General features: G+C 55.7%; 47 protein-coding genes and 2 pseudogenes (1 of these 49 cut by a window edge). 18 read left to right on the top strand and 31 right to left on the bottom strand.

All coding sequences use genetic code 11. The annotated features are described in order from the left end of the window. The 8 genes and pseudogenes from ACWKX3_RS04750 to ACWKX3_RS04715 form a co-directional block, all read right to left on the bottom strand. Positions 1-400, bottom strand: partial view of a transporter substrate-binding domain-containing protein gene (locus ACWKX3_RS04750; protein ID WP_454541360.1) — the 5' end (the start) only. 488 nt of this gene lie to the left of the window's left edge; only the first 400 of its 888 coding nucleotides appear in the window; its start codon is at positions 398-400; its stop codon lies beyond the left edge, outside the window. A 9-nt stretch (positions 401-409) separates the two neighbouring features. Continuing rightward, positions 410-1,183 (bottom strand): amino acid ABC transporter ATP-binding protein, encoded by a 774-nt coding sequence (locus tag ACWKX3_RS04745; protein WP_006175420.1) that lies wholly within the window; start codon positions 1,181-1,183, stop codon positions 410-412. Beyond that, positions 1,167-2,090, bottom strand: a complete 924-nt coding sequence (locus ACWKX3_RS04740) for an amino acid ABC transporter permease (protein ID WP_400443908.1) — start codon at positions 2,088-2,090, stop codon at positions 1,167-1,169. The genes ACWKX3_RS04745 and ACWKX3_RS04740 overlap by 17 nt, the downstream gene beginning before the upstream one ends. A 9-nt stretch (positions 2,091-2,099) precedes the next feature. After that, positions 2,100-2,609, bottom strand: a complete 510-nt coding sequence (locus ACWKX3_RS04735; RefSeq protein ID WP_006175422.1) for a GNAT family N-acetyltransferase — start codon at positions 2,607-2,609, stop codon at positions 2,100-2,102. A 9-nt stretch (positions 2,610-2,618) separates the two neighbouring features. Next, a pseudogene (locus tag ACWKX3_RS04730) lies at positions 2,619-4,880 on the bottom strand (NtaA/DmoA family FMN-dependent monooxygenase). A 15-nt stretch (positions 4,881-4,895) separates the two neighbouring features. After that, positions 4,896-6,017: a M20 peptidase aminoacylase family protein gene (locus ACWKX3_RS04725; protein ID WP_236347585.1), complete on the bottom strand. Its 1,122-nt coding sequence runs from the start codon at positions 6,015-6,017 to the stop codon at positions 4,896-4,898. Then, positions 6,014-7,015, bottom strand: coding sequence for an LLM class flavin-dependent oxidoreductase (locus ACWKX3_RS04720; protein ID WP_058608734.1), 1,002 nt, complete (start codon positions 7,013-7,015; stop codon positions 6,014-6,016). The genes ACWKX3_RS04725 and ACWKX3_RS04720 overlap by 4 nt, the downstream gene beginning before the upstream one ends. Before the next feature lie 147 nt (positions 7,016-7,162). Then, positions 7,163-7,561 (bottom strand): (R)-mandelonitrile lyase, encoded by a 399-nt coding sequence (locus tag ACWKX3_RS04715; protein WP_058608733.1) that lies wholly within the window; start codon positions 7,559-7,561, stop codon positions 7,163-7,165. Between the two features lie 112 nt (positions 7,562-7,673). Here ACWKX3_RS04715 and ACWKX3_RS04710 point away from each other — a divergent pair, with 112 nt between their 5' ends. After that, positions 7,674-8,564 carry a LysR family transcriptional regulator gene (locus tag ACWKX3_RS04710; RefSeq protein ID WP_058608732.1) on the top strand — a complete coding sequence of 297 codons (891 nt, stop codon included), beginning with the start codon at positions 7,674-7,676 and terminating at the stop codon, positions 8,562-8,564. A gap of 1 nt (position 8,565) precedes the next feature. On the opposite strand, the gene ACWKX3_RS04705 is transcribed toward ACWKX3_RS04710, so the two are convergent. Then, positions 8,566-9,549: an aldo/keto reductase gene (locus ACWKX3_RS04705; RefSeq protein WP_454541359.1), complete on the bottom strand. Its 984-nt coding sequence runs from the start codon at positions 9,547-9,549 to the stop codon at positions 8,566-8,568. Between the two features lie 424 nt (positions 9,550-9,973). On the opposite strand from ACWKX3_RS04705, the gene ansP reads away from it, so the two are divergent. Continuing rightward, positions 9,974-11,470 (top strand): L-asparagine permease, encoded by a 1,497-nt coding sequence (gene ansP / locus ACWKX3_RS04700; protein ID WP_102890917.1) that lies wholly within the window; start codon positions 9,974-9,976, stop codon positions 11,468-11,470. 398 nt (positions 11,471-11,868) lie between these two features. On the opposite strand, the gene yncE is transcribed toward ansP, so the two are convergent. Next, positions 11,869-12,930 (bottom strand): 7-bladed beta-propeller protein YncE, encoded by a 1,062-nt coding sequence (gene yncE / locus ACWKX3_RS04695; RefSeq protein WP_454541358.1) that lies wholly within the window; start codon positions 12,928-12,930, stop codon positions 11,869-11,871. Positions 12,931-13,171: 241 nt separating this feature from the next. On the opposite strand from yncE, the gene pqqU reads away from it, so the two are divergent. Further along, complete coding sequence (gene pqqU, locus ACWKX3_RS04690; RefSeq protein ID WP_454541357.1) at positions 13,172-15,286, top strand: TonB-dependent receptor PqqU; 2,115 nt, start codon at positions 13,172-13,174, stop codon at positions 15,284-15,286. 154 nt (positions 15,287-15,440) lie between these two features. On the opposite strand, the gene ACWKX3_RS04685 is transcribed toward pqqU, so the two are convergent. The 3 genes from ACWKX3_RS04685 to ACWKX3_RS04675 form a co-directional block, all read right to left on the bottom strand. Next, a complete protein-coding gene (locus tag ACWKX3_RS04685; protein WP_006175449.1) occupies positions 15,441-16,109 on the bottom strand; it encodes a GntR family transcriptional regulator in 669 nt (222 codons plus the stop codon). Positions 16,110-16,356: 247 nt separating this feature from the next. After that, positions 16,357-17,397 carry an NADP-dependent oxidoreductase gene (locus tag ACWKX3_RS04680; RefSeq protein ID WP_454541356.1) on the bottom strand — a complete coding sequence of 347 codons (1,041 nt, stop codon included), beginning with the start codon at positions 17,395-17,397 and terminating at the stop codon, positions 16,357-16,359. Between the two features lie 60 nt (positions 17,398-17,457). Continuing rightward, complete coding sequence (locus tag ACWKX3_RS04675; RefSeq protein ID WP_006175453.1) at positions 17,458-18,033, bottom strand: helix-turn-helix domain-containing protein; 576 nt, start codon at positions 18,031-18,033, stop codon at positions 17,458-17,460. 150 nt (positions 18,034-18,183) lie between these two features. Between ACWKX3_RS04675 and ACWKX3_RS04670 the strand changes: the two genes are divergently transcribed. Together ACWKX3_RS04670 and ACWKX3_RS04665 are read left to right on the top strand one after the other, a co-directional pair. After that, positions 18,184-18,702 carry a GNAT family N-acetyltransferase gene (locus ACWKX3_RS04670; protein WP_006175455.1) on the top strand — a complete coding sequence of 173 codons (519 nt, stop codon included), beginning with the start codon at positions 18,184-18,186 and terminating at the stop codon, positions 18,700-18,702. Further along, positions 18,699-19,148 carry a DMT family transporter gene (locus ACWKX3_RS04665; RefSeq protein ID WP_454541355.1) on the top strand — a complete coding sequence of 150 codons (450 nt, stop codon included), beginning with the start codon at positions 18,699-18,701 and terminating at the stop codon, positions 19,146-19,148. Before ACWKX3_RS04670 ends, ACWKX3_RS04665 begins: the two co-directional genes overlap by 4 nt. Before the next feature lies 1 nt (position 19,149). Here the strand turns inward: ACWKX3_RS04665 and ACWKX3_RS04660 are convergent, their stop codons facing one another. Together ACWKX3_RS04660 and ACWKX3_RS04655 are read right to left on the bottom strand one after the other, a co-directional pair. Then, complete coding sequence (locus tag ACWKX3_RS04660) at positions 19,150-19,383, bottom strand: YdcY family protein (protein WP_454541354.1); 234 nt, start codon at positions 19,381-19,383, stop codon at positions 19,150-19,152. A 96-nt stretch (positions 19,384-19,479) separates the two neighbouring features. Then, positions 19,480-21,078, bottom strand: coding sequence for an ABC transporter substrate-binding protein (locus ACWKX3_RS04655; protein ID WP_454541353.1), 1,599 nt, complete (start codon positions 21,076-21,078; stop codon positions 19,480-19,482). A 282-nt stretch (positions 21,079-21,360) separates the two neighbouring features. Between ACWKX3_RS04655 and ACWKX3_RS04650 the strand changes: the two genes are divergently transcribed. Genes ACWKX3_RS04650 through ACWKX3_RS04640 form a run of 3 tightly spaced genes read left to right on the top strand, consistent with a single transcriptional unit; the run spans position 21,361 to position 27,858 of the window. After that, positions 21,361-22,701, top strand: a complete 1,341-nt coding sequence (locus ACWKX3_RS04650; protein ID WP_454541352.1) for an SrfA family protein — start codon at positions 21,361-21,363, stop codon at positions 22,699-22,701. Positions 22,702-22,705: 4 nt separating this feature from the next. Further along, positions 22,706-25,687: a virulence factor SrfB gene (locus ACWKX3_RS04645; protein ID WP_454541351.1), complete on the top strand. Its 2,982-nt coding sequence runs from the start codon at positions 22,706-22,708 to the stop codon at positions 25,685-25,687. Beyond that, on the top strand, positions 25,684-27,858 hold the full coding sequence (locus ACWKX3_RS04640) for a virulence factor SrfC family protein (RefSeq protein WP_454541350.1): 2,175 nt from the start codon (positions 25,684-25,686) through the stop codon (positions 27,856-27,858). The genes ACWKX3_RS04645 and ACWKX3_RS04640 overlap by 4 nt, the downstream gene beginning before the upstream one ends. Positions 27,859-27,890: 32 nt before the next feature. Here ACWKX3_RS04640 and ACWKX3_RS04635 read toward each other — a convergent pair whose 3' ends face one another. Beyond that, positions 27,891-28,064, bottom strand: a complete 174-nt coding sequence (locus ACWKX3_RS04635; RefSeq protein ID WP_003856960.1) for a GhoT/OrtT family toxin — start codon at positions 28,062-28,064, stop codon at positions 27,891-27,893. A 244-nt stretch (positions 28,065-28,308) separates the two neighbouring features. On the opposite strand from ACWKX3_RS04635, the gene ACWKX3_RS04630 reads away from it, so the two are divergent. From ACWKX3_RS04630 to ACWKX3_RS04615, 4 genes are all read left to right on the top strand, one after another. Further along, positions 28,309-28,635, top strand: coding sequence for a DUF1971 domain-containing protein (locus tag ACWKX3_RS04630; protein WP_042319872.1), 327 nt, complete (start codon positions 28,309-28,311; stop codon positions 28,633-28,635). A 27-nt stretch (positions 28,636-28,662) separates the two neighbouring features. Continuing rightward, positions 28,663-29,016 (top strand): DUF1971 domain-containing protein, encoded by a 354-nt coding sequence (locus tag ACWKX3_RS04625; RefSeq protein WP_006175470.1) that lies wholly within the window; start codon positions 28,663-28,665, stop codon positions 29,014-29,016. Between the two features lie 3 nt (positions 29,017-29,019). After that, positions 29,020-29,202 carry a DUF1869 domain-containing protein gene (locus ACWKX3_RS04620; RefSeq protein WP_003856955.1) on the top strand — a complete coding sequence of 61 codons (183 nt, stop codon included), beginning with the start codon at positions 29,020-29,022 and terminating at the stop codon, positions 29,200-29,202. An 861-nt stretch (positions 29,203-30,063) separates the two neighbouring features. Further along, positions 30,064-30,387, top strand: coding sequence for a colicin V family bacteriocin (locus ACWKX3_RS04615; protein WP_454541349.1), 324 nt, complete (start codon positions 30,064-30,066; stop codon positions 30,385-30,387). 52 nt (positions 30,388-30,439) lie between these two features. Here the strand turns inward: ACWKX3_RS04615 and ACWKX3_RS04610 are convergent, their stop codons facing one another. The 6 genes from ACWKX3_RS04610 to fhuE all read right to left on the bottom strand — a co-directional run bounded on the left by ACWKX3_RS04610 (position 30,440) and on the right by fhuE (position 40,791). Then, positions 30,440-32,557 carry a peptidase domain-containing ABC transporter gene (locus ACWKX3_RS04610; RefSeq protein WP_454541348.1) on the bottom strand — a complete coding sequence of 706 codons (2,118 nt, stop codon included), beginning with the start codon at positions 32,555-32,557 and terminating at the stop codon, positions 30,440-30,442. Then, the gene (locus tag ACWKX3_RS04605) at positions 32,547-33,824 is read right to left on the bottom strand and encodes an HlyD family secretion protein (RefSeq protein WP_058608719.1); all 1,278 of its coding nucleotides are present in this window, start codon (positions 33,822-33,824) and stop codon (positions 32,547-32,549) included. The genes ACWKX3_RS04610 and ACWKX3_RS04605 overlap by 11 nt, the downstream gene beginning before the upstream one ends. 95 nt (positions 33,825-33,919) lie before the next feature. Beyond that, positions 33,920-34,609, bottom strand: coding sequence for a CPBP family intramembrane glutamic endopeptidase (locus ACWKX3_RS04600; RefSeq protein ID WP_454541347.1), 690 nt, complete (start codon positions 34,607-34,609; stop codon positions 33,920-33,922). Positions 34,610-34,793: 184 nt separating this feature from the next. Then, the gene (locus ACWKX3_RS04595) at positions 34,794-35,111 is read right to left on the bottom strand and encodes a colicin V family bacteriocin (protein ID WP_006175480.1); all 318 of its coding nucleotides are present in this window, start codon (positions 35,109-35,111) and stop codon (positions 34,794-34,796) included. An 863-nt stretch (positions 35,112-35,974) separates the two neighbouring features. Next, positions 35,975-38,125: a formate dehydrogenase subunit alpha gene (gene fdhF, locus ACWKX3_RS04590; protein WP_088209170.1), complete on the bottom strand. Its 2,151-nt coding sequence runs from the start codon at positions 38,123-38,125 to the stop codon at positions 35,975-35,977. 497 nt (positions 38,126-38,622) lie between these two features. Then, positions 38,623-40,791 carry a ferric-rhodotorulic acid/ferric-coprogen receptor FhuE gene (fhuE, locus tag ACWKX3_RS04585; RefSeq protein ID WP_454541682.1) on the bottom strand — a complete coding sequence of 723 codons (2,169 nt, stop codon included), beginning with the start codon at positions 40,789-40,791 and terminating at the stop codon, positions 38,623-38,625. A 164-nt stretch (positions 40,792-40,955) separates the two neighbouring features. Here fhuE and ACWKX3_RS04580 point away from each other — a divergent pair, with 164 nt between their 5' ends. Continuing rightward, positions 40,956-42,014: a YncE family protein gene (locus ACWKX3_RS04580; protein WP_454541346.1), complete on the top strand. Its 1,059-nt coding sequence runs from the start codon at positions 40,956-40,958 to the stop codon at positions 42,012-42,014. 212 nt (positions 42,015-42,226) lie between these two features. On the opposite strand, the pseudogene ACWKX3_RS04575 reads toward ACWKX3_RS04580, so the two are convergent. The 8 genes and pseudogenes from ACWKX3_RS04575 to ymcF all read right to left on the bottom strand — a co-directional run bounded on the left by ACWKX3_RS04575 (position 42,227) and on the right by ymcF (position 50,080). After that, positions 42,227-42,597 (bottom strand): annotated as a pseudogene (locus ACWKX3_RS04575) (hypothetical protein). A gap of 181 nt (positions 42,598-42,778) precedes the next feature. After that, complete coding sequence (patD, locus tag ACWKX3_RS04570; protein WP_137273184.1) at positions 42,779-44,206, bottom strand: aminobutyraldehyde dehydrogenase; 1,428 nt, start codon at positions 44,204-44,206, stop codon at positions 42,779-42,781. Between the two features lie 24 nt (positions 44,207-44,230). After that, on the bottom strand, positions 44,231-45,037 hold the full coding sequence (locus ACWKX3_RS04565) for an ABC transporter permease (protein ID WP_058608712.1): 807 nt from the start codon (positions 45,035-45,037) through the stop codon (positions 44,231-44,233). Next, the gene (locus ACWKX3_RS04560; protein WP_390881711.1) at positions 45,027-45,971 is read right to left on the bottom strand and encodes an ABC transporter permease; all 945 of its coding nucleotides are present in this window, start codon (positions 45,969-45,971) and stop codon (positions 45,027-45,029) included. The genes ACWKX3_RS04565 and ACWKX3_RS04560 overlap by 11 nt, the downstream gene beginning before the upstream one ends. A 1-nt stretch (position 45,972) precedes the next feature. Continuing rightward, positions 45,973-46,986 (bottom strand): ABC transporter ATP-binding protein, encoded by a 1,014-nt coding sequence (locus ACWKX3_RS04555; protein ID WP_454541345.1) that lies wholly within the window; start codon positions 46,984-46,986, stop codon positions 45,973-45,975. Positions 46,987-47,002: 16 nt separating this feature from the next. After that, on the bottom strand, positions 47,003-48,148 hold the full coding sequence (ydcS, locus tag ACWKX3_RS04550; protein ID WP_006175490.1) for a putative ABC transporter substrate-binding protein YdcS: 1,146 nt from the start codon (positions 48,146-48,148) through the stop codon (positions 47,003-47,005). A gap of 248 nt (positions 48,149-48,396) precedes the next feature. Continuing rightward, a complete protein-coding gene (locus tag ACWKX3_RS04545; protein ID WP_006175491.1) occupies positions 48,397-49,809 on the bottom strand; it encodes an aminotransferase-like domain-containing protein in 1,413 nt (470 codons plus the stop codon). A gap of 82 nt (positions 49,810-49,891) precedes the next feature. Next, positions 49,892-50,080: a cold shock small protein YmcF gene (ymcF, locus tag ACWKX3_RS04540; protein ID WP_006175493.1), complete on the bottom strand. Its 189-nt coding sequence runs from the start codon at positions 50,078-50,080 to the stop codon at positions 49,892-49,894. Positions 50,081-50,478: 398 nt separating this feature from the next. Between ymcF and ACWKX3_RS04535 the strand changes: the two genes are divergently transcribed. The 4 genes from ACWKX3_RS04535 to hslJ all read left to right on the top strand — a co-directional run bounded on the left by ACWKX3_RS04535 (position 50,479) and on the right by hslJ (position 53,580). Then, complete coding sequence (locus ACWKX3_RS04535) at positions 50,479-51,879, top strand: cytochrome ubiquinol oxidase subunit I (protein WP_454541344.1); 1,401 nt, start codon at positions 50,479-50,481, stop codon at positions 51,877-51,879. Next, positions 51,879-52,889 carry a cytochrome d ubiquinol oxidase subunit II gene (gene cydB / locus ACWKX3_RS04530; RefSeq protein ID WP_454541343.1) on the top strand — a complete coding sequence of 337 codons (1,011 nt, stop codon included), beginning with the start codon at positions 51,879-51,881 and terminating at the stop codon, positions 52,887-52,889. The genes ACWKX3_RS04535 and cydB overlap by 1 nt, the downstream gene beginning before the upstream one ends. After that, positions 52,889-53,017, top strand: coding sequence for a DUF2474 domain-containing protein (locus ACWKX3_RS04525; protein WP_006175504.1), 129 nt, complete (start codon positions 52,889-52,891; stop codon positions 53,015-53,017). Before cydB ends, ACWKX3_RS04525 begins: the two co-directional genes overlap by 1 nt. A 125-nt stretch (positions 53,018-53,142) precedes the next feature. Next, on the top strand, positions 53,143-53,580 hold the full coding sequence (gene hslJ, locus ACWKX3_RS04520; protein WP_137273189.1) for a heat shock protein HslJ: 438 nt from the start codon (positions 53,143-53,145) through the stop codon (positions 53,578-53,580). Here the strand turns inward: hslJ and ACWKX3_RS04515 are convergent, their stop codons facing one another. After that, on the bottom strand, positions 53,581-53,847 hold the full coding sequence (locus ACWKX3_RS04515) for a putative hemolysin (RefSeq protein ID WP_042319882.1): 267 nt from the start codon (positions 53,845-53,847) through the stop codon (positions 53,581-53,583). Between the two features lie 271 nt (positions 53,848-54,118). Here ACWKX3_RS04515 and nifJ point away from each other — a divergent pair, with 271 nt between their 5' ends. Then, the gene (gene nifJ / locus ACWKX3_RS04510) at positions 54,119-57,643 is read left to right on the top strand and encodes a pyruvate:ferredoxin (flavodoxin) oxidoreductase (RefSeq protein WP_454541342.1); all 3,525 of its coding nucleotides are present in this window, start codon (positions 54,119-54,121) and stop codon (positions 57,641-57,643) included. The last annotated feature ends 28 nt before the right edge of the window (positions 57,644-57,671 follow it).

Below are 57,671 nucleotides of genomic sequence, written 5' to 3'. Positions count from 1 at the left end.
AGGTCGCAAAATCAAACTTCTCTTTGCGCTGCTCGGTCACCGCAATGTTCACCAGCGCCACGTCATAGCGCCCGGAGACAATCCCGAGCGGCCAGTCCTCCCATGCCGTCGGCACCAGTTTGAGTTTCAACCCCAGGCTTCCCGCCAGCAGCCGGGCGATGTCCGGGTCGCTGCCGATGCGCGTGCGGTTATCGCTGGCAAGCAGCGCCAGCGGTGGCGAGTTAAGTGCCGAAATGGCGACGGTAAGCGTGCCGGGTTCAACAAAAGAATACGTTGCCGGGATCTTCGCCACCGCCTGCGGGTCAACCGCCACCGGCAGCGGTTGCTGGTTGGCATTCAAGTCAATGCTGGCATCGGCCACCGTGGTGAAAATCAGCCCCAGCAGAAGTCCATATTTCATTCGCTCTCCTTACAACACTTTTGACAGGAACTGGCGGGTGCGCGGGTGCGACGGATGGTTTAACACCTCGTCGCTGCTGCCTTGCTCCACAATTTTACCGTCGACCATAAACACCACCTGATCCGCCACTTCACGGGCAAACCCGATCTCGTGCGTCACCACCACCAGCGTCGTGCCGGAGCGGGCGAGCTTTTTGATCACGTCCAGCACCTCACCCACCAGCTCCGGATCGAGCGCGGACGTTGGTTCATCAAACAGCATCACCCGAGGGCGCAACGCCAGCGCGCGCGCGATGGCGATCCGCTGCTGTTGCCCGCCGGAGAGATGGCGTGACCAGGCATCGGCCTTGTCGCGCAGCCCCACCACGTCCAGCAGGCTGTATGCGCTGTCGATAGCCTCTTTGCGGCTGAGTTTTTTGTGCGCGATGGGCGCTTCAATCAGGTTTTCCAGCACCGTGAGGTGCGGGAAAAGATTAAAGTTCTGGAACACATACCCCACGTTGACGCGCTGTTTCAGGATCGCGTTCTCCTTCAGCTCGTAGAGTTTGTCGCCCTGACGACGATAGCCAACGTACTCCCCGTCTATCTGAATAAAGCCTTCATCGACGCGCTCCAGGTGGTTAATGGTGCGCAGCAGCGTCGATTTGCCCGAACCGGACGGCCCCAGGATCACCGTGACGGAACCAGGCGGGATCTCAAGCGAGACGTTATCCAGTGCCTTATGGCGGCCAAAGAATTTGCTGACGCCGGTGATGGAAATATGTCCTTCAGGAGAGGCTTGCATGGACGGGCTCCTGTGCTGGGGTATTGACGGAACGGGTACGGCGGGATGCGCGGTGATGATTTACGGCGGAGCGGCGTTCGCTGCGGGCAAGCCCGCGTTCCACGACATGCTGGATCGCTGACAGGACGGTGGTTATCACCAGATACCAGACGGCCCCGACCATCAGCAGCGGAATGACCTCCTGCGTGCGGTTGTAGATCATCTGAATGGTGTAGAACAACTCCGGCATTGCCAGGACGTATACCATTGCTGTGCCTTTGGCGAGACTGATGATCTCGTTAAAGCCGGACGGCAGTATGGTGCGCAGCGCCTGCGGCAGGATAATGCGCACGGTGCGCCGCCAGGCCGGGAGGCCGAGCGCGGCGGCGGCTTCATACTGACCGTGATCGACCCCGAGGAAGCCTCCGCGAACGATCTCGGCGGTATAGGCGCTCTGCACCAGCGTCAGCCCCACCACGGCGGTAGAAAACTGCCCCAGCACGTTGATGGTCTCAAAGCGCCCCCAGAGAATATCGGTAAACGGCACGCCCAGCGAAAGGGTGTCGTACAGATAGGAGAAGTTATAGAGAATAATCAGCACCACGATCAGCGGAAGCGAACGAAACAGCCAGATGTAGGCCCACGCCAGGCTGCTCAACAGCCAGCTGGAAGAGAGTCTCGCCAGCGCCAACATCCCGCCGAGGAATACGCTCAGCACGGTGCCAATGAGCGTCAACAGCAGCGTCTGGCCGACGCCCTCCAGAATAACCGGATCGAAGAACCAGCGGGCGAAGACCGCCCACTCCCAGCGCGGGTTAAAGGCCACGGACTGGATCACCACGGCCAGGATAAACAGCGCGGCCACCGCGCCAACGGTGCGCAGCGGATAGCGCGCCGGGACCACTTTAATGGTTTCAACGTTGTTCATCGTCGTTCCTCATGCGGATTTGCTGAGCGCTTCGCGGATCAGCGTTTTGGTGAAACGCAGCCGGCCATCGAACGGCGGCTGGCTGTACTCTTCCGGATCGCGGTGAAGATCGAACTGCGGCTGATATCCCTGGCTAAGATACAGCCGTACCGCTTCCGGCTGGCGAAAACCGGTGGTGAGGTAAATCTGACTGTAGCCCGCCAGTGCCGCCCGCCGCTCCAGCTCCTGCACCACCCGGCCCGCCAGCCCCTGCTGGCGCAGCGTTTTGTCGGTCCAGATGCGCTTGATCTCCGCGGTGCGTTCATCAAAGGGTTTGTAGGCCCCGGTAGCGATAATTTTCCCGTCGCGTTCCAACACGATAAACAGCCCCTGCGGTGCGAGATACCATTCGGTCAATTCCACCTCAGCGTCTTTAGAAAAGTAGTCCCCATATCGGGCAGCGTATTCGCCGAATAACCCCTCGATGATGGGCTGAAGTTCGGCGTCTTCCGGCGATACATCACGAAATTGCTCGCGCATAATCCCCCCTTAATCGCCCAGACCTGCCGGGTTAACTTCAGAATTCGGGATACGCTCAACGCCTTCCCCCCAACGGTTGAGGACTTTGTCATAATCACCGTTTTTAATCACGCCGTTTAGCGCAGTCTGCACCGGCTCAACCAGGCCGCTGCCTTTTTTCAGCGTTACCGCGATGTGCGCCGCCTTCGGCCAGCCGCCGTCGACGCTGCCGACCAGCCGGGTTTTGCCGCTCAATGCCGCTTTCCACGCGCCAATAACGTTTGGGCCAAACCAGGCGTCCGCGCGCCCGGATTGCAGCGCCAGGGTTTGCGCAGCATCGTCTTTGGTGTAGACCGGGGTGAACGGCTTAAGCCCTTTTTTCAGGTTTTCAGCATTCCACGCCAGCAGGATGGCTTCCTGATTGGTGCCGGAGCCAACGATGATGCGCAGACCGGCGATATCTTCCGCCTTCTCAAGCGTTTTTATCGGGCTGGTCGATTTCACGTAGAAGCCCAGGGAATCCTTGCGGTAGGTGGCAAAATCAAACTTCTCTTTACGCGCTTTGGTGACGGTAATATTGCTAATAGCCGCGTCATATTTCCCGGACGCCACGCCGAGCGGCCAGTCCTCCCAGGAGGTCGGCACCACGTTCAGCTCAAGCCCCAGGCTATCCGCCACCAGACGAGCAATATCCACCTCGCTGCCAAGCAGCGTTTTGTTATCGTCGGCAAACACCGTCAGCGGCGGCTGGTTCAGCCCTGCCACGGCGACGGTAAATTTTCCAGGGACGGCAAAGTGATAGTCTTTCGGCAGCTGCGCCACCGCCGCGCTGTTTTTAGCGGTGTTAATCGGCGTTTTGTTGGCTTCCAGGCTTACGCCGGTGCCATTGATAGTGACATTCTCAGCCCAGACTGCAGGAGTAATGGCCAGCGCAAGCGCCAGAATAAGCAATGTTTTCTGCATAGCGGCGTTCTCTTATTGTTGTGTGAACTGATTTGTGGGTTCGGCTAAACCCAGACTGTCGCGCAGCGTGGTGCCGGGGTAGTCAGTACGAAACAGGCCGCGAGTCTGTAATACCGGCACGACATGGTCAACAAAGCGCGGGAAGGTGTCCGGCGTGCCGCCCTGAATGATAAAACCGTCGGCTGCATGGCCCTCGAACCACGCCTGAAGGCCATCCGCCACCTGTTCCGGCGTGCCGGAAAAGCGCGGGCGCGGGGATGCTGCTTCCAGCGCTACCTGACGCAACGTTAACTGGCGCTCAGCGGCATTGCGCTTGATCTCATCGGTGGTGCTGCGAAAGCTGTTTTTACCTAAATCGCCCACGTCCGGGAACGGCGCGTCCAGGGGATACTGGCTAAAATCGTGGTGTTCAAAGTAGCGTCCAAGGTAATTCAGCGCGTCGGTAATGGACACCAGCGCCGCCGTGGTTTGATACTGATTTTCCACGTCTTCGGCATCTTTGCCGACAATCACGCTGACGCCCTGGAAAATATGTAAATCCGACGCGCGACGACCGTTATTTTCCAGTTGTTGCTTCACGTCGCGATAAAATGCTTGCGCGTCGTCTAGCGTTTCGTGGTGGGTAAATATGGCATCAGCGTGTTTCGCTGCCAGCTTTTTACCGTCATCCGACGCGCCCGCCTGAAATATAATCGGGCGTCCTTGCGGCGTGCGGCCAATATTCAGCGGTCCGGCAACCTTAAAGAAATCACCGTGATGATCGAGAGTATGCAGTTTATCCGGGTCAAAAAAGCGTCCGCTCGCTTTATCTCGGATAAAGGCATCGCCTTCCCAGGAGTCCCATAACCCTTTTACCACGTCGAGATATTCATCAGCGATGCGATAGCGCAACGCGTGTTCCGGGTGTTTCTCACGAGAGAAGTTTTTGGCCGAGCCTTCCAGCGGAGAGGTCACTACGTTCCAGCCCGCGCGGCCATGGCTCAGATGATCGAGGCTGGCAAACTGGCGCGCCACGGTAAACGGCTCGCTGTAGGAGGTTGACAAGGTGCCCACTAATCCCAGTCGGGAAGTAAGACTTGCCAGCGCCGATAATACCGTCAGCGGTTCAAAGCGATTTAAAAAGTGCGGAATGGATTTCTCGTTAATATAAAGTCCGTCGGCGACAAAAAGAAAATCCAGTTTGCCCTCTTCCGCTTTTAGCGCCGTCTCTTTAACAAAATCAAAATTAATGCTGGCATCGGCGACGGCCGCCGGATGTCGCCATGCAGACATATTCCCTGATGCGCCGTGCAAAATAGTGCCCAGCCGCAGCTGACGAGTTGCAGACATATTCACCTCTTATAATTAAACGTGTTGCAGCGCTTTTTCCGCCAGCTGCGCAAAATAGGCGGCAGCGGGTTCAATTAACGCTTCGTCCGGGTTAAACGCCGGGTGATGTAAACCAAAGGGGCTGGCGCTGCCGATGCTGACAAACGCGCCGGGTATATTTTGCAGATACACCGCAAAATCTTCCCCGCCCATATGCAGCTCCGCATGATGGGTTTCGTAGCCCGCTTCTCTGGCGACCGAGGTGGCAAACGCCGCCCAGTGCTCGTCGTTAACCAGCGCGGCGGGTCCGGCATACCAGGTGATATAGATTTGGGCGTTAAAGGCGCTGGCAAACCCGGCGGCGATGTCGCCGACACGCGCTTTTACCTTTTGCTGCACGTCGCTGCGGTGAGTGCGCAGCGTCCCCTCCAGCTCAACCGTCTCCGGCAGAACGTTCCAGGTATTGCCCCCGGTGATGCGCGTGACGCTGAGCACCACCGAATCCAGCGTATTGACGTTCCGGCTGGCCACGCTTTGCAGCGCCGTCACCAGCTGACTTGCCAGCACGATGGCATCGTTGCCCTCGTGAGGACGCGCCGCGTGTGCGCCCTTGCCGGTAATGCGGATGGCGAAGCGATCAACGTTGGCGTAAAACGGCCCGCCGCGGGTGGCAAATTCACCAACCGGCAGCGACGGCTCGTTATGCATACCGAAGATGGCGCTCACGTCGCGTAACGCACCGGCACGGATCATGCTTTTCGCACCGCCAAAGTTCTCTTCGGCTGGCTGGAAGAGGATCCGCACTCGCCCGGCAAGCGAAGCTTCTCGGGCTTTCAGCTTTAGCGCTGCGCCAAGAATAACGCTGGTATGCACGTCATGACCGCAGGCGTGCATCACCCCCGGCCGCTGCGAGCTAAACGGCACGCCGCTGCGCTCCTCAATGGGCAGAGCATCAATGTCCGCCCGTAGGGCAATTAGCTTTTTACCCGACCCAATTTCCGTCACCAGTCCGGTTTGAAGGTCATAGGGCAGCGGCGCGATCCCAGCCTGAGTCAGCCACTGGCGCAGCCGCGCGGTTGTTTCAACCTCCTGACCGGACAGCTCGGGGTGCTGGTGCAGCTCACGACGCCAGGAAATTAGCTGTTCGCTAAGATTCATACCGTCACCGCCTTATTCTGTCTGGCCTCTGCCAGCAGACGAAGGGATCGCGTGCGGCGTGTACCTTCTGCAATCGGGGTATCGATGATGAACTCATCAATGCCCCACTGTTGATGCAAGGCTTCAAGCTGCGCCACCACCGCATCAGCCGTTCCGGCCAGCAGAGACTGCGCCCGGCGGGCAATACGCAGCGGTTCGCTCCCGGCCTGACGCGCAAAGGCGTAGGCCTGCTCCTCGCTGGCTACCGTCACGCGCTGGCCGTTTGCCAGCTCAACGCCCCACACTTCCACCTTCTGCGCCAGGGCTTGTGCCTCGGCCTGCGTCGTTGCAACGATGGCCTGCACGGCCACGATAACGTCAAGGGTGCTGTGCTCGCGCCAGGTCGCCACCACCTCGCGCAGCAGATCCGGATCGCCATTGAGATGAGCAGCAAAGACAAAGTGCCAGTCGAGCGACGCCGCAAGAAGCGCGCTTTCGACGCTGGCTCCAAGCAAAAAGCCCTGTGCGGGCAGCGGCGGCAGCGGCGTGGCGCGCACGGCCTCGTCCGCAGACTGATACTCAGGGCGAAGCCAGCGATCAAGCTGCGTGAGCTGATCGGCAAAGCTGCCTTTTTCCTGCGGGTTCAGGCCATGCTGTAGCGCACGGGTAGAGAGCGGCAGGCCACCAGGCGCTTTTCCGACGCCAAGATCGACCCGTCCGGGGGCTAATGCGGCCAGCAGGTTAAAATTCTCTGCCACCTTGTAAGGGCTGTAATGCTGAAGCATGACGCCGCCCGATCCCACGCGGATACGCCGTGTTTGCCCGAGGATCCAGGCAATCAGCAGCTCCGGTGAGGGGCTGGCAAGCTGAGGGGTATTGTGGTGCTCGGCAATCCAGAAGCGGTGATAACCCAACGTTTCCGCTAGCTGCGCCAGGCTTAGGGTTCGCGCCAGCGCATCGGCGGCCGTTTCATTTTCCGCAACGGGGCTTTTATCCAGAATGCTGATTCGCCAGGACATGTTCGCTTCTCGTTTGACTTAACATGCCGTCATTATTAAAGGCGTATTTCATCGCTGAGAAACAATTAATTTACATTTGGTTTGCCGGAAATCAGATATACAAAACCATGCTAAGAATAAGGCCTTGGCGGTTTTTCCCGTCGGTGGTCAGGCCCCGGGGTACTGTTCGTCGGTGACTTTTTCCAGCCATTCCACCGGGCTGCCGTTAACCGATTCGGCAATCGCAATATGGGTCATTGCCGTTTCGGCGCAGGCACCGTGCCAGTGTTTTACCCCTGGCTCGATCCAGGCGATATCGCCCTGGTTTAGCGGCTCGGCCTCTTCTCCCCACGCCTGCAGCCAGCCGCGCCCTTGGGTGACGATCAGCGTCTGCCCGAGCGGATGCGTGTGCCAGGCGGTGCGCGCACCCGGCTCGAACGTCACCGTTGCGCCGCCCACTTTTGCCGGTTCGGTTGCCTGGAATGGGGCGTCAATGCGTACGGTACCGGTAAACCAGGCTTCCGGCCCCTTCGCGGAAGGTAATGAACCACTGCGGATAATCTTCATCGTTGTCTCCTTTTTTTGCTGTTGAGGTAACAGTAGCGCAAAGCGCAGGCGAGCATTAGAGTGCATAATCAGAAAGGAACTGTGAGACGAATTCATAAATCAGGGCGTCAGTATGCTTAAAGACAATTTTAACGATCTGCTCTCGTTCATGGTGGTTGCGCGGGAACGCAGCTTTACCCGTGCGGCCGCGCAGCTCGGGGTTTCCCAGTCGGCGCTCAGCCACGCGATGCGTAACCTGGAGGCGAGGCTCGAGGTTCGGCTTCTGACGCGCACCACGCGCAGCGTCGCCCCGACAGAAGCTGGTGAAAGGCTGTTGATGCGACTCAGCCCGCACCTGCTGGAGATTGAACAAGAACTCACTGCACTGCGTGATACCCGCGATCGACCCGCCGGGAATATTCGCCTGACCGCCGGGGAGCATGCGATGTCTGCCGTGCTGTGGCCGGTGCTTAAACCCTTTATGACGCAATACCCTGACATTCACGTCGAGGTTACGGTAGACAACGGGCTGACGGACATCGTTGACGGGCGCTTCGACGCGGGCGTACGCCTCGGCGAACAGGTGGCAAAAGACATGATCGCCGTGCGCATCGCGCCGGATATGCGCATGGCGGTGGTCGGTTCAGCAGACTATTTTGAGCGTTACGGCACGCCCGATACGCCGGAACAGCTCCAGCATCATCGCTGCATCAATATGCGCCTGCCGACGCGCGGCGGTTTATACGCATGGGAGTTTGAGCGCGATGGCCGAGAGCTGCGCGTGCGGGTTGACGGCCAGCTAACCCTGAACAATCTTCCGCAGCGTATTGATGCCGCCGAAAGCGGTCTGGGCCTCGCTTACGTTCCGGAAGATACCGTCCGCGAGGCGCTCGACCAGGGGCGATTACTCCGCGTGCTGGAGGCGTGGTGCCCGCCCTTTGACGGGTACCACCTTTACTACCCGAGCCGCCGCCAGCACACCACCGCGTTCTCGCTGCTGGTTGACGCACTGCGCTATCGGTAGCTTATTTTCCAACACGGGACTGGAGGTGAGCCGGATAACGCTCGCCGACTACGTCAATGTCTGCCAGCGCGTGATGAATGTTGGCAAGATCACTTTGTGACAGGGTCACGTTTACCGCAGCCAGATTTTCCTCCAGCCGGTGCAGCTTGGTTGTGCCAGGAATCGGCACAATCCATGGGGCTTTTGCCAGCAGCCACGCCAGGGCGATTTGGGCTGGCGTTACGCCCTGCTCCGCTGCCAGGCTCTTGACCACCTCAACCAGTTTCTGATTCGCCTGGCGCGACGCCTCGCTAAAGCGCGGAACGACGTTGCGAAAATCGCTGCTGTCGAAGGTCGTACTGGCGTCGATTGCCCCGGTCAGAAAGCCTTTACCCAGCGGACTGAAGGGTACAAACCCGATGTTAAGCTCCTCCAGTAGTGGCAGGAGCTGCTGCTCTGGTTGCCGCCACCACAGGGAATATTCGCTCTGTAATGCCGTCACCGGACATACCGCGTGGGCGCGACGAATGGAATCTACGCCCGCTTCAGAAAGACCAAAATGCTTCACCTTGCCTTCGGCAATCAGATCGGCAACGGTTCCGGCGACATCTTCCATTGGTACGTCAGGATCGACGCGATGCTGATAATAGAGGTCGATGTAATCGGTTTTCAGCCGCGCCAGAGATCCTTCCACCGCCGCGCGGATATGTTCCGGACGACTGTTCAGCGCCTGCCCCGGTCGTTCGCAATCAAAGCCGAACTTAGTGGCAATCACTACGCGGTTGCGAAACGGTGCCAGCGCCTCGCCAACCACCTCTTCATTGATATAGGGCCCGTAAATCTCCGCCGTGTCGAAAAAGGTCACCCCGCGCTCGACCGCCTCGCGGATAAGCGCGATGGCCTGCTGTTTGTCCGTTGCCGGGCCGTAACCGTAGCTTAATCCCATGCATCCCAGCCCAAGCGCTGAAACCGTCAGTCCGTCTTTACCTAACTGTCGCTGTTGCATTCTTCACCTCGTGTTTTATTTCTGTCGGGATAACTTTAGGTGGGTTTGTTTATGAACACTACAGCGCAAAACTGCTAGTGCTTATGAATTTTACTCATTAATGACTTCGGGCGACCGGTAAGCAGTGCTGATGAATAAATCATCACTGCGCCTGCTGGTTTGTCTAAAAACTCGCCGACTTTTAGTGCGTTATGATCCGCTCTGCTCGGACCACACGATTTCCTTCGATGAGCATCACTTTCGGCACGGTTATATTTTGCGTCACCTATAAATTGCAGGTAGGATGCCACGCCATGTTTTGCCTTATCCATACGCAGAATGACTGGAAAGGCGGCATGTGCCTGCGCAGAAGCAATCGTTTGTGTCGCTCTCTGCCAGACAGGACTATCACGTTAATGGTTCAGACAGGTAAACAGGTAACTCAATGAAAACAAGCAATAAAAGCGCGGCCGAACATCACGCTGCGAAACGTCGCTGGTTGAACTCTCACGAAGAGGGCTACCACAAGGCGATGGGCAACCGTCAGGTTCAAATGATTGCCATCGGCGGCGCTATCGGTACGGGTCTGTTTTTGGGTGCTGGCGCACGTCTTCAGATGGCTGGCCCTGCTCTCGCACTGGTTTATCTGGTGTGCGGGATCTTCTCTTTCTTCATACTCCGCGCGCTGGGCGAACTGGTACTGCATCGCCCCTCCAGCGGCAGCTTCGTCTCTTACGCCCGCGAATTCCTCGGTGAAAAAGCCGCCTACGTGGCGGGCTGGATGTATTTCGTTAACTGGGCGATGACCGGGATCGTGGATATCACCGCGGTTGCGCTGTACATGCACTACTGGGGCGCGTTTGGCGACGTACCGCAGTGGGTCTTTGCCCTCGGCGCGCTGGCGATTGTCGGTACCATGAACATGATCGGCGTGAAGTGGTTCGCCGAGATGGAGTTCTGGTTTGCGCTGGTGAAAGTACTGGCGATCGTTATCTTCCTGGTGGTTGGTACGGTGTTCCTCGGCACGGGCAAACCCCTGGATGGCAACGCCACGGGCTTCCACCTCATCACCGATAACGGCGGCTTCTTCCCGCACGGCCTGCTGCCCGCACTGGTGCTGGTTCAGGGCGTGGTGTTCGCCTTTGCTTCTATTGAGCTGGTCGGCACCGCCGCTGGCGAGTGTAAAGATCCGCAGACCATGGTGCCAAAAGCGATCAACAGCGTGATCTGGCGTATTGGTCTGTTCTACGTTGGCTCCGTGGTGCTGCTGGTACTGTTGCTGCCGTGGAATGCCTATCAGGCGGGACAAAGCCCGTTTGTGACCTTCTTCTCTAAGCTTGGCGTGCCGTACGTGGGCAGTATCATGAATATCGTGGTACTGACCGCCGCCCTCTCCAGCCTGAACTCCGGCCTCTACTCGACTGGCCGTATTCTGCGCTCGATGTCCATGGGCGGCTCCGCGCCGAAATTCATGTCGAAGATGAGCAAGCAGCAGGTGCCGTACGCCGGTATCCTCGCCACGCTGGTGGTGTATGTCTTTGGCGTGTTCCTGAACTATCTGGTGCCGTCTCAGGTGTTTGAGATTGTCCTGAACGTGGCCGCGCTGGGCATCATCGCCTCCTGGGCCTTCATCGTGGTTTGCCAGATGCGTCTGCGCAAAGCGATTAAAGAAGGGAAAGCCGCCGAGGTGAGCTTTAAGCTGCCGGGTGCGCCGGTGACATCCTGGCTGACCCTGCTGTTCCTGTTCAGTGTGCTGGTGCTGATGGCGTTTGACTACCCGAACGGTACATACACCATCGCGACCATTCCGGTGTTAGCCGTTGTACTGATTATCGGCTGGTTTGGCGTGCGTAAGCGCGTTAATGAAATTCACAGCACCGCGCCGGTTCATCATGATGAGGACCAGCATGATCGCCCGCTGGTTGAAGAGACGTCACGATAATAATAAAGCCGGGTGGCGGCTTCGCCTTACCCGGCCTACGGTTCACGGTTTTGTAGGCCCGGTAAGCGGGTGAACGAAATTCACAGCAACGTGCCGGTTCATCATGATGAGGACCAGCATGATCGCCCGCTTGTTGAAGAGACGTCACGATAATAAAAAAGCCGGGTGGCGGCTTCGCCTTACCCGGCCTACGGTTCACGGTTTTGTCGGCCCGGTAAGCGCATTAACGAAATTCACAGCACCGTGCCGGTTCATCATGATGTTGACCAGCATGACCGTCCGCTGGTTGAAGAGACGTCACGATAATAAAAAAGCCGGGTGGCGGCTTCGCCTTACCCGGCCTGCGGTTCACGGTTTTGTAGGCCCGGTAAGCGCAGCGCCACCGGGCAATACCCACATTACAGCGCGATACGAATGACATCGTCAGGTTGGGTTGCTTCCTGCTGGCGAGTCGATTTCTGCTTCACCGTCACATACAGCGTTTTACCGTCGGCAGACAGCGCCAGGCTGTTCGGGTAGACCGGCGTATCATAGGTTTTCGTTACTTTGTAGGTTTTCGCGTCAATCACGCTGACCTTGCCCGCTTCGCGATGGGTCACGTACGCCTCATTGCGCGCCGGGTTGAACAGCACCGCCAGCGATTCCGGCGCGGCGATTTTCTCGACAACGCTTCCGTCTTTCAGGCTCACCACCAGCACTTCAGGCTGCTTTGAATCAGTCACAAACGCGCGTTGGCCTGCGGTATCAAGACTCAGATTCAGATAGAAGTGTTCTTTGCCGTCGTCCTGCAACTTCTTACGGCTCAGGATTTTGTTGGTCGCGGTATCAATCGTCAGCAACTCGCCGTCGCCGTTAGTGGTGTACAGACGTTTCGCCTGCGCATCCAGCGCCAGGCCAGTACCGTAAGTGCCCGTATTGGCGATGGTCTCTTTCAGTTTCAGCGTGGCGCCGTCGACTACCCAGATCACGCTCTCTTTGCCGACACCGGTGATGTAAACGGTATGGGTGGTGTCATCGGCAACCAGCTGGCGCGGCTGAAGCGGTTTAACCGTTTCGCTACGCTTGCGGTCATCCAGCACCAGACGCCCTTTCACGTCGCCCGTTTTCGCGTCAATGGCCGTCACGGCGCTGCTGGTGGTGTTGCCGAACCACAGGGTCTGGGTGGATTTGTCGAAGGTGGCGCCAAACGGTTTGAAATCGTTATGAATGGCCTGCGTCACTTCCAGCGTAACCGGATCCAGTCGATAGACCACGCCGCCCTTGTCGAGCTTGCGGCTTTGCGACGTCGCAACCCACAGCGCATTCTCCTGCTGGCTCACCGCCATTTCGTAAGCACCCTTACCCACAGCCTTACGCAGCACGTCGTCGGCGGCGTGCGCCTGGAACGCTCCGGCAAGGAGTAACGAGCTTAACAGCAGAGAATTTTTCAGGCGCGGTGAGCACAGATGGCGTAAAGACATAACAATTCCTTTTTAAAAGAGAGTGTGTACTGCTGACATCGCTTCCGGGAGACAAAGTCGTGGCTTTGCCCATTTTTAATGAGAATAGTAATCATTAATTTGTTAAATGTGGAGTTTTTCTTTCCGCTCTGCCCTTCCATTAACGCAACGTGCGGTTATAGTTTTCAAAAGATTTACAAAAGATTTAACATGTATGCACATGTTCCATTTGGTTCGTTTTCTTTCATAACCGGTTTATTTCATGAAAATCATTTCTGCCCGTAGGGCAACGCTCCCGCTGTTGTTGGTTCCCGTCACGTTTGGCCCGCTGAGTGCCGTGGCCGCAGAGGAACAGACCCTGATCGTCAGCGCGACCCCGCAGACCGTCTCCGAGCTTGATACGCCTGCGGCCGTAAGCGTGGTGAACGGCGATGATATGCGTCACGCCGCGCCGCGCATTAACTTGTCTGAATCGCTCGGCAGCGTGCCGGGGCTACAGGTTCAGAACCGTCAGAACTATGCGCAAGATCTTCAGCTTTCGATGCGCGGCTTTGGCGCACGCTCAACCTTCGGCGTGCGTGGTATTCGCATGTATGTGGACGGTATTCCAGCGACCATGCCCGACGGTCAGGGCCAGACCTCAAACATCGATCTCTCCAGCGTGGAGAGCGTTGAAGTGCTTCGCGGCCCCTTCTCGGCCCTGTACGGAAACGCCTCTGGCGGCGTCATCAATATCAACACCCAAACCGGACAGCAGCCGCCAACCATTGAAGCCAGCAGCTACTATGGCAGCTACGGTACCTGGCGCTACGGCATGAAGGCGAGCGGCGCAATGGGCGACGGGACGCACGCGGGCGATGTGGATTACACCGTCTCAACCACCCGCTTCACCACCAAAGGCTATCGCGACCACAGCGGCGCGCGCAAAAACCTTGCCAATGCTAAGCTTGGCGTGCGCATTGATGACGTCAGCAAGCTGACGCTGATCTTTAACAGCGTGGACATGAAAGCCAACGATCCGGGCGGGCTGAGCTATCAGGAGTGGCAAAACGATCCGCGCCAGTCTCCGCGCGGCGATGCGTTTAACACCCGCAAGACCATCAAGCAGACCCAGGCCGGGCTACGCTATGACCGCCAGATGAGCGAGCAGGACGATCTCAGCGTGATGATGTACGCCGGTGAGCGCGAGATGACGCAGTATCAGTCGATTCCTTACCAGCCGCAGCTGAGGCCCACCCACTCCGGCGGCGTGATTGATATGCAGCGCCACTATCAGGGTATCGACACCCGCTGGACCCACCGCGGTGAACTGCTGGTGCCGGTCACCTTCACCACCGGCCTGAACTACGAAAACCTCAGCGAAGATCGTCGCGGCTACGAGAACTTCGTGATGCATAACGGCGTGCCGGATTACGGCGTAAAAGGCGACAAGCGCCGCAACGAACGCAATTTAATGTGGAACGTTGATCCTTACCTGCAAACCCGCTGGCAGCTGACGCAGAAACTCTCCGTGGATGCGGGCGTGCGCTACAGCTCGGTCTGGTTCGACTCGAATGACCACTATGTTACCCCGCAAAACGGCGATGACAGCGGTGACGCGAGCTACCATAAATGGCTCCCGGCTGGTGCGGTAAAATACGCCGTGACCGACGCGTGGAACCTGTATGCCGCAGCCGGTCGTGGCTTTGAAACGCCGACCATCAACGAGCTTTCCTATCGTCCGGATAACCAGGGTGGTCTGAACATTGGTCTGCAACCCTCAACCAACAACACCTATGAAGTGGGCAGTAAAACCCGCATTGGCAATGGCTTGCTGACGGCGGCGCTGTTCCGCACCGACACCGACGATGAGATCGTGGTGGATTCCAGCGCGGGCGGGCGCACCAGCTATAAAAATGCCGGTAAAACCCGACGTCAGGGTGTGGAGGTTTCGCTCGACCAGCAGTTCGCCGAAAACTGGAAGCTGAAAATGGCGTGGACTTATCTCGATGCCACCTACCGCACTAACGTGTGCAGCGAGGGAGACTGTAACGGCAACCGGATGCCGGGGATCGCCCGTAACATGGGTTACGCCTCGTTCGGCTGGCAGCCGGAGGATGGCTGGTACGCCGGTACCGACGTGCGGTATATGAGCGATATAATGGCGGACGACGAAAACACGGCGAAAGCGCCATCGTACACGGTCGTCGGGTTGAACACCGGGTATAAGTTTAACTACGGTAACTGGGGTATGGACGTCTTTGGTCGCATCGACAACCTGTTTGACAAAGAGTATGCCGGATCGGTGATCGTCAATGAATCTAACGGGCGTTATTACGAACCTGCTCCGGGTCGTAACTATGGCGTAGGATTGTCGGTGTCTTACCGGTTTGAATAAACAATGATTCGGCCTCGCCATTTAACCTGCGTTATTGGCGAGCCTGATTCTCGAATGGTTTTTGAAATGCGTATTCCCGGTGGCGAAATGCCCCGGGAATTATTCATCAAATAAATGTGTTGAATATAAAATAGACTCCTGACCCGATAATTCCCTAGCTAAAATATTGCCGCTGTAAAAGTGCATCCGCTTCATCAATCAATTTATCGATCGCTTTTTGGCTGGCGACGACATCTTTTCGCTCAAGGGCGTCAAGCAGCTCCGCATAGTGGTAAGTGTCAACCGGAACGTCCTTGAACTCGTCATGCAAATAGTTAATGCACGGCCCGATGCGCACCCACAGTTGCTCAATAAGCGCGCTCAGCGTTGGCATTTCAGCGTACTGATAGAGGCTGAAACGAAATACGCGGTTAGCGTGCAGCGCACGCTGCACATTGCCCTGCCGCATGGCCTCATGAAACGCTTCTGACATTTCACGTAACGCATTCACTTTGGCTTCAGACATGTGACCACAGGCAGCAGCGACAGCCATCGGCTCCAGCTGCTTTCTGATGGTATTGATCTCTTTGTAGCGTTCGAGCGTCACTTCCGGCACCAGAAAAGCCTGTGCTGGCGTGGCATGCAGTGCCCCTGCGGAGACCAGCCGCAAAAGCGCCTCACGCACCGGCGTAATGCTGGTGCCTAGTTTATCTGCAATTTCTTTGGTGATCAGCCGTGCGCCAGGTTTGAGGGAGCCGGTAATTAATGCCCCTTTCAAACTGATCTCAACTTGCATAGTCAGACTGATTCGTTGTGCCTTTTCTAAATGATCCAAATCAAGCATATTCACTTCCCGTAGCCAAAACAAAATGCTCTTTGCAGCGGCCGTTAAAAAACGCCGCCGGGTTGATATATCCTGTATCGTTATGCCTGGTATTGGGAGATGCGCATAAACGCAAATACTGCAAACGGTATTTTTTATCGCGGTCGGGCCGTCTATGCTGATGACGCCGAGCGCTATGCTGTTTAATTAAAGACAATATATCGTATCTTCACAAATGATTATGGCGGGAAAACCCGCCATGAACGATTTATTTGTTATCAGCCGCCACGCGTATCACGACTTTGCCGAAGTTTTTCCCTTCTAGCAGGCCGATTAATGCCTGAGGTGCATTTTCCAGCCCATCCGTGACCTGCTCACGATAATGGATTTTCCCCTCCTGCACCCAGCGACCCATCTGCGCCTGAAACTCGTCGATGCGATCCCCATAGTCCTGGGCGATGATGAACCCCTGCATGCGAATGCGCTTCTTGAGGAGTGTGCCCATCAGCAGCGGCAAACGATCGGGGCCGTCCGGCAGGTCGGTGGCGTTATAGCCGCTGACCAGTCCGCAAATCGGTACGCGGGCGGAGGTGTTCAACAGCGGCAATACGGCATCAAAGACTTTACCGCCGACGTTCTCATAGTAGACGTCGATGCCGTCCGGGCAGGCATCGGCCAGCTGCTGCGCAAAGTCATCCGCATGGTGATCGATACACTGGTCGAATCCCAGAACCTCGACCGCATGACGGCATTTTTCCTCGCCACCGGCTACGCCCACGACGCGGCAGCCTTTGATTTTACCGATTTGCCCGACCGTCGCGCCGACAGGCCCGGTTGCTGCGGCCACCACCAGGGTTTCGCCGGATTTGGGCTGCCCGATATCCAGCAGGCCCATATAGGCCGTAAAGCCCGGCATACCCAGGATACCCAGCGACCACGAAGGATGCGCAGGGTTGTCACCCAGTTTCACCAGATCCTTTCCGTCGGACAACGCATGGGTTTGCCAGCCGCTGTAGCCGAGCACCCACTCGCCGGGTTTGAAATCGGGATGGTTTGACCGCTCAACGCGGCTGACCGTTCCCCCCACCATCACCGCCCCAATCTCAACGGGTGGCGAATAGGATGGCGCATCGCTCATGCGTCCACGCATATACGGATCGAGTGACAGCCACTCGGTGCGCAACAGCACCTGGCCCTCTTCCGGCTCGGGAATGGGCTGTTCCTCTAAACGAAAATTCTCTGGCGTCGGTGCGCCATGCGGGCGAGACGCCAGTACCCAGCGACGATTTTGCATTGCAGATTGACTCATAGATCGCTCCTCATTTGTGCAAATGTCCTGCGCGGCCCGTCTCGACGGGCCACATGATTGTTACGTTCCGGACTGATTAAGCCTGACCACCAGATACACGCACGGTGCATCGGTCTCGTTGATAAACCGACAGTCGTTGGGCGGCCCCAGCTCAAGGCAATCTCCCGCGTTCATTTCATGGCGGGTGTCCCCCTCCAGAAAGACCAGCTTCCCGGACTGCAGCCAGATCAGCTGGCGCGCCAGCGCGTAGGATGATGCGGGCATGGGCACGTCGCTGCCTGCAGGGAGTTCAACCTGGACGAGATCGATAGGCAGGTCGGTTCGCGGTGAGACGTGGCGGCGAAGATAGTGAGTTTGCGGGTCGCGCCATACCGGCTGGTTCGCCAGACGCAGCAGTTTGCCTTCCTGCATTTCGGCGCGGGCAATAAGGGTCGACATGCTGATGCCAAATGCCCCGGACAAACGCGCAAGCAGCGTCGCCGTGGGGCTGCTTTCTCCGCGTTCAATTTTGTGGATCATGGCACGCGACACGCTGGCCCGGTCGGCCAACTCGCTCAATGACCATCCCCGGGATTCCCGTTCAAGGCGAATTCTGGCGCTAATCCGTTGATTCATATTGTCTGAAATAGTGTTCATGACGTCATACTATAGTGTATGAACAGCATTTCAACGCAGTTTTCATAACAAAAAAATATGGATTATGCCGTAGCGTAGTCACGTCACCCTTGTGTAATATCGTGACAAGTCCGTACTACTATAGTGAACAACACGCTCAGAGGGTTCGCCATGATCGTTCGTCATGCCTGCAAAGAAGATTGCGCCGCCATCGGTGACATCTACAACCATGCGGTACTGCACACCGCTGCTATCTGGAACGACAAAACCGTGGATGTCGATAACCGCATCGCATGGTTTGAAGCGCGGACGCTGGCCGGTTTTCCGGTACTGGTCAGCGAAGAGAACGGCACGGTGACGGGCTATGCCTCGTTCGGCGACTGGCGGGCTTTCGAAGGTTTTCGCCATACGGTTGAGCACTCGGTGTACGTTCATCCGGACCATCAGGGAAAAGGGATTGGCCGGGTGCTGATGAATGCGCTGATTGATGAAGCCCGCAAAATGGGCAAACACGTGATGGTGGCGGGAATAGAGACGCAAAACCACGCCTCGATCCATCTGCACGATACGCTGGGTTTTATCACTACCGGGCAAATGCCGCAGGTGGGCACCAAGTTTGGCCGCTGGCTGGATTTAACCTTTATGCAGCTGCAGCTGGATGAGCGCAGCGATCCGGACGCCCTGCCATGAATCAGTCGATTACGCTGGCCTGTCTGGTTGCGGCGGGCATCGGTCTGGTGGTGCAAAATATGCTGATGGTGCGCATCACCCAGTCTTCGTCCACCATCCTTATCGCCATGCTGCTCAATTCGCTGGTCGGTATCGTATTGTTTGTCAGCATTTTACTGATTAAGCAGGGTTTTAGCGGATTCGGTGAACTGGCCGCGACGATACGCTGGTGGACGCTGATCCCCGGTTTGCTGGGATCGTTTTTTGTCTTTGCCAGTATCAGCGGATACCAGAACGTTGGCGCGGCAACGACCATCGCCGTGCTGGTAGCCAGCCAACTGATTGGCGGGCTGGTAATGGATATACTGAAAAGCCACGGGATCCCGCTGCGCGCCCTGATCGGGCCGGGATGTGGCGCAGTAATGCTGGTGGTCGGCGCGTGGCTGGTGGCCCGCCGTCAGTTCTGAGTTAAAGGATTGTGCCGCCCTTCGTCAGCTGTTCGAGGCGAGCGTCCATCTCTTCTTTGTGCTGCTTGCCGTGGTGAGCAATCGCAGTACGCAACCGCTGCTGCTGGGTGTACCGATCTTCCCGGCTAAGCTCAGTGTCGTCGCTCAGTTCGATCAAGAGTTCATTCATTTGGGCGATAACGCTCTCCTGTAGAGCGGCATCGACGCGGGCAATCACTTCATTTAAATGTGACACTGTCACTCCTTATAATTTGCCGGGTGGCGGCTACGCCTCACCCAGCCTACCCGAGACCTGTAGGCCCGGTAAGCGCAGCGCCACCGGGCAAAATGGTTAATTCAATCTCGCCTTCGAGAAATCGCTGCCCATCAGGCTGACGCTATACCCGGTGACGTTGCTGCGGGTGGCATAGAACGTCTTGCCGTTTGCAAGGGCAATCCACGGAGCCTGCTGGTAGAAAATCTCCTGCGCCTGACCATAGAGTTGCGCACGCTCGGTTGGGTCACTGGTTAATTTTGCTTTTTGCACCAGCCCATCATACCCCTTATCACACCAGCGCGCGGCGTTGGATCCGGTTTTGATGCTATTGCAGCCCAGCAGAACGTCCGCGAAGTTATCCGGGTCTCCGTTGTCCGACATCCAGCCAAACAGCGCCGAGTCGTGCTCGCCTTTGCGCATGCCGGAGAGATACTCGCCCCACTCGTAGGAGACGATTTTGGCCTTCACGCCAACTTTAGCCCAGTCGCTCTGGATCATCTCTGCGATGCGACGCGAATTCGGGTTATAAGGCCGTTGAACCGGCATGGACCACAGCGTCACTTCCGCGCCCTTCTCAAGCCCGGCCTGCTTCAGCAGCGCTTTGGCTTTTTCAGGATCGTAGGCGTAATCTTTCAGGTTGTGATTAAAGCCCATCATGTTCGGCGGGATCGGCGATTTTGCCACCGTACCGGACCCCATAAAGACCGCATTCACGATGGCTTTTTTATCCGTCGCGTAGTTCAGGGCCTGGCGTACCAGCACGTTATCAAAAGGTTTTTTCTCGGTGTTAAACGCCAGATAGCCCACGTTCAACGCATCCACCGAGTGTAGCGTCAGATCTTTGTTTTTCTTGATGACATCAAACTGCACCGGCGACGGCGCAGGGATCACCTGGCATTCATTGGTTTGCAGTTTCGCCAGACGGGTTTCCACGTTAGGCGTGATGGAGAAGATCAGGTGCTTTGTGGGAACCGCGCCATCCCAGTAGTTGGGGTTCGCCACGTAGCGGATCAGCGAATCCACTTTGTACTGCTGGAGAACATACGGGCCGGTACCAATTGGCCAGGTATCGACGTTCTCTGGCGTTCCTTTTTTGAGCATCACGTCCGCATACTCTGCTGACAGAATGGAAGCAAAGTCCATTCCCCAGTCCGCGAGGAACGCCGCGTTTGGCTCACTCAGCGTAAACTGTACGTGATAATCATCGATCTTTTTCACGTCCTGAATCAGCTTATCAAGGCCCACGTCATTAAAGTATTCGTAATTCCCCTGAGAGACATTGTGATACGGATGCTTAGGGTCTTTCTGGCGCATGACGGAGAAAATAACGTCATCGGCGTTAAAATCGCGGGTAGGTTTGAAGTATTTGTTGCTGTTGAACTTAACCCCTTTACGCAGCGTAAAGGTATAAGTTTTGCCGTCAGGAGAAATGGTCCATGACTCCGCCAGGGATGGCACCGGCGTATTTTTCACCGGATCAAAGTTAATCAGCCGGTTGTAAAGTACCTGAGAGCTGGCGACGAACGTCGGGCCGGAGCTGGCGATCTGCGGGTTAAACGACTCTGGCGAGGCTTCAGAGCAGTAAATAAGCGTATCGTTATTTGCCGCCCATGCGGCGCTTGCCGGTAAAAGAGTGCTCAGCGCGAGGGCGAGCAGCGTTTTCCCTGTAGACATGGTTATAACCCTTTCGGTTTTATTATTGTGGACAGTAATAACAGCACAGCCGATATCACCTGGCAAATAACGAAACACTATCAGGTTATTCTAAAGCAGCATTTTTCGCTGATTTTCCAGCCAGCGCAGAGAGTGTGATTTGCCTTAAGTTCCCTTCTTCGTCAAGCACAACCGTTACGAACAATGCCGCAAGAAATCGGCGCTTTTGGCGTCTCCTCTGCCGTTTGCTTGTTTTACCTTTTCGTTAAAGTAACGGTGTGAAGAAGTCTATGGGAACACATCGTGGCAAAAACACTTTTACGCAGCGGTAATCTGGATGATTTTCAGGCCGTTGGCGGCGGCGGACAGGCCGTATTTGAATCAGCGCTGCAAATCCGGGAAGCACTCCGCTTGCGCAAGCAACAGTCGATAGTTGATTGTCTGGCTATCCCGCAGGTCAACGACGGCGGCGATCGCGTTGACTGGTACGCCCCCATTGAGGGAGCGGTGACAAGCTGGAAAGCCGCCGGAGAAGACGACCGGTTTCGCGCCCTGCGCTACCTCGAAAGTACGCTGGCGAGCGTGGAGTCGCTGAGCAAAAAGTGTATCCAGTCGCCGAAAACCGCCCAGCAGCTGTTTGGCTCCCTGCTTTCCAAAGCGTTCCAGTTCCCTGGCGAAAACTTTCTGTATCTGGTGGATGGCAAACCGGTGATCTGCTTCTGGGGCTTCGTGAACCTTAACGAAAACGCCCGCGATGATGTGCTGAGCTGCCTGCGCGACGCGCTGATCCCGGAACCGGCCCCGGTGGTCATCGAAGAACCCGAGCCAGAACCGGAACCCGAAGCCGCACCTGTCACATTCGCCCAGGCCGACGAGCCACTGATGACTCCCGCCCCGCCCGCTCCCGGCGTACGCATTACGGAAGAGGCGCTCTATGAGCCAGCGCCCGCCCACAAGGTGACGGAACCCGCTGGCGAACCTCCGGCCAAGATCGTGGTAAAAAAACGCCGCGTCCCGCTGTGGTCGCTGCCCGTTGCCGCCGTGATTGTTGCCTCCATCGCCACTCCGCTGCTGTGGCCTGAACAGGCACCTTCAGCCGAACCTGCTCCTGTAGCAGCGCCTGCTGCGGTCGTTATCGCGCCTGCACCGGTGAAAACGGTCGAACCGCTGGCGATGAATTTGCCGCTGCACCAGGCCGTCGTCGTGGCACCACAGGTGAAAGCGCCTGAGCCGGAGCCTGTAGTGATTGCTGCGATCCCGAAAGATGCCATGGTCATGGAGGCCGATCAGGTGAAAGCCGGTTCGACCCGCTTCCTGAACGGTACCTGGCGCGTGATTCTGGACGTGAAAGATCCGATCACCGGCAAGCCGCCCTCGCTGCGCTATCAGATCCAGAACAACAAAGGCACTGCCCGCGTCGTTCACGGGGACAATATTGTCTGTCGCGCGGAGATCTTCTCCGGCTTGCACAGCAACGGTGAACTGATGATCAAAAGCCGCGGCAACGCCCGCTGCACGGATGGCTCGCGTTATCCGATGCCGGAAGTCTCCTGTAAATCCGGCACCAGCGACGTGGCGGAATGCAGCGCCCGATATGATGCAAAAACCGTTGTTCCTTTGACGTTCAAAAAAGCAGGTGCCTGATCCTATGCTGGTAAATCTTTGCGACTACAAACAGAGCGTCACGCTTATTGCTAACAGCGGCGTGCAATTTCTGGATTTTGGTCTGACGCCCCAGGACACCGCCAGCACCGGGCGGTTTGTCCGCAAAACCGCCAACGGCCCTCTGCTGCGTCTTGATTACGATCTGGTCAATGGCCGCTACACGCTCCCGGCGACGGGCGGCGGCCAGCCAGAAGTCCTGAAGCCCGAGAGCACCATTACGCTGCACCAGTCCCTTGCTGTGCTGGACGGCGTCTGGCTTCCTCTGCCGTTTCTGCGCTTTAACCCGCCGCGCACCTTTGTAGAGGGGCCTGATAACTGGGCACGCGTGCAGATCCGCAAGCTAACTGCACCGGATTCGGCAGGCAATACGCACCGCGTCACCCTGGCGCTCGACAGCCAGATTGCTGAGCATGCCACCGCCGCACTCTCCCCCGTTGAAAACGATATTCTGAACGGCACGCGGTTTGCGCTTGCCTGGCGCGATAGCGAAGTCGAAAGCTTCCTCGACCAGACCTGGATCGACGGCTGGCTGCGCGAAGCCTTTAGCCAGTACGCGACGGAAGTTGAAAACCGCGCCGAGCGCGATCTGCATCAGGCCATGCGCAGCTTTGAATACCAGGCGCACTGGCTGAACCTGCTGACGCTGCTCGGCGAGCAGCTTACCGTACCCGAGGTGAAATTTGTCACCCATACGCTCAGCACTCCGGCGATCCCCGTCGACCTGATCCTCGACGTGGGAAACACCCATACCTGTGGCGTTATCATCGAAGATCATGGCGATGCCAACGACGGCCTGCGTCAGACCGCCGAGTTGCAGGTGCGTTCCCTGAGCGAACCGCAGTTCCTTAACGATCCGCTGTTCACCAGCCGCCTGGAGTTTTCAGAGGCCCGCTTTGGCAAACAGCACTTCTCGGTGGAAAGTGGCCGCGAGGATGCCTTTGTCTGGCCCTCTATCGTTCGCGTGGGCGACGAGGCCCGCAAGCTGGCGATGCAGCGTCTGGGCACCGAGGGCAACAGCGGCATTTCCAGCCCGCGCCGCTACCTGTGGGATGAAACCCCGGTTGTGCAGGACTGGCGCTTTAGCCAGATGAACAGCAAAACGCAGCGGGAACCCCTGGCGACGGCGTTCCCACTGATGAACCTGATGAACGACGACGGCGAACCGCTCTTTACGCTGCCGCAGGATGAACGGCTGCCGGTTTTCTCGCCGCAGTACAGCCGTAGCACCCTGATGACGCATATGCTGTGTGAACTGCTGGCGCAGGCGCTGGGACAGATTAACAGCGTCGCCACCCGCCTGCGCCTTGGCTTCCCGGTTTCACCACGCCAGCTGCGCACCCTGATCCTCACCCTGCCGTCGGCCATGCCGAAACAGGAGCGTGAGATCTTCCGCCGTCGCATGTTTGAAGCGATCGCCATCGTCTGGAAAGCGATGGGATGGCACCCGCAGGACGACGATTTTGCCAGCCGTAAACAGCAGGAAAAAAGCGTTGTGCCGGTTCCAGAAATCCAGATGGAGTGGGATGAGGCAAGCTGTGGCCAGCTGGTGTGGCTGTACAACGAAGCGATTTCTCATTTCGGCGGACAGACCGAAGCCTTTTTCGCTTCGCTTGCTCGTCCCGATCGTGAACCGCAGCCTGGCGTTGAGCCTGGTCGGGCGCTGCGCGTCGCCTCTATCGACATTGGCGGCGGCACGACCGATATGGCCATTACCCACTATCAGCTCGACGACGGCTCGGGTAACAACGTCAAAATTACCCCGCAACTGCTGTTCCGTGAAGGGTTCAAGGTCGCCGGGGATGACACCCTGCTGGACGTTATCCAGCGCTATGTCCTTCCCGCGCTGCAAACCCAGCTGCAAAAATCAGGAATGGCGGACGCGTCCCTGCTGATGGCTTCGCTGTTCGGGGATTCAGGCCGTATTGATACCCAGGCCGTGCTGCGCCAGCAAACCGCCCTTCAGCTCTTTATGCCTTTGGGGCACGCGATTCTGGCGGCGTGGGAATCGAGCGATATCGACGATCCGCTGGCCGGGCTGCACGCCACTTTTGGCGATCTGCTCCCGCAGAAGCCTACGCGCAACGTGATGAACTATCTGCAACAGGCCATCGACCACGCCCTGCCAGCAGGATCCGACGCGTTCGACCTGTTCGCGGTTCCGCTACACGTCAATTTCCGGGAAATGCAGGACGCGATGCTGGCGGGCCAGTTCACGCTGGCGGCACCGCTTCATGCGGTGTGTGAAGCGATCTCGCATTACAGCTGTGACATTTTGCTGATCACTGGCCGTCCGGGTTGCCTGCCCGGCGTTCAGGCGTTAATCCGCCACCTGCAGCCGGTGCCGGTAAACCGCATCGTCTGGCTGGATAAGTACCAGGTTCACGAGTGGTATCCCTTCAGCCAGCAGGGGCGCATTGGCAACCCGAAATCAACCGCTGCGGTGGGGGCGATGCTGTGCAGCCTGGCGCTTGATCTTCGCCTGCCGCGCTTTAACTTCAAAGCGGCTGACATCGGTGCGTACTCCACCGTGCGTTATCTGGGCGTACTGGACAACACGGTGAATACCCTGCGCGACGAGAACGTCTGGTATCAGGAGGTCGATCTTGATAAGCCGGGTGCCAGACTCGACGCGCGGCTTCACTTCCCGCTGCGCGGAAACGTCACCCTGGGCTTCCGCCAGCTGGCAAACGCCCGCTGGCCGGCCACGCCGCTGTACACCCTGAGCATCAACTCTGCCGAACTGGCAAAAGCCATTGCCGGCGACGGCGTGCTGAACGTGCGCCTCAAACTGCGCGGCGGCGGCAAGCATGAAGGCCCGGAATCGTTCGAGCTGAGCGACGCGTGGCTGCAGGACGGCACGCCCGTTCCGCCAGATGCCTTAACGTTTAAACTGAATACCCTGGCCGATCGCCGTCATAGCGGTAGCCATTACTGGATCGACAGCGGGAGCGTATACCTGAAATGACTGCGACGACGACCACCACTCAGGCCCTGATCGGGTGGATTAACGAGACGCGCCAGCATGCCCCGATGCTGGATAACGATGCGGATGCGCTGCTGGCGCGACTGAATGCAGCCCAGGCGCGTGAACAGGCGATTGACCGCGCGCTGGCAAGCCAGAGCAGCATTGGCCTGTACGGTCATTCGCAGGCGGCGAAAGCGCACCTGCTCACCTCGCTGTGCGGCAGCGGTAGCGGCCGAATGAACGTGTCCCTTGGGCAGCGCACGTTCGACTATTTTTCGCATATTAACCCGGGCCACGGCCTGACCAACATGGCCGTTCGCTTTACGAAAAAGTACCCTGACATTGCGGATGACGCCTTCCCGCTGCGTCTGAGCCTGGTCACGGAAGCGGAACTGGTACAGCTGTTTATCGCACGCACTCTCCTTCATCCGCAGATCCGCCCGGTGGAGAAATCGGTTATCGAAGCCCGGCTTGAAAAATGGCGCGCGCTTCGCCAGCCGCAGGGCGTGCCGGGAATTAACGCGCTCGAAGTGGGAGCGATCGCCCGCTTCTGGCAGAACGCGATACCGCGTGCGAAACAACAGATTGATGACGCGCTCTGGCATCAGATTGCCACGCTTGTGCCTTCCCTCGATCTCAGCACTCGCGCCAGCGTCTGGTCGCTGCTGTGGGGCGAACAGCAGGAGTTAACCCAGCAGTGGCTGAGGTTTGCGCATGTGCTGCATCAAACCAGCCATGCGCGCGAGCTTGCTGCCCCGCTGAGCCTGCTGGTGGATAACTTCGGTCTGCCGTGCGAAGGGTTTCTCACCCACACCGCCCTGACCTCACCCGACGCGCAGGAAGCGTTGCTACACCCGCTCAGCCACGGCGACATGCTTAACGCCATCAGCATTCCCGTCGACGTGCTGGCTTTTTTGACCCGCGAACTGGTCCTGCCCGTTGAGACCGGCGTGCTGGACGATGTCGATCTGATTGATATTCCGGCGTTTACTACGGATGAGACGCCGCTGCTGACGCAGGCCAAGCGCCAGTGGTTGCTCGATCACTATCGCCAGCAGCTGCAGCCTGATGTCCTGGTTGTCTGCAACGCGACGGCCCGACACGATCAGACGGCCCATACGGCCAACGTGCTGCTGAACTGGGTGCAAGAAACCCAGTCAGCCGACGCGTCGGCCCTGCCGGGGCTGGTGTGGGCCATTACGCCGCACGACGCGCGGTTTACCACCAAACACAATCTCGACGAGGCGGTGCAACAGCTGCTGGGTCAACCGGGTTTGCGCTGGGGAACCCTGCAGGCGCTGGATAGCCACAGCATGCAGCGCGTGGTGGAGTGGCTGTCGCAAGCCACCCTGCCTGCTCAACATCAGAAACGCCTGCGCGCATTACACTCATCGCTACAGCACGCGCTGGCGGCGCTGATGCAGCCCTGGCTTGCGCCGTTGACGCAAACCCCAGAAGCCAGACGCGCGCAGGCCGAAAATATGGTCCGCACCCTGCAGGGCAGTGCCGCCCGCCATGGTGAACTGCTGGAGGGTTTACTTCCTCCGTTAAGCGCGTTTGAGACGCTGCTGGCCGTTCAGCAGCCGCGTGAAGAACAGGTCAACGGCTTGTTTACCGATACGATCGATCTCTTCGCGGATAATACCCAGGAAAGCACCGGAACGTTCCAGACCAAAGACAAGGCGCGTCTGGCGCATAAAGTCTGGATCAACCACCTGCGCCAGTGGAGCCGCAATGAGGCCGCCGCTGCCCGTCTGGGCCTGGAGCCTGCGGTTCTGCAACAGGTGGCGGACGTTCTGGTCGTCGCCAGCTATCGGCTGGATCTGCCTGCGCAAGTGCAGAATATTGTCGACGGGGATAAAAGCAGCGCAGCGCAGCTTCATGCCGTAATGGGGAATTTCGTGGGCTGGCTGGGGTATGAAAAGACGCCTGTCGCCGAACGTCCGGCCAGCCGCCTGCGTAAAGGCCAGGCGATTTTCGTGACACCGGTGGTCAACAGCGACACGCCAAGGCTCACGCGTCTGGGCGAGCAGCCCGTGCATGCTGCAACGGTCTATGTGTACGACTGGCTGGTTGCCCTCTACAGCCGGGCGATTGAGAACATCGAGTATCATCATCCGCACGACGTTCAACCCTGTGCAAGAAAGGCGTTGCAGAGGCTGTTAGGCTAACCTTTCACGGCCCGCAGCAGTGCGGGCTGCTTTCAGAAAAGCGAGATCAGCAGTGCGACCGGGAAGCTCATCGGCCAGGTCGAACCGACAAGAAACGCGCTCAGCAGACGAATGCGCTTGCGATCTTTGGAGAGGAACCAGGTGATTAACGCGCAGATTGACGCCATGATTGCGTAGAAAACCAACATCTTTTGATACAACGTCATTCTGTTTACCTGAGCCGAAAAAATAACCGCACGCAATATGCGTCATACGTTGACACAGATCAAGTTTTTTCGTTACATCATAACCCTTTTAAGAATAAGGGTTATAACAATTGAGTACACTTCGTAACAACCCCGGAGCACAAGGGATCCTCTTTATTAGTAACATGCATTATAAATGCACATTATGATAAATTTGCCTTCGCGAAAAGCAGTCTAATGGAGACAGGCTTTTATGGGAGGAAACATGCTACGCATTCCGCAAAGTTGTATTCATACCCGCTCCACCCCTTTCTGGAACAAAGAGACGGCTCCCGCCGGGATTTTCATCCGTCATCTGGATAAGGGCACACGTCCGGGCGTTTACCCTCGCCTGTCCGTTTCACAGGGTGCAGTACGTTACTTAGGCTATGCTGATGAAGTCACGCCTGAGCCTGACAGTGAACTGATCATTGAAGCAGGCCATTTCGGCGTTTTTCCGCCGGAGAGATGGCACCACATTGAAGTGATGACCGACGACACGCTGTTTAACATCGACTTTTTTGTCGAGCCTGACGTACTGAAGTCGCTTTAAGCGCCTGACATCAAGAAGGAAAACTCTATGCTACGTATTCCTGAGAATTTTGTTCATACCCGCTCCACGCCGTTCTGGACGAAAGAGACGGCACCGAAAGCCCTCTTTACCCATCACAACACCAAAGCTGGCGTTTATGGCCGTTTATCCGTGATGCAGGGTGCAGTGCGTTACTTCGGTTTTGCCGACGGCGACGCCACCGAGCCGGATCTGGAGCTGGTCATTGAAGCGGGATCGTTTGGTATCTCCCCGCCGCAGAAATGGCACCGCATTGAGCTGTTGACCGACGATACCTATTTTAATATCGACTTTTTCGCCGATCCTGACGTCACGCTCAGCGGTGCAGGTATTGGAAAAGTGGTTAACACGCATAAGGAGTAAATCATGGGCAAGGCAACCTATACCGTTACGGTCACGAATAACAGCAACGGTGTATCGGTCGATTATGAAACGGAAGCTCCTATGGAGCTGCTGATACCGGATGTCGCCGCCGATGTGGTAAAAGATCTGGTGAATACCGTGCGTGCTTACGATACCGAGAATGAGCACGAGGTGTGCGGCTGGTAAATAACGTGATCATCATTGGCGGTGTCGTATCTGACGACGAGCGACATACTGCCATCCGACAGTCGTTTAGCGACTGTCGGGGATCACTCTCCATCAATTCAATGCCCATTAGTCAATCGGCCTGCCTGTTGGATTGATGTCCCCCTTTAGTTCCCCCTTTCAGCCAAACTCCCTTTTTATAATCACGTTCTTTGTTGACGTTCTCCCATGTATAGCGCACCCGGGAACATCAAAGTCAGCCTGATGTTGCCTTTCCACCCGCGATACAGAGCGCTACGCTTTTTGGGTTTTAGATTATTTATTTTTGGCGACCAGGCGTGTTGTGAGGGGTCTGACTCGGCTACCGGGTTACTAAAGGGCTTCGCTCGAAAAAAGCCATTTCAAGTCGGGTGCCTTGCAGCAGTATTCAGGCACCCGACTGGCTGAACACAGGCAACCTGTTTACCTTCACCACCTTACCCGGGAATGACGGGTCCATTCCCCGACACACGGCCTGTTGGTGATCCCGATCACATTTAAACGTGTTCCCTGTAGGCATTTGCTGGCACAGATAGTTAAATAATACTCATTATCATTTCGATGTATTGTGAGGAAGTGGCTGGCATGCATTGTCACCCTGTATCTGGTGCATGCCTGAAGATTATCCCCCGCCTCCTTCAAATGTAGCTGCCTGCATTATTTTCAGTGTCCATCTTCACCCGGATCGCGATGAAGGACGGCATCCTGATGTATTCAGATAATCGTTAAGCACTGCGTAGGATCACGGGTCCTGTAAACCCCACAGGCTATTTTGCGGTTGTATGTATTTTTTTGTTTGTAATGGCTTTTCTATGGTGATGTATAAAATAAGGAGATACAGAAATGAAAGAACTGACCACTAATCAAATCAATACGGTAGCCGGTGCAGGCGGTGACGTCGGTCGGGAAATTGCCCAGGGCCTTGGTGCAGGCGCAGGCACATATGTCGGCGGCACACCAGGTGCGATTGTCGGGGGGATCGCCGCAGGGCAGACGTATGACTGGGCGTCAACGCATACTCCCGATCCGTCTCTGTCGCCGTCAGGACTGGGGGGAACGCTGGGAGGTACCCCATTTAATCCGCACGATCCTGATACTGTCACGAATGCCGCTGGCGCAGCGGACTTTGCAAAATGTTTCCTTCCTGGCGGTAAAGATTGTTCCTGAAAGTTAATAACCTGCCCGTACAGGAAACTGTGACGGGCAATTTCAGGCTGGGCTACGGCACAGCCGCTGTCCCAATAATGATTCTTCTATCAGCTGACTGCAGCGTCGTTTCCCTGTGCGCAACAATAATCCGTGTAATATTCAGTCGTTTAATTGCCTGATTAACTGCGATTTCACTGTCGGTATCCAGTGCGCTGGTGGCCTCATCCATGAATAATATTCCGGGACGGCGATAGAGCGCCCGGGCGATAAACAGCCGCTGTTTTTGCCCACCTGACAGCCCTTCCCCCAGTTCACCGATAAGCGTTTCGTACCCCATGGGCATGGCCATGATCACGTCATGAATATAACTGACTCTGGCGCATTCCATCATCCAGTCATCATCGGTGGTTTCAGCAAAGCCACAGATGTTTTCACGCACCGAGCCTGAGAAAAGACGGTCATCCTGCATCACGCAGGCAATCATTTTATGATAATTATTGATGCCCAATTGTCGGATATCGGTTCCGTCCATTAATACCTGACCGGAGTTGGGCTCAAACAATCCGCAAAGCACCTTCAGCAGTGTCGTTTTTCCCGATCCGGAGGGGCCCGTGATGGCCACGCTTTCTCCGGGTCTGATGCAGAGACTGAGGTCGACGAAAACAGGAGGAGACTGGCTGTCATATCGGTAGCTAAGGCCCCGGGTCTCCAGCCCCGCTGGCTCCATAGCGGCTTTCAGTCCTGAGTCCGGCTTAATCTCTTCCCGCTCATTGAGGGCAATATCCGAAATCCTTTCGTTATGCAGACTCATCATGCGCAGCTGAAGCAAATAGTTTGTCAGCGAACCCACCCGCGCTGAAAACTGGCTGCGGAAAACCCCGAACGCGACAAACATGCCGATGGTCATCTGGTTATCAATCACGAGACTGGTGCCTAGCCACAGGATCACAACCTGGTCACAGGCAGTTACAAAGGTGTTTATCCCACCAAATAACATGTCCATCCTGGTGAGCCTGATGCCGGTATTGATGGCATCAATCTTAAGATTGAGCCAGCGACGGCTTCGACGCTGTCCCATTCCTTGCATTTTAATGGTCGCGATGCCGTACAGGGTCTCCATAAAATAGGAACTGGCCCTGGCCCCCCTGACCAATGCATCTTCGGATAACTGGCGGTAATGGCTGTAGGTAAGTAAACGGATCATCACATATAATGCGGTAAAGCTCAGTACCACGGCAGTCAGCCATCCTCCATAAAGTACGAGCATGACCAGCACACAGACAACCATAATACTGTCCATGATGGCCCCCACCACGCTGGTCGTAAATGTCGTACGCAGCGTATCCAGCGAACCGAAGCGGGACTGAATATCACCCAGTTTTCGTCGTTCAAAATATGCCAGTGGCAGCTGGAGCAGATGGCGGAAAAGCCCTGACTGCCATTGCACGTTTATCAGCGTTTCCATAACGATTGTTGACCAGGCTCGTATCATACTGACCGTGGCCCGTAACAGGATGAAAAACATCAGGCCTGCGCAGATGAGCGTAAGCAACCCCTGATCGCCTGCGGGAATGGCGTGATCCATCACCAGTTGGGTGCCCACAGGCATCATCAGGGTGATTGTTTCAATGAAAAGTGAAAAGCAGAAGATTTTGGTCAGCGCGCCGCGTATGCCATGAACACCGCGTAGTAACGCCCGCATGCTGATCCGGTTCTGGACGGTCTCCTGAACAAAAGTACTGCCGGGCCATACCTCCAGCGCAACACCGGTGAAGCACTGAGACATTTCATTGGGATCTGCTATTCTCCGGCCCCGGGCCGGATCATGGAGCACGAACCCCTTCTTACTGATGCTTACCAGCACCACGAAGTGATTAAAATTCCAGTGAAGAATACAGGGTAGCCTGAGGTCGCTGAGTTCACAGAGATCAAGTGATAAAGCCCGCGTCTCCATTCCAAGATGAGTTCCCGTCTCCATGACGCCCGCAAGCGTGGCTCCCCGGGCAGACAGGTTAAACTGCCGACGCAGGGCAATCAGGTCAACATTTCGGCCATAATGGCCACAAACCATCGCCAGACAGGCCAGTCCACATTCTGACGATTCCGTCTGATGCACGACTGGCACGCGTTTGCGAAGTTTGAGATCAAGTTTATTCTCCAGGTCAGCCAGGACGCGTTTAGTTGTCATTCACTGGCCCTGTAACGCTGTGCTTCATGTCGTAGAAAGGTGACAGCATCCACTGATAAATCCGTCGTTTCTCGAGAAATAATGTGCTCTGTGCCTTCATACCGTTTTCCAGCGGCAGATCTCTACCCATGTAAGCGATTGACTGACGTTCCGGCCTGACGACCACTTTATAGTAAGGAATTGATCCTCCCGCAGTGTTCCGAGGCGCTCCCGCATAGGTCTGCATTTCCTGGGAAGACGCTGGTGTTCGGGAAACCAGCATCACTTTCGCCGCAAACTGTCCGAATTTTTCCGCCGGGAAAGCTTCGTAGCGCACATTCACGCTGTCACCCACAGAAATATAGGGCAGAGCATCATTCGGTACCCACAAAACCAGGTCATGGCTTTTTACGTTCTGCGGAACGATTTGCAGAAGGCTGTCTCCTGCACTGACCATCTGTCCCGGCGTAACACTAAGCGAATCAATTTTTCCGTCCGACAATGCACGAACTATGACATCGCCTCCGGCATCCGTAGTGACACGTTCTTTCTGTAACTCGTAACGCTGCAGTTCCATCTGGTAAATGCGGTTATCAAATTCAGCTGCCTGCGTTTGGATCTGACTGTCCAGACTGGTTATCTGCAGGATGTTCTGCGCATTCTGTGTGCTCAGATTCAACAGGCTATTCTGTTGTTGATAATACAGTGCCACCTGGCTGGTTAACTGATCTTTAGTTATAAGTCCCTGTTTCTGATACTGGCGGTAGTTCTCCATATTTTGCTTCATCATGTTTATCCCTTCTTCCGCCCGACGGACAATAGCGGCAGAACGCCTGAAAGCCTCGCTGTACTGCAACTTCTGTTTTTCAAGCGTCCGTAGCGTTGTTTCCTTACTTTTCCTGATGCCAGCGATCATATTCCCGATACGGGCCAACTGGTTATCAATATCCTGACGTTGAGTATCACTGACCACCCCGCTGCGGGTACTTTTACTGACATCAATCTGATAGACAGCTTCCCCTTTCCTTATGCTGTCCCCCTCTTTGATGAATTGTTTGACGACAAAGCCCTGCATACCAGAATAGACATTTACCGGCCTCGGCCAGGTGCTTATTTCCCCCTGAACGTTAATACGTCGGGTGTAAGAACCTGAAATGATGAAGGTCATGAGACAGGTCAGGAAAAACGCCGACATTGCCATGACCAGCCAGACGGGAACACCCGGTAGTAAAACCGCATTTCCGTACCACGTCTTTTTCCTGCTTTCCAGAGCTTCCTTTCGAAACATATCTCCTTCCCGGATCAAAATTGAGATAAAAAGTGGTGCATACGCCGGTAAACATAAAGCGTCATAGCCGAAAACGCCCATAACTGCTCACGCTATCAGACGTTCCCCAGATAAGCGCTGACAAAGGGCATACCGATCACGGTCATGTTCATCAACATATGAAGAAGAACGGGCATCAGTATTCCACCGGATTTGACTCGTCCTACGACAAATACACCAGAGACCAGAAACAGCATCACAAACGATTGCCAGTCCAGGTACTGCAGATGACACGCAGAAAATATAAGAGAGACCACAATTCCGGCAGCGTAAATATTATTTCCGAACCAGTATCTGAACACGCTTAAAAGACAACCACGGAAAATCATTTCTTCATAAACCGGCACAATCAGAATCATCATTACAGCATTCATCCAGAATTCGTGACCTTCCAGTGCCAACTGGGACACAGACCAGCTTTCAGCCTGTTTTATAAAAATAAGCGAAGGTATAACATACTGAATAAACAGGACACACAAAAAGAGCGGGAAGAATATGCCGATCCGGATATTCCCCCAACCGTAACCTTCTCTTTTACGAAAGTAGAAGTAATAAAGAGGAAAGATAATCATGAATTCCAGGCTAAAGAGCAAGGGATAGAGATATCCCTTGTCTAACAGCGCCTTACTACCGTCATAAAACAGGGGTAAGAACGTGATACCCATAAAAAGAAGGAACATCGCAAAGCAACCGGTAACAGATTTGCTCCTTTCAATAGTTTCACTGTTGTATCCGTCAACATTCATATTTTGGACCAGTAAAAGTGTAAATTATGCTCATAAACCGCACTGACTGTACACATCAGGATGACCCTGATGATTCTGCTCACATGCTTCTTAAGGAAGCAGAGAGGATTGGGGTCCTGTGAACTGTTCAGGCGGCTTAACCGGCCTTTTGGCACTGTTACAGATCATACGGACATCATAGGGATCAGTAACAAACATCATTGAGGTTATTAGGACTCCATATGCACTCTCGTCCTGCAGCGGCGTTCCATGCTTCGGAGGGCAAATTCGCAGGTTTTTGTCTGATTGTTCCACCCAGCCCAGAAGGTGACATCGCCGGATCGGGTGTATGGGCGGCAGCCCAGTCATACACCTGTCCCGCAGCTATTCCACCAGCAATGGCCCCCGGTGTGCCGCCGACATACGTACCTGCACCAGCACCGAGTCCCTGCGCAATTTCGCGGCCGATATCGCCTCCCGCTCCAGACACGGTATTGATTTGACTATTTGTAAGTATTTTCATCTTTGTAGTTCCTTATTTTATTTAACACCGAATAATATCCATTACTCAAAAAATAGATGCATACAACGGCAAATACCGAAACCAGTGCTCTCGGACCTGATATTATAGGTTCGTTATTGACAAATATGTTATATAGAGAAATAAAAGAATAGAAAATGACAAAATTAATAACACCAGAAATAATTGCATCTGCAATATCACAGTTCCTTTGATTATTTCTAAAAACCATGACCACTCCTTGTCTCTAACGGACAGCACTAGCAAAGAAATATTCAGCTTGAATAAGTAAAAGAACAACAAACCATGCTTGTTGTACTCATTAAACAGCACAGGATCACCTTATGAAAAATAGTTCATCGTCATTTTTATTTACCTGTATTGTCGCAACCTTTGCAAATGCTAATGAGTCTTATTTAACAACTAATGCTGCCATAATCATACTAACAACACCCCTAAATGTGATCATGATCACATTAATTAGCGTATTCCGATAACAATTGTCGTGTAATCTCCGGACTACTATTTTGCCCCCTCAGGCAGTCAATAGTAGATTTCACGCCAATACGGATTAGAGAGTGAAAATATTGATTACCTCATTCTATAACGGATGTGACTGTGATTGATCCGGGCAATTATAATAACGATCTGCGCGCCCTACGGACAGTCGTGCGCCTGCCCGCTTTAGGTCATCCTCACATCACCGTCAGCCCGGTAACTCCATCTGGATCAATTATCACATTTAGACAGGTAACAATTTGATTTCCGTTCAGCAGAGCATTGCCAGTATGCATTGACTCAGGGCATATACGCGTACCAACTAATACTCTGCATAATAATACGGACAGTGATGTGCAACAGATCCGTCAGGCATCCACCGCCTGCAGTAAACGCGCCTTCATCGTGCTATAAGTCGTCCGTGCATAGTTTTCTGCCCACGACTGATCGGTAATCTGACTAACGTTGACCGCGCAATATTTGGTTTCCGGCGTTTTGGATATCGGGTCAAGGTTGTCCTGCGTCAGCTCATTGCACGCACCTATCCACCACTGGTAAGTCATATATACCGTCCCTGCATTAATGCGCTCACTCACATCTGCACGGCTTATCACTTTTCCCCTGCGCGAGCTGACCCACACCAGCTGCTTGTCTTTGATACCCCGCTCGTTTGCATCTTCCGGATGGATTTGTACAAAACCAGGTTCATCAGCAAGGCTTTGCAATGCCGCACAGTTACCCGTCATGGAACGACATGAGTAGTGGCCAACTTCACGGACCGTACAAAGCACCAGCGAGTATTCTTCGTCCGGGAGTTCCGCTGGCGCACGCCACGGCGCGGCAAATAGCTGGCCCTTCCCCGTTGGGGTATCGAATCTATTGTCTTTATAAAGATAGGGTGTACCCGGATGTTCGGGTGTTGGACATGGCCACTGCACATGACCCATTTCACCCATTTTTTCGTATGTAACACCAAAGAAGAGAGGACAAAGTTCGCGCATTTCGTCCCAGATTTGCTGGTTATTGTCGTAATGCATCGGGTATCCCATCGCTGTGGCAATTAAGCTGATAATTTCCCAGTCGCGTTTGACATTGTAAGGGGTATCAATTGCTTTCTCAAAACGCTGGAAACCACGGTCGGCACAGGTAAATACGCCGCCATGTTCACCCCATGAAGTGGCGGGTAAAATAACATCTGCCACTTCAGCTGTCTTGGTCATGAAAATGTCCTGAACGACAACAAAATCAAGTGCTTCAAAACCTTTACGTACCAGACCAAGATCAGCTTCGGTCTGTAACGGGTCTTCACCCATGATGTAGTAGGCTTTAATCTTACCTTCAAGAGCCTGATGCGGAACTTCGGTGATACGTACGCCGGCTTTGTCGTCCATGTCATCGACGTTTATGCCCCAGGCTCTGGCAAACTTAGTCCGGACCTGCTTATTTTCCACATCCTGATAACCCGGAAACTGGTTGGGCAGCACGCCCATATCGCACGCACCCTGTACGTTATTTTGCCCCCGAACCGGGCCAACCCCTACACCTTCACGCCCCAGATTCCCCGTCAGCAACGCAAGGCTTGCGAGCCCTTTAACCACATCAACCGCCTGACCAAACTGCGTTACGCCCATGCCCCACATGATGGTAGCCGACGGTGCGGCAGCGTAAGTACGCATAGCCTGACGAACTGACTCGGCCGGAACACCGGTGAGGTGTTCAACGTCCTCCGGCTTATAGCCTTGAACCCCTTCACGGTAAATATCCAGGCCTTCGGTGTATTTCTCAACGTATGCTTGATCGTAAAGATGTTCCTCAAGCAGCACATAACCAAAAGCATTTACCAGTGCCATATTGCAGCCATTTTTCAGTTGCAGATGCTGATCGGCTATACGGGCGGTTTCGATGCGACGCGGATCGCAAACGATGATTCGGGCACCGTTTTGTTTCGCTTTAATTACACGGCGCGCTACTATTGGATGTGAATCGGCACAGTTATAGCCAAACACCAGCAGACATTTTGAATTTTCAATATCGCCGATTGAATTACTCATTGCACCGTTACCCAGTGTCATCTGCAGACCTGCAACTGATGGTCCGTGGCAAACACGTGCGCAGCAGTCAATATTATTGGTATTCAGGACCGCTCGTGCGAACTTCTGCATTACATAATTAGTTTCATTACCTGTTCCACGTGATGATCCCGTGGTCATAATTGCGCGTGGGCCATACTGTTCTTTGATGGATTTAAGTCGATTAGCTGTATAGTTGATGGCTTCATCCCAGCTTACGGGCTTAAGTTTACCGTTCTTCTCATAACGAATCATCGGCTGCGTCAGTCGTGGTGTGAGTAGTCTGGTATCGTTGAGAAAATCCCAGCCGTAATAACCTTTCAGGCAAAGTTCATTCTGGTTTGTCACGCCATCAGCCGCTTCGGCACGGATAATTTTGTTATTCTCAACAATCAGCTTAAGTTTGCAGCCTGCGCCGCAATAAGGGCAGACGGTAGTAACTTTTTTCATCAATAACAGACCTGTTAAAAGTGAATTTTTGACATGATAAAATTATGCGGTTTCGTTACTTGAAAAGCAGCGTTACCTCGAGTTTCATCATCAACTCAGGGGACAATATTCCCCCCTTTTCACAGTTATGCATGAAATATGCCAATTATATAACATCTATAATTCAGTAATTTAAACGTTGCGCTGACACGTAATGACGATCATTTCGGCATATTTGTCGATAATCCATTCAAAGGTGTCAGAGACAATGTTCCTGCAGTGGCGAACGGTGTTTTCCAGTACGCAGTTGCCGCATCCGATGAATAGGACCAGCCCGCGTAATGATCGCCAGATAAGTGCGCGCATCCACCGCGACGCCATCCCAGGGGCAGGATGACATCGAGGCGGGCGTAAAACGCATCAACCCGTTGAGGGTGGCGCGGCGAAGCTTTAGGCGCGGTAGAGTCGAAGCGCATTTCGGAACAGGTGATGGCCGGGATAACGATATGCTGAATGCATCAGAATGTGTAATTCATGCTTACCGAGACGCTACGCGGTTCGCCATAGACGGCAGAGTCATCGAGGTAGGAGTAGTATTCACGGTCGAACAGGTTGCGGACGTTTGCCTGCACCGCCAGCTGTTTCGTCAGCTGATACTGTGCGAACAAATCGACGAGCGGATAGCTGCCCTGGTAGAGGCGCTGCGTTTCGCCGTCCGGACCGGTGACATCTTTGTACACCTGATTCTGCCAGTTAACCCCGCCGCCTACGGTCAGTTCCGGAAGCACCGGGACGCGGTAGCGGCTGAACAGCTTCAGCTGCGTCTGCGGCGCGAAGCTGTTAAAGCGACCATCTGAATCACGGGCAACGTAACGGGTCGCACTGAAGGTAAGCTGCAGGTTGTCGGTAACGGCACCGTTCACTTCAAATTCCGCCCCTTTGCTCACTGCGCCTTTGGTTGCACGATAAGCCTGTTCGCTGGATCCATTAACAAATTCTCCGCTTATTGCCTCTCCTGCGTTCTCTTGTTCGATGCGGAATACGGCAACGTTGGTGGTCAGTCGACCGTCCATCCAGTCGGCCTTCAGGCCCGTTTCATAGTTTTTGCCGGTGACGGGGGAAAGCCATGCGCCATCTTTCGTGCGTTTGGTTTGCGGGGCAAAAATTGAGGTATAGCTGGCGTAAGCGGAAAGGCTGTCGTTGATGTCATATACCAGCCCGCCGTAAGGCGTGGTGTTGTATTTACGCATATCGCCGCTGCTGCCGTCTGAGCTGTATTGGGTATAACGTGCGCCAACAATCAGCGACAATGGATCCGCCAGCGACAGGCGTGTCGCCGTATACACCGATTTTTGCCGCACGATATCATCCGCATTTTGATACCAGTTGCCCCACTCCGGCTCGGCCACGCTGCCGTCCCAGCTGTTGTTGAAGATGCCAATCCGATCGCTGTCCATCGGCCCGTCTTTGCTGAAGGTGGCATTGTGCTGCCGGCTATAGCTGGCTCCGGCCATCAGCTGATGTTGACGCCCGAGTAGTTCAAAAGGTCCGCTGGCGTAGGTATCAAAGGAGTCCAGGGTACGCTTGCCGCGATCCTTACTTCCCCAGCCTGTTGCGCCCTCACCGGTGGTGGCGTCCGGATTGCCCATCACGTAGAGCAGAGTGTCGTTGAACGTTTGCTCGCCGTGAGTTCCACTGAAACGAATCGACCAGCCGTTATCCCAGCTGTGAGTGAGGTTAGCAAAAACTTTACGTGATTCAACGTTGTATCCCGTCCAGTCCGCCGAGGTATTCACGTTGCGATCGTAATGGGTGCGTCTGCCGTTACTGTACAGGCTGGGTAATCCGCCCCAGGTCGGGTTGGCGGTATTTGTTTGCTGATAATCCCAGCCCAGCGAGGCCGTTGTGTGTTCCGTTACATCGCCTTCAATTACGCCATAGAGAAATTTCTTGCGCTTACCATATCTGTCAAGCCAGCTGTCCTGATCCTGATAACCTGCCACGACGCGCCCGCGCAGGCTGCCGTCGGAATTGAGCGGCGCGGAGATGTCGCCCACATAACGCTGTTTGTTCCAGCTTCCGTAGCTTGCGCTGACGTTGCCCCTGAAGGTTTTACTGTCGGCACGTTTACGCACCATGTTCACCGTTGCTCCCGGATCACCAGCGCCGGTCATCAGGCCGTTCGCGCCGCGCACAATCTCGATACGATCATAAATGGCGGTATCTTCCTGCGCATCGCCAAAGTTCCACGCGTCGCCCATCGATGTGGGGATCTCATCGTAGGCGAAACTGGTGATTTCAAAGCCGCGAGAAAAGTAGCTGGAACGCTCGCTATCAACCTGCTGCGACGAAACGCCGGTGGCATTGGTTAATACCTGGTCAATGGTTTGCAGATCCTGATCCTGCATACGCTGGCGCGTCACGACGCTTACTGACTGGGGAACGTCGCGCGGCGTCAGCAGCATTTTGGTGCCTGAGCGCGTGGTTTTTACCGCATAATCCTGCTGCGAATCGGCGCTCCCGCCCCCGTCGCCGTAGACAACCATTTCTTGTTCTTGTGTATTCTCATCCGCCTGTGCCGGGTGCATGACGGCGGACATCGCCAGCGCAAGCAGTGAAAGTGAGAATGGCGTATGAATTAATCCTGCGGGCGCTTTCGCGCGAATTGCCCTGCCGTTAAGCATCATCATGTTACCTGTCAGTTGTTGTCGTTTTTGCAAGTCATCTATCTAAATAGGAATGGAAATGATAATTATTTGCTTTATTATGCACAGGTTATTTTGTAAGTGAAATGTAAATAAATGTATATTTATAAAAAATCAGCGCCTTTCTCGTCTGACAGGAACAAAAAATGAACAAATTGCAATGGCTAAACGGAAAGACATGGGGCGTCAGCGTCCTTACCGCGGCGTTAACCCTGAGCGCAACCGCGTCAGCAACTTCCCCTGATTCGCCTGCATTCAAGCAGCGCGAACTCGCTGATGGTTTGTATGAGATGGTTTATTCTCCAACGGCAAACGCGTTATACGTCGCGAGCGCGCAGGGCTTTAAAAACGTCAACGGTGGAGTGCTCTATAAACTGGATCCCACAACGCTTGCCACGCAAAGTGAAACCCACACCGACCTGAAAAACTTCGGCATGGCGGCGGACGATAATGGCAAGGTCTACTACACCACCAACACACTTGATGGCGGTGTATCGAAAGTGGACGTGCAAAGCGGCAAGGTGCTGCAGCGCCTGATGTTTGAAGGCAAAGATAAGGATGGCGACCCGGTTGGCGCACGTGAGATCCTCTTCCACAAGGGACAACTGTTTATCGGCGGCGTTGCCGACCCTGGTTTTATCTCCGTGGTTGATGCCAGCACCATGACGCTAAAAGCCCGAATCGAGAATGCCGGAAAATGGGTGACGGGGATTATCTATTCGCCGTTGACAGATCGCCTTTATGCCGCCAATGGCGGCGGTGAAATTCTGGTGATTAACCCGGGCACGTATAAAATCGAACAGCGCTGGACGCCGGGAGATAAAAAAGGGTATTTGTTTCTCAACATGGCAGAAGATCCGGCTACCGGCCGCCTGTTCGTGACCGATGATTCAAAAGCCAAAACCACGTTAGTATTTGATGAGCGCAGCGGGAAAGTTATCAAGCGTCTTGAAGGCGATGCGCTGGGGATTAAGTTCAACGCTACGCGCAACGAAATTTACATCAGCCAGCGCGAGTCAAAGAAGGTGCTGCAGCTTGACGCTGGCAGCTATGCCGTGAAAAACAGCTGGACGTTCACCAGCCATCCTAACAGCCTCCTGGTGACACCAGACGGTAAAACGTTATACGTAACAGTGAAGCAGGACTTCAATGACGACAACACTACGAAAGGCCCAGATAGTGTGGTTCGTATTTCATTAAATTAAAAAAATACAGCCATCCTGTGAGGGATGGCTAACTTATCAAAGTGGTCGTTGTAGCAGTATTCAAAGTCAGGCCGACAGAAAAAGCAGCGCTAAACATCAGCTCAGTACGCTATATGTTCAAAATAAGCTGAGTCTTTGTAATAAGTTCATATTGATTTACACAATATATTACAGAGGCATAATCCACAACCCGCACTGGCTTTAACGCTTATTCACTTCACTGCGGAAAGCGTAGGGTTCACTTCTTTGGGTTTTAGCGTATACATTCCGCCGTTAAATGGATCAACCGCCAGCCAGCCAATCAGCCCGCCAAAAACAATATTTCCGGCGATATACCAGCCGTTTGCATTGGCTTTCAAAGGCAGCGTCACAGGCTGCACGCCATCTTTTTCGAAGGTTATTTGATAATTCTTTTTACCGAAGTAACTTCCGTCCGATTTGGACAAGGTGACACCTTGCGGCGTTTTTCCCTGCGCAACTATTCTGCCTTCATCATCTTTAATAGCAAATTCGCGCCCGCAGGATTACTGTTGACCTGCACCAGTTGTGTATCATCCCCAACAATGGTGGCACATCCTGACATGGCAAAAATGCCAGACACCAAAAATAATGCGAATATTTTATTCACAGAAACCTACTGTCATTAAATTATTATGCCGAAAATGGCGTGCAGACAGTAGATATCTTTAATGTATACAGCAATGCGCAAGATCAAAAAAAGATGCGCCGCTCAAATGCTATTTCACATCAGCGCGGCGCTAAATTTAGTCGTGTTTAATCATGACATGCCGGACAACCGTATAATCCTCCAGCCCGTATACCGACATATCTTTCCCATAGCCTGAGAGCTTCATCCCGCCGTGCGGCATTTCGCTTACCAGCATAAAGTGGGTATTGACCCAGGTGCAGCCGTACTGCAGCCTCGCGCTCAGACGATGGGCGCGGCCCACATCTTTTGTCCAGACGGACGATGCCAGACCGTATTGCGAAGCGTTGGCCCAGGCCAGGACCTGCGCCTCGTCGTCAAATTCGGTGACGCTCACCACCGGCCCAAAGACTTCGCGCTGCACTATGGCGTCCTCTTGTTTTGCACCGGCCAGCAGGGTCGGTTCAAAGTAATAGCCTGCCCCGTCACGTTTACTGCCCCCGGTGACGACGCTAATATGGCTGAGCGCTTTCGCTTCATCAACGGCCTTACAAACTCGGGCCAGGTGTGCGTCAGAGCTGAGCGGGCCAAGCTCTGTGGATTCATCCTCGGGCGCGCCCATCTTCAGGCTGGCAACGGCTTTACCCAGTTTCTCCACCAGCGCGGGATAAATTCCCTTCTGGGCGTAGATCCGGCACGCCGCCGTACAGTCCTGCCCGGCATTGTAGAAGCCAAAGGTGCGCACGCCTTCCACCACCGCATCCAGATCCGCATCGTCAAACACAATAACCGGCGCTTTCCCACCCAGCTCCATGTGCGTGCGCTTAATGGAGGAGGCCGTACGGCTGATGATGTGCTCCCCGGTTGCAATTGATCCGGTAAGCGAGACCATACGCACTTTTTCGTGTCCGGTGAGCGGGTCGCCAACGGTTTTCCCCCGGCCAAACAGCACGTTGAGCACCCCGGCCGGGAAGATATCTTTCGCCAGTTCGCCCAGCTTCAATGCCGTCAACGGTGTGATTTCCGAGGGCTTGATCACCACGCAGTTCCCTGCGGCCAGCGCCGGGGCCAGCTTCCAGGCCGCCATCATCAGCGGGTAGTTCCAGGGGGCAATCGAGGCCACGACGCCCACCGGATCGCGGCGGATCATGGAGGTGTGCCCTTCAAGGTACTCTCCGGCTGCCAGACCGTTCAGGCAGCGCGCCGCACCGGCAAAGAAGCGGAACACATCCACCACCGCCGGGATCTCATCCCCGCGCGCGCAGTGCAGCGGCTTCCCGCAGTTAAGCGATTCGAGACGCGCAAACTCATCCGCATTCGCCTCGATGGCATCCGCCAGCTTAAGCAAACACTCGGCACGGGTCTTTGGCGTGGTTTGCCCCCAGGTGTCGAAAGCCTCATCGGCTGCCTGAACGGCCGCATCGACCTGAGCGGCAGACGCCTCGGCGATCTCAAGCAGTACCGCCCCCGTGGCGGGGTTATACACCGGCTGCTTTTCCCCTTCGCCGTTAACCAGTTCACCCTTAATCAGCAGTTGATTTTGCATAGCATTGTCCTGTTGAAATCGACGTTATTTTCCGCCACCGGCGACAGTCTCGCCGTCGCGGGTGAGCCACCAGGCTCCCAGAATGGGGAGAGTCGTCACCAGCATCACCAGCAGCGCAACCACGTTGGTGACCGGCACATCGCGCGGACGTCCAAGCTGGTTGAGCAACCACAGCGGCAGCGTGCGCTCATGCCCCGCGGTGAATGTTGTGACGATAATTTCATCAAACGACAGGGCAAAGGCCAGCATCCCCCCTGCCAGCAGCGCAGACCCTAAATTGGGGAGCACCACGTAGCGGAAGGTTTGCCAGCCGTCGGCCCCTAAATCCATCGACGCTTCGACCAGGCTCCAGGAGGTACGACGGAACCGGGCGATCACGTTGTTAAATACCACCACCACGCAGAAGGTGGCGTGTCCGACAACGATCGTGAAAAATCCGGGTTCAAGATTGATGGTTTTGAACGCCGTCAGCAGCGCCAGGCCGGTGATGATCCCCGGCAGGGCAATGGGTAGCAGCAGCAACAGCGAGATGGCGTTTTTGCCAAAAAATGTGCTGCGCCACAGCGCCGCGGCCGCCAGCGTGCCCAGCACCAGCGCAATAGCCGTCGACATGGCGGCGATTTGAAGTGACAACGTCACGGAATCAATGATATCTCCGCGCGAGGCAGCTACGCTAAACCACTTCAGCGTCAACCCGCGCGGCGGGAAACTGAAGGCTGCATCTTCGGTATTAAACGCATAGATGGCGATGATCAGCAGCGGGAAGTGGAGAAAGATCACCCCACCCCACGCGGCAATTTTCAGGAACAGCGGTGCGCGCTCAGAGTGCATCGAACGCTCCCAGGCGTTTCACAAACGCCAGATAGAGAGAAATCAGCACAATCGGTACCAGCGTAAATGCCGCCGCCATCGGCATATTGCCGATCGCCCCCTGCTGGGAATAGACCATATTGCCAATGAAGTATCCCGGCGGCCCAACCAACTGCGGCACGATAAAATCACCGAGCGTCAGCGAAAAGGTAAATATCGACCCGGCCGCAATACCGGGTATGGCCAGCGGAAATACGACGTAGCGGAACGTCTGACGCGGACGCGCGCCCAAATCGGCAGAGGCCTGCAGCAATGACGCAGGTAAACGCTCCAGCGCAGCCTGCACCGGCAAAATCATAAACGGCAGCCAGATGTAGACGAACACCAGAAAACGCCCCAACCCGGAAGTCGACAGCGTATTGCCGCCAATCGCCGGGAGGGTGAGGATCGACATCAACACCGGCTCCAGCCCCATATGCCCAAGAAACCACTGTGCGACGCCATCTTTCGCCAGCAGCAACGTCCACGCGTAGGCTTTGACGATATAGCTGGCCCACATCGGCAGCATCACCGCAATATAGAAAAACGCTTTCCATTTGCCGCGGGTATAGCGCGCCATGTACCAGGCCATCGGGAAGGCCAGGATCGCGCTGGCAAGGGTAACGGCGATAGCCATCGCCAGCGTTCGCAGGATGATGTCGTAGTTTGCCGGGTTGAACAGCGCCTGAATGTTCGCAAGCGTCAGGTCCGGCGTGACCGACATCGTGAAGTCATCGAAGGTATAGAACCCCTGCCACAGCAGCGTAAGCAACGAGCCTAAATAGATAATGCCGAACCACATCAGCGGGGCAAGGAGCAGCAGGAACAGCCCTAATGCGGGTTTGCGCCAGAACAGCGCGGTGATACGGCGCAGGGTGCCATGCGGCCCGGGCGCAGGTGAAACGCGCATCTCCATTTCACCGCTCCTCATTCAGCCGCACCATGGCCCCGCGCGACCAGGATGCCAGCACCTTCTGGCCGGGTTCAACGCCCGACGGTAAGATCCCACCGCTGAGGTTCGCCTGGCTGACCAGCAGCTTTGCGCCATCTGCCAGCGCAAGCTCCACGCGGGTTGCCGCCCCCTGATACTGTACCGCCTGTACCACGCCCTGAACCTGAACTTCTCCGCCCTGATTGAGACGAATATGTTCCGGGCGCAGCGAGTACTTACCCTCCATACCACAGACGCGACGGGCGATGCCCGCATCGAACACATTTGAGGTGCCGACGAAACCGGCGACAAACGGCGTGCGCGGGCGCATATAGAGCGCATGCGGGGTATCTACCTGCTCGATACGCCCATTGTTAAACACCGCTACGCGGTCGGACATCGACAGGGCTTCACCCTGATCGTGCGTGACAAAAATGAAGGTGATACCGAGTTCCTGCTGCAGTTTTTTCAGCTCAAACTGCATCTGCTCACGCAGCTTCAGATCCAGCGCCCCGAGCGGCTCATCCAGCAGTAATACGCGAGGCTCGTTGACCAGCGCACGCGCAATCGCCACGCGCTGACGCTGGCCGCCCGAGAGTTGCGACGGTCTGCGGGCAAGGGCAAAACCTAAACCGACCTTTTCCAGCGCCTCGTTTGCCCGCGCGTATCGCGTTTTTTTGTCGATGCCCTTCACCATCAGGCCGTAGGCCACGTTATCGAGGATCGACATATGCGGGAACAGCGCGTAGTCCTGGAACACCGTGTTCACATCACGCTCCCACGGCGGAAGTTCGCTGGCCTCTTTGCCGAAGAGAGTGATTTTGCCGCCGCTGAGCTGCTCAAACCCGGCAATCAGGCGCAGGCAGGTGGTTTTGCCGGAGCCAGACGGCCCCAGCATTGAGAAAAACTCTCCGTCATGAATGCCAATGGTGACCCCATCCACCGCCCGTACGTCACCGTACAGGCGGGAAACGTCAGTGAACTCTACCGCGTACGTCATGTTCTGCTCCCGGCAATTAACGCCCGCCCATGATGGCGATGTAATCCTGCGTCCAGCGGCTGTACGGCACAAACTTGCCCCCCTGCGCCACCGGGGTTTTCCAGAACATGATTTTGTCGAAGTTGTTATAACCGTTGGTTTCGCAGCCTTTCTCGCCCAACAGCGTACTGGCCTTACAGCCTTCCGCCACGACCGGCAGCGAACCGAACCATGCCGCCAGATCGCCCTGCACTTTTGGCGTTAACGACCAGTTCATCCATTTGTACGCGCACATCGGGTGTTTCGCCTGGGCGTGGAGCATGGTGGTATCCGCCCAGCCGGTGACGCCCTCTTTCGGGAATACGGTAGCGATTGGCTGGTTTTCCGCTTTCAGGGCATTTGCCTGATACGGCCACGCGCTGGACGCCACCACGCCTTCGTTTTTGAAATCGCTCATCTGTACGGTGGTGTCATGCCAGTAGCGGTGGATCAGCGCATGCTGGTCCCGCAATACGTTAAGCACGGCGGCATACTGGGTTTCCGTGAGCTGGTACGGATCGGTGATGCCGAGCGCAGGCTGGGTAGCTTTGACGAACAGCGCCGCGTCGGCAATATAGATCGGGCCATCATAGGCCTGGACCCGGCCCTGATTGGTTTTACCGTCCGGCAGATCCTGTTTTACGAAGACCACGTTCCAGCTGTCCGGCGGCGTGGGAAAGGTTTTGGTGTTGTACATCAGCAGGTTCGGCCCCCACTGATACGGCGTGCCGTAGGCCTTACCGCCAACGTTAAACCATTCGCCTTTCACCATTCGCGGGTCGATTGTTTTCCAGTTCGGGATCAGATCGGGGTTAATCGCCTGAACGCGTTTGCCCATAATCAGGCGCAGCGAGGCATCACCCGAGGCCGTAACCAGATCGTAGCCCCCTTTCGCCATCAGGCTGACCATCTCATCTGACGTGGCCGCCGTTTTTACATTAACCGCACACCCGGTCTCTTTTTCGAACTGCGTAACCCAGTCATAGTTTTTATCCGTCTGACCGCGTTCGATATACCCCGGCCAGGCAATGATATCCAGTCGGCCTTCCCCGTCGCCAATGGCTTTAGGTGGCTCGGCGGCTTGCGCTGTCATGATCGTCATGCCAAGCGCGCACAGGCTGCTGCGGGCAAAATTCTTGCTCATTCGATTTACTCCTGTCGCAATGAAATTTAGCGGCAGCCGTGCCGTAAAAATATCTCCTTAACTAAACGTAGACCGCGCAAATGCGCCGCACCGCGCGGCTTAAGGAATTTTCATCAAGGTGTGACCGAGGGCGCATTCCCCGTTAACTGGATTATAGACAAGGGGTTAGCGTTGGGAGGTGGTATGCAGATTTCCTATGATACAGCCCGGCGAGTGCGTCACCGGGCAGACCGCAGGAGAGGCGAAAATCAGGCGTCCAGCATGTCGCTAATCAGCGTTCCCAGCTGGATAACGGCCTGCTCTTCCCGCTCGCCCCACGTCCAGGAGGTGTTAAAACGGAAGAACGGCGTCCAGACGTCGGAGGTGGAAAACATCTTCCCCGGAGCGATGCTGATATGGTGGGTTAACGCCTTCTCGCTCAGTAAGCCTGCATCAAGTTGCGCGGGCAGTTCGAGCCACAAAAAATAGCCGCTGTCGCTGTGATGGATTTTGACGCCCGCGGGCATGTGGCGCAACAGCGCCTGCCAGGCCTGCTGTTTGCGCTCGGCGAGCGTGCGTCGAAGGCGGCGCAGGTGAGCGTCGTAGCGCTTGGTTGCCAGGTAGTCCACCAGCGCCAGCTGCATCGGTGAGCTGGTGGATAAGGTACTCATCAGCTGCAGGTGTTGAATGCGGCGCGCATGTTTCCCCGCGGCCACCCAGCCAATGCGAAATCCCGCCACCAGACATTTCGAAAACGAGGAGCAGTGTAGCGTCATATCCTGACGATCCCACGCTTTTGCGGGGAGCGGTTTTTCGCGGCCAAAATAGAGTTCGCTGTAGACATCGTCTTCTATCAGCGTGACGTTGTGCTTCGTCAGCAGGGCCACGAGCTGCGCCTTTTTATCGGCAGTGAGGGTAAATCCCAGCGGGTTCTGGCTGTTGGTCATCAGCCAGCAGGCTTTGACCGGATACTCATTCAGCGCCTGCTCCAGCGCATTGAGATCGATGCCTTCCCGGACGTCTGTTGCGATAGACAACGCCTTGAGCTTCAGGCGTTCCAGCGCCTGCAGCGCGCCGTAGAAACAGGGGTTTTCGACGATGACCCAGTCGCCCGGCTCCGTCACCGCCTGCAAGCTGAGATTGAGCGCTTCGAGTGCGCCAGCGGTAATCACAATCTCGTCCGGCGAGATGTTCATCCCCTGCTGCGCATAGCGGCGGGCAATAGCGTGACGTAAGTCCACGTTACCGGGCGGCAGGTTTTCAATCACGCTCATCGCCGTGGCGGTTTTGCCGACGTTAGCCAGTGAGCGGTTGAGCTGCTGGAGCGGGAACAGACGGGGATCGGGAAACGCAGAGGCAAAGGGGACGACGGACGGGTCGCGGCTGGCCTGAAGCACGTCGAAGATGTAGGTGTTAATGTCGACCACTTCGTCGCGCATCACCTGAGCCGGAGGGGCTGGCTGCTGTGCGGTCGGGCGCGAGGCAACGTAGTAGCCCGACTGCGGCCTGGCGACAATGCGCCCCTGGCTTTCCAGCATCTGATACGCGTGACCCACGGTCATAAAGCTCATGCCGCTGCTGGCGACCTGCTCTCGCAGAGAAGGCAGCTTATCGCCCGGCAACCATACGCCAAGCTCAATCTGCGAGATGATTTGTTGCGCCAGACGCTGGTATTTTTTCATCAGATTCTCCTTATTGCCGACAGTGTATATCAGCAGGAGAAAAAGAGAAGATTTTGCTAACTGTTATGGTCAGCGAGGTTGATTATTTACGGTACTCAGTCACATGGCTCTGTGCGGCGTGCGCAGCGGCCAGGTGGTCCAGCGTAATCATCGACGATTTGCAAAAAATGCATTTTGCGCCGTACGGGTTTTTGTCAGACACATCAAAAGCTGAGGTGCGGTACTGCGAGCCATGACAGCATGGGCAGCGGAAATGGATATAAGAAATCATAAGATTCTCCTGTAAACGTAAAATACGTAAAGTGCTAATGGGCCTTTCAGGCGATAGAGTGGTCTGAAACAAAAAGCTAATCGGAGTGTAGAAAAAGACCCAAGAGAGGCTGCGGAGAGGCACAACGTGATGAGAACTGCTTTTATAAAACTACGTCAGATATTTATTCGGTTTCCAAACCAGAAGACCATTAACGCACGAGGTTGACGACAAAGCAAGCGGTTTAATGCATTTAATTTATAAAAACGAATCTTTTATTCGTTAAAGCACAGTATATCAGATTCGAAAAACACCTTGTTTTCATAAACTGTTATACATAAATTTCACTTTTCTGCGTCTGACAGTGTTCTTTCCCGCCCTATACCATAACAGTACACCGATTGACATTGAGGCTGTGCATGTTTGGTTTAGATGCTTTTCACCTGGCGCGGATACAGTTTGCCTTTACCGTATCCTTTCACATTATATTCCCGGCGATCACCATAGGCCTGGCGAGCTATCTCGCCGTGCTGGAAGGCCTGTGGCTGAAAACAAAAAATCCGGTCTGGCGCGCGTTGTACCATTTCTGGTCGAAGATCTTTGCCGTTAACTTCGGTATGGGCGTGGTCTCCGGGCTGGTAATGGCATACCAGTTTGGCACCAACTGGAGCGGGTTCTCGCAGTTTGCCGGCAGTATTACCGGGCCGCTGCTCACCTATGAAGTGCTGACCGCCTTCTTCCTCGAGGCCGGTTTCCTCGGCGTGATGCTGTTTGGCTGGAATAAAGTCGGGCCCGGGCTGCACTTTTTTGCCACCTGCATGGTGGCTTTAGGGACCATTATCTCTACCTTCTGGATCCTCTCCTCGAACAGCTGGATGCAGACGCCGCAGGGCTATGAGATCGTCAACGGCCAGGTGGTGCCGGTCGACTGGTTTGCCGTGGTCTTTAACCCCTCCTTCCCCTATCGTCTGCTGCATATGTCTATCGCCGCGTTCCTCAGCAGCGCGCTGTTTGTTGGCGCGTCTGCCGCCTGGCATTTGCTGCGCGGCAACGCTACCCCCGCCATTCGCGCAATGTTCTCGATGGCGCTGTGGATGACCCTGATTGTCGCGCCCATTCAGGCGCTGGTGGGCGATATGCACGGGCTTAACACCCTTAAGCACCAGCCTGCCAAAATTGCCGCCATCGAAGGACACTGGGAAAATCCGCCGGGTGAGCCAACGCCGCTGCTGCTGTTTGGCTGGCCGGATATGGAGCAGGAGCGCACGCGTTTTGGCCTGGCGATCCCGGCGCTCGGCAGCCTGATCCTGACGCACAGTCTGGATAAACAGGTTCCGGCCCTCAAATCGTTCCCAAAAGAAGACCGACCTAATTCCACCATCGTTTTTTGGTCTTTCCGCATTATGGCCGGTCTAGGGATGTTGATGCTCTTGCTGGGCGTAGCGGCGCTGTGGCTGCGTTACAAAAAGCGGCTGTATACCTCGCGTCCGTTCCTGTGGTTTGCCCTGCTGATGGGGCCATCCGGGCTGGTTGCGATCCTGGCCGGATGGGTAACCACCGAGGTGGGCCGCCAGCCGTGGGTGGTTTACGGGCTTCAGCGCACCAGGGATGCGGTTTCTGCCCATGGCGATCTGCATATGAGCGTGAGTCTGCTGGCCTTCTTCATCGTCTATACCTCGGTGTTTGGCGTGGGCTACAGCTATATGGTGCGGCTTATAAAGAAAGGACCTCAGCCCCATGAATCGTTCGCTACGGAGTCTGACGGACGCCCTTCCCGCCCGCTGTCGGCGGTTACGACTGAATATAAGGAGCAGCCATAATGGGTATCGATCTCTCCCTTATCTGGTTTGTCATCATTGTCTTCGCCACCCTGATGTATATCGTTATGGACGGCTTTGATTTGGGGATAGGCATTCTGTTTCCGGCGATACCGGACGCGGACGATCGCGACGTGATGGTCAATACCGTTGCGCCGGTCTGGGACGGAAATGAAACCTGGCTGGTGCTGGGCGGCGCGGCGCTGTTCGGCGCGTTCCCGCTGGCCTATGCGGTGATTATCGACGCCCTCACCATTCCTTTGACGTTAATGCTGATCGGGCTTATTTTTCGCGGCGTGGCCTTTGAGTTTCGCTTTAAAGCGACGCCGGCCCATCGTCCGTTCTGGGATAAAGCCTTTATCGGCGGGTCGATTCTGGCGACCTTTACGCAGGGCATCACGGTGGGCGCGGTCATTAACGGCTTTGCCGTGACCGGACGCGCCTACAGCGGCGGGCCGTTTGACTGGTTAACCGGGTTTACCCTCTTTTGCGGCGTGGGGCTTGTGGTGGCCTACGCGCTGCTAGGCTCGACCTGGCTGGTGATGAAAAGTGAACATGCCCTGCAGCGCCGCATGCGTCAGCTGTCGAAACGCTTGCTGATAGCACTCCTGGCGATTATCGCTGCGGTCAGCCTCTGGACGCCGCTGTCCTATCCCGCCATTGCCGCGCGATGGTTCTCTTTGCCGAACCTCTGGTTCCTGCTGCCCGTTCCGGCGCTGGTGCTTCTGCTGAGCGTGCTTCAGTGGCGCTGCCTGAACAATGATGACAGCCATAGCCGTCCGTTCATCCTGACGCTTGGGCTGATTTTTCTGGGGTTCAGCGGGCTTGGGATCAGCATCTGGCCGCATATTATCCCGCCATCCATCACCCTCTGGCAGGCTGCCGCCCCCGCGCAAAGTCAGGGCTTTATGCTGGCAGGTGCGCTATTGATCATACCTGTTATCCTTGTTTATACCTTCTGGAGTTATTACGTTTTTCGCGGGAAAGTTCAGCATGGGGAGGGTTATCACTGATGCAACAACCTGTCTGGAAGAGACTGCTGTGGCTGGTCATTATCTGGGGTGGAAGCGTACTGGCGCTGGCGTGCGTCAGCATGTTCTTCCGCATGCTGATGACCGCGGCGGGCTTTAAATCACATTAGTTTTCAGGCCGGGTGCAGCGCATAGCCCGGCCTCTTCTCGCACTTTCAGATAAACCCCATTAACACGTCAGGGCGTATGGTTACACTGTGAAAAGATTCATCGTATTGATAGTTCGAGAAGAAAAATGAAAAAGATCGTTGCAGTAAGTTTACTGAGCCTGGCGCTGGCAGGCTGTGTTAACCCGGGCAAAGCCTCTGTTCAGCCCGACCAGCTTAAGACTCACCGCTTTGTTCTGGAAAATATTGACGGCAAAGCGGTCACCAGCAAGGCAACGCCGCCTGAAATTCGTTTCAGCGCTCAGCCTGACATCAGTCTGATCAACAACATCGCCGTCTCCGGCGTGATGTGTAACAGCTTCAACGGCCAGGGGAAATTATCCGAAGGCGAGCTTAAGGTCAAAAACCTGGCCATGACCCGCAAGCTGTGCACCGAGCCGCAGCTGAACGCGCTGGATCAGACGCTCAGCGATATGCTGCGCAAAGGCGCGCAGGTCGACCTGACGGAAGACCAGCTAACGCTGGCGACAGCGGATAAAACGCTGATGTTTAAGCGGGTTGAATAATCAGTAGTTACCGCATGAACCCACGGCAAGCGACTGCTCGCTGCACCGTTTGCCATTGGGTAGCGCGCACATCCCCATCGCCGTCCCGTCCAGCTGGCGGGCAACGGACAGTGAGCCGCCGATCATTGCGCAGTTGGCCTGCCCTGAACTGGACATCGCCGCTTTCATTCCTGGCGTAACGTGCGCCGCCGTCGCCTGCTGAACAGGTTCATTACTGCACGCCGATAACACTAACGCGGCACACCCTACCCAAAATGCTGAACGCATACTCTCTCCCCCTTAGATTAAGCGAAACCTATGCATAATAGGCATCGTGCGCCGTATCGTCGAGAGCGGATGTGCGTATTTATGCGCCCTGGAAACAATTTCTCGCAATTTTTTCACCCAAATATTGATCTACTCATTGATGAAGGGAATATCGAGGACACAAAAGCGAAAATCGTAAAATCCGACCTTTGCTAAAATAAGGGAATAATTATCAGGACTCGTCGCCGTTTCACGGGTCCCTCTTTTTTGCGCAATGTAAGGGTGTTGTCCTATGCAAACTATTGACGGTAATGGTGCAGTCGCGTCCGTCGCGTTCCGCACCAGCGAAGTTATCGCCATCTACCCGATTACGCCAAGTTCAACGATGGCTGAGCAGGCGGATGCCTGGGCTGGCAATGGGTTAAAAAACGTCTGGGGCGATGTCCCTCGCGTCGTGGAAATGCAGTCAGAAGCCGGGGCGATTGCCGCGGTGCACGGCGCGCTGCAGACCGGGGCCTTGTCGACGTCCTTTACGTCGTCTCAGGGCTTGCTGCTGATGATCCCCACGCTTTACAAGCTGGCGGGCCAGTTGACCCCGTTTGTCCTGCACGTCGCCGCGCGGACGGTTGCCACCCACGCCCTCTCCATTTTTGGCGATCATTCAGACGTGATGGCCGTGCGCCAGACCGGCTGCGCCATGCTGTGCGCCAGCAGCGTGCAGGAAGCGCAGGATTTTGCGCTGATTTCGCATATCGCGACCCTCAAAAGCCGCGTGCCGTTTATTCATTTCTTTGATGGTTTCCGCACCTCGCACGAAATCAATAAAATCGTCCCGCTGGCGGACGACACTATTCGCAACCTGCTGCCGCAGGCGGAGATCGACGCGCATCGCGCCCGCGCCTTAAACCCGGAGCACCCGGTGATCCGCGGCACGTCCGCGAACCCGGACACCTATTTCCAGTCCCGTGAGGCAACCAACCCGTGGTACAACGCGGTATACGATCACGTCGAGCAGGCGATGAACGACTTCAGCGCCGCCACCGGTCGCGACTATAAACCGTTCGAATATTACGGCCATCCGCAGGCGGAGCGCGTTATTGTGCTGATGGGCTCCGCCATTGGCACCTGCGAAGAGGTGGTAGATGAACTGCTGACGCGCGGCGAAAAAGTGGGCGTGCTGAAAGTGCGCCTTTACCGCCCGTTCTCGGCGAAACATCTGCTTGCGGCCCTGCCGGAAAGCGCGCGCAGCGTGGCGGTACTTGACCGCACCAAAGAGCCGGGTGCTCACGCAGAACCGCTCTACCTGGACGTCATGACTGCCCTGGCAGAAGCCTTTAACAACGGCGAACGTGAAACATTGCCGCGCGTCATCGGCGGCCGCTACGGTCTTTCCTCGAAAGAGTTCGGTCCGGACTGCGTGCTGGCGGTGTTCAACGAGCTGGCTGCCGCGAAGCCAAAACCCCGCTTCACGGTCGGTATCTATGATGACGTGACCAACCTTTCGCTGGCGCTGCCGGAGAACACGCTGCCTTCGGGTGCGAAGCTCGAAGCGCTGTTCTATGGTTTAGGCAGCGACGGCAGCGTCTCTGCGACCAAGAACAATATCAAGATCATCGGCAATTCGACGCCCTGGTATGCGCAGGGGTATTTTGTCTATGACTCCAAGAAAGCCGGCGGCCTGACCGTATCGCATCTGCGCGTCAGCGAGCGCCCGATCCGCTCGGCGTACCTTATCTCCCAGGCCGATTTTGTGGGCTGCCACCAGCTGCAGTTTATCGACAAATACCAGATGGCCGAGCGCCTGAAGCCCGGCGGTATTTTCTTGATCAATACCCCTTACAGCGTGGATGAAGTCTGGGCGCGTCTGCCTCAGGAAGTGCAGGCGGTGCTCAACCAGAAAAAAGCCCGACTGTTTGTGATTAACGCGGCGAAGATTGCCCGTGAATGCGGCCTGGCGGCGCGTATTAACACCGTGATGCAGATGGCCTTCTTCCACCTGACCCATATTCTTCCGGGCGATAGCGCCCTGATGGAGCTGCAGGGAGCGATCGCCAAAAGCTACAGCAGTAAGGGGCAGGAGCTGGTTGAGCGCAACTGGCAGGCGCTGGCGCTGGCACGCGAATCGTTGTTTGAGGTTCCGCTGCAGCCGGTGAACCCCAACAGCCCGAACCGTCCACCGGTGGTTTCTGACGCCGCACCGGATTTCGTCAAAACCGTCACGGCGGCGATGCTGGCCGGACTTGGCGATGCCCTCCCCGTCTCGGCGCTACCGCCGGACGGCACCTGGCCGCTGGGCACCACGCGCTGGGAAAAACGCAACATCGCCGAAGAGATCCCAATCTGGAAAGAGGAGCTGTGTACCCAGTGTAACCACTGCGTGGCGGCATGCCCGCACTCGGCAATCCGCGCCAAGGTGGTCTCTCCGCAGGACATGGACGCGGCACCGGGCAGCCTGCACTCGCTGGATGTGAAGTCCCGCGATATGCGCGGCCAGAAATATGTCCTTCAGGTCGCCCCGGAAGATTGCACCGGCTGTAATCTGTGCGTTGAGGTGTGCCCGGCGAAAGATCGTCAGAACCCGGAAATCAAAGCCATCAATATGATGTCGCGTCTGGAACACGTTGAAGAAGAGAAAGTGAATTACGACTTCTTCCTCAATCTGCCGGAGATCGATCGCAGCAAGCTGGAGCGTATTGATATCCGCACCTCGCAGCTGATTACCCCGCTGTTTGAATACTCCGGCGCCTGCTCCGGCTGCGGCGAAACGCCGTACATCAAGCTGCTGACGCAGCTCTATGGCGACCGCATGCTGATTGCGAACGCTACCGGCTGTTCTTCTATCTACGGCGGCAACCTGCCGTCCACCCCTTACACCACCGACGCTAACGGTCGCGGTCCGGCATGGGCAAACTCGCTGTTTGAAGATAACGCCGAATTTGGCCTGGGCTTCCGCTTAACCGTCGATCAGCATCGCGCGCGCGTGATGCGCCTCCTGTCGCAGTTTGCCGATAAAATCCCGACAGAGCTGAACGAGGCCCTGCACGCGGAAGCCACGCCTGAAGTGCGTCGCGAGCAGGTTGCAGCGCTGCGTAACGCCCTTCAGGGCACTGAAGGCGCCGAGCAGCTGCTGACCGATGCTGACGCGCTGGTTGAGAAATCTATCTGGCTGATTGGCGGTGATGGCTGGGCTTACGATATTGGGTTTGGCGGGCTGGACCACGTTCTGAGCCTGACCGAAAACGTCAACATTCTGGTGCTTGATACCCAGTGTTACTCCAACACGGGTGGACAGGCCTCGAAAGCGACCCCGCTCGGCGCGGTGACGAAGTTTGGCGAACACGGTAAACGCAAGGCGCGTAAAGATCTTGGCGTCAGCATGATGATGTACGGCCACGTCTACGTCGCGCAAATTTCGCTCGGCGCGCAGCTGAACCAGACGGTGAAAGCGATTCAAGAAGCGGAGGCCTATCCGGGGCCATCGCTGATTATCGCCTACAGCCCGTGCGAAGAGCATGGCTATGATCTGGCCCTGAGCCACGATCAGATGCGCCAGCTCACCGCGACCGGTTTCTGGCCGCTGTACCGGTTCGATCCGCGTCGTGCAGACGAAGGCAAACTGCCGCTGGCGCTGGATTCACGTCCGCCGTCAGATGCGCTCGCCGAGACGCTGATGCAGGAGCAACGCTTCCGTCGTCTTAACGCCCAGCAGCCTGACGTTGCAGAGCAGCTGTGGAAAGATGCCGCGGCCGACCTGCAAAAACGCTATGACTTCCTGGCGCAGATGGCCGGGAAAGCGGAAAAATCGACCAGCGAGTAACTCCTCTGCTCGGCACGTCCGGGCATTT

This window comes from Enterobacter sp. UPMP2052, assembly GCF_053709675.1.
This window is presented reverse-complemented; position numbering and strand designations above follow the sequence as displayed.

What these genes read in the sequence shown, in the direction of transcription:
- ACWKX3_RS04615 (WP_454541349.1), top strand. Translation starts at nt 30,064, where the DNA reads ATGAAAGAACTGACCACTAATCAAATCAATACGGTAGCCGGTGCAGGC.
- ACWKX3_RS04665 (WP_454541355.1), top strand. Translation starts at nt 18,699, where the DNA reads ATGAATCAGTCGATTACGCTGGCCTGTCTGGTTGCGGCGGGCATCGGT.
- patD (WP_137273184.1), bottom strand. Translation starts at nt 44,206, where the DNA reads ATGCAAAATCAACTGCTGATTAAGGGTGAACTGGTTAACGGCGAAGGG.
- nifJ (WP_454541342.1), top strand. Translation starts at nt 54,119, where the DNA reads ATGCAAACTATTGACGGTAATGGTGCAGTCGCGTCCGTCGCGTTCCGC.
- ACWKX3_RS04630 (WP_042319872.1), top strand. Translation starts at nt 28,309, where the DNA reads ATGCTACGCATTCCGCAAAGTTGTATTCATACCCGCTCCACCCCTTTC.
- ACWKX3_RS04680 (WP_454541356.1), bottom strand. Translation starts at nt 17,397, where the DNA reads ATGAGTCAATCTGCAATGCAAAATCGTCGCTGGGTACTGGCGTCTCGC.
- ACWKX3_RS04675 (WP_006175453.1), bottom strand. Translation starts at nt 18,033, where the DNA reads ATGAACACTATTTCAGACAATATGAATCAACGGATTAGCGCCAGAATT.
- ACWKX3_RS04685 (WP_006175449.1), bottom strand. Translation starts at nt 16,109, where the DNA reads ATGCTTGATTTGGATCATTTAGAAAAGGCACAACGAATCAGTCTGACT.
- ACWKX3_RS04640 (WP_454541350.1), top strand. Translation starts at nt 25,684, where the DNA reads ATGACTGCGACGACGACCACCACTCAGGCCCTGATCGGGTGGATTAAC.
- ACWKX3_RS04625 (WP_006175470.1), top strand. Translation starts at nt 28,663, where the DNA reads ATGCTACGTATTCCTGAGAATTTTGTTCATACCCGCTCCACGCCGTTC.
- ACWKX3_RS04740 (WP_400443908.1), bottom strand. Translation starts at nt 2,090, where the DNA reads ATGAACAACGTTGAAACCATTAAAGTGGTCCCGGCGCGCTATCCGCTG.
- ACWKX3_RS04610 (WP_454541348.1), bottom strand. Translation starts at nt 32,557, where the DNA reads ATGACAACTAAACGCGTCCTGGCTGACCTGGAGAATAAACTTGATCTC.
- ACWKX3_RS04580 (WP_454541346.1), top strand. Translation starts at nt 40,956, where the DNA reads ATGAACAAATTGCAATGGCTAAACGGAAAGACATGGGGCGTCAGCGTC.
- ACWKX3_RS04645 (WP_454541351.1), top strand. Translation starts at nt 22,706, where the DNA reads ATGCTGGTAAATCTTTGCGACTACAAACAGAGCGTCACGCTTATTGCT.
- ACWKX3_RS04745 (WP_006175420.1), bottom strand. Translation starts at nt 1,183, where the DNA reads ATGCAAGCCTCTCCTGAAGGACATATTTCCATCACCGGCGTCAGCAAA.
- ACWKX3_RS04560 (WP_390881711.1), bottom strand. Translation starts at nt 45,971, where the DNA reads ATGGAGATGCGCGTTTCACCTGCGCCCGGGCCGCATGGCACCCTGCGC.
- ansP (WP_102890917.1), top strand. Translation starts at nt 9,974, where the DNA reads ATGAAAACAAGCAATAAAAGCGCGGCCGAACATCACGCTGCGAAACGT.
- hslJ (WP_137273189.1), top strand. Translation starts at nt 53,143, where the DNA reads ATGAAAAAGATCGTTGCAGTAAGTTTACTGAGCCTGGCGCTGGCAGGC.
- ACWKX3_RS04725 (WP_236347585.1), bottom strand. Translation starts at nt 6,017, where the DNA reads ATGAATCTTAGCGAACAGCTAATTTCCTGGCGTCGTGAGCTGCACCAG.
- ACWKX3_RS04545 (WP_006175491.1), bottom strand. Translation starts at nt 49,809, where the DNA reads ATGAAAAAATACCAGCGTCTGGCGCAACAAATCATCTCGCAGATTGAG.
- yncE (WP_454541358.1), bottom strand. Translation starts at nt 12,930, where the DNA reads ATGTCTTTACGCCATCTGTGCTCACCGCGCCTGAAAAATTCTCTGCTG.
- ACWKX3_RS04565 (WP_058608712.1), bottom strand. Translation starts at nt 45,037, where the DNA reads ATGCACTCTGAGCGCGCACCGCTGTTCCTGAAAATTGCCGCGTGGGGT.
- ACWKX3_RS04525 (WP_006175504.1), top strand. Translation starts at nt 52,889, where the DNA reads ATGCAACAACCTGTCTGGAAGAGACTGCTGTGGCTGGTCATTATCTGG.
- ACWKX3_RS04635 (WP_003856960.1), bottom strand. Translation starts at nt 28,064, where the DNA reads ATGACGTTGTATCAAAAGATGTTGGTTTTCTACGCAATCATGGCGTCA.
- pqqU (WP_454541357.1), top strand. Translation starts at nt 13,172, where the DNA reads ATGAAAATCATTTCTGCCCGTAGGGCAACGCTCCCGCTGTTGTTGGTT.
- ACWKX3_RS04720 (WP_058608734.1), bottom strand. Translation starts at nt 7,015, where the DNA reads ATGTCCTGGCGAATCAGCATTCTGGATAAAAGCCCCGTTGCGGAAAAT.
- ACWKX3_RS04555 (WP_454541345.1), bottom strand. Translation starts at nt 46,986, where the DNA reads ATGACGTACGCGGTAGAGTTCACTGACGTTTCCCGCCTGTACGGTGAC.
- fdhF (WP_088209170.1), bottom strand. Translation starts at nt 38,125, where the DNA reads ATGAAAAAAGTTACTACCGTCTGCCCTTATTGCGGCGCAGGCTGCAAA.
- ACWKX3_RS04595 (WP_006175480.1), bottom strand. Translation starts at nt 35,111, where the DNA reads ATGAAAATACTTACAAATAGTCAAATCAATACCGTGTCTGGAGCGGGA.
- ACWKX3_RS04655 (WP_454541353.1), bottom strand. Translation starts at nt 21,078, where the DNA reads ATGTCTACAGGGAAAACGCTGCTCGCCCTCGCGCTGAGCACTCTTTTA.
- ACWKX3_RS04705 (WP_454541359.1), bottom strand. Translation starts at nt 9,549, where the DNA reads ATGCAACAGCGACAGTTAGGTAAAGACGGACTGACGGTTTCAGCGCTT.
- ACWKX3_RS04600 (WP_454541347.1), bottom strand. Translation starts at nt 34,609, where the DNA reads ATGAATGTTGACGGATACAACAGTGAAACTATTGAAAGGAGCAAATCT.
- ACWKX3_RS04735 (WP_006175422.1), bottom strand. Translation starts at nt 2,609, where the DNA reads ATGCGCGAGCAATTTCGTGATGTATCGCCGGAAGACGCCGAACTTCAG.
- ACWKX3_RS04515 (WP_042319882.1), bottom strand. Translation starts at nt 53,847, where the DNA reads ATGCGTTCAGCATTTTGGGTAGGGTGTGCCGCGTTAGTGTTATCGGCG.
- ACWKX3_RS04710 (WP_058608732.1), top strand. Translation starts at nt 7,674, where the DNA reads ATGCTTAAAGACAATTTTAACGATCTGCTCTCGTTCATGGTGGTTGCG.
- ACWKX3_RS04605 (WP_058608719.1), bottom strand. Translation starts at nt 33,824, where the DNA reads ATGTTTCGAAAGGAAGCTCTGGAAAGCAGGAAAAAGACGTGGTACGGA.
- cydB (WP_454541343.1), top strand. Translation starts at nt 51,879, where the DNA reads ATGGGTATCGATCTCTCCCTTATCTGGTTTGTCATCATTGTCTTCGCC.
- ACWKX3_RS04715 (WP_058608733.1), bottom strand. Translation starts at nt 7,561, where the DNA reads ATGAAGATTATCCGCAGTGGTTCATTACCTTCCGCGAAGGGGCCGGAA.
- ydcS (WP_006175490.1), bottom strand. Translation starts at nt 48,148, where the DNA reads ATGAGCAAGAATTTTGCCCGCAGCAGCCTGTGCGCGCTTGGCATGACG.
- ymcF (WP_006175493.1), bottom strand. Translation starts at nt 50,080, where the DNA reads ATGATTTCTTATATCCATTTCCGCTGCCCATGCTGTCATGGCTCGCAG.
- ACWKX3_RS04670 (WP_006175455.1), top strand. Translation starts at nt 18,184, where the DNA reads ATGATCGTTCGTCATGCCTGCAAAGAAGATTGCGCCGCCATCGGTGAC.
- ACWKX3_RS04620 (WP_003856955.1), top strand. Translation starts at nt 29,020, where the DNA reads ATGGGCAAGGCAACCTATACCGTTACGGTCACGAATAACAGCAACGGT.
- fhuE (WP_454541682.1), bottom strand. Translation starts at nt 40,791, where the DNA reads ATGATGCTTAACGGCAGGGCAATTCGCGCGAAAGCGCCCGCAGGATTA.
- ACWKX3_RS04535 (WP_454541344.1), top strand. Translation starts at nt 50,479, where the DNA reads ATGTTTGGTTTAGATGCTTTTCACCTGGCGCGGATACAGTTTGCCTTT.